Source organism: Paraburkholderia sp. GAS32, assembly GCF_050434225.1.
Classification (GTDB): domain Bacteria; phylum Pseudomonadota; class Gammaproteobacteria; order Burkholderiales; family Burkholderiaceae; genus Paraburkholderia; species Paraburkholderia madseniana.
The window spans coordinates 1-56,899 of record NZ_JBNPVS010000028.1 but is presented as its reverse complement, the minus strand read 5'-3'; the positions used below and the strand labels follow the sequence as shown (position 1 = coordinate 56,899).

Genomic DNA, 56,899 nt, shown 5'->3' with positions numbered 1-56,899 from the left:
TTGCGAGCAAGGTGTGCAAGAAAGCTTTGAGGGGAAAAAGGTCCTGGTCTACGGCTTCCGTTAGTCGAGTCCCGGATGGACCACGCTCGCTAAGGCGATGGTGGTGGTGCCGCCGGCACCAATCCGTACCTTGACATGACATCGATAAGCTTTGAGCGGTCGGGCGGCCCGCCGGCGCTTACGATTGCCCCGACATCACGAAAATACTGGGCACCTATGTCGGGCGTAAGAACGATCAGCGCGCGGGCCGTGTCATTGTGCGGGTTGCTAAAGTGATGAACCGACCCGCGCGGAGTAAACATCCATTCTCCCGGTACCAGGTCTCGGACAACCCCGTCGACCGAGTACCGAAGCATGCCCTCCAGCACGTAGACGCACTCTTCGTTACGCGTGTGGCTATGTGGCGGTGGGACTTGTGAACCAGGCCCCACCGTCATTTCGAAAACACCCATCCCGCCCGTGGCAGTTCCATCGACCAGGTACTGAATGCTCAATTGACCAATGTTGATTGGTTCGATTGGAGCCGCGCCGTTCAGTGTCATTTTCGAACTCCTTTGGATTAAGGATACTCGTCAGTCCACCAGCGTTGCAGGTAAGGGGCGTGCCGCTTGCGGCGCGTCCGCCGACCAAAAGGAACGCGGTTCATCCAGGATTATGCGCCTCTCAACTGTCCGGCAGTCTCAGGGGGACGGTTCCACGCCAATTCGGCGCAGGCAGGGTGGTGGCGCTGGATGCGGGCTTTGCGTTCCTGACCGCACGCGATTCAGGTCAGTTATTTCGCCGCACGATAAAACGGCTCGATCTTACAGCGGAGACCGTGACCGTCGTGTGTGATCCGCTTTCGCGTACGGCATTGTCGAATTTTCTGCACGAAGCCGGGGTGGAGGCAGCGGCAAGGTGTTAACCGAGGGTTTCACAGGACGAAACTTTCGCTCGCATCCGCCGATAACTCGAACAGGAACCACCTGGATGGCCGCCGGACAGTCCACCGGCGCCACCAGGCGCGCCCATACACATGTCACTTCGCACGGCAGCCCTGCGCGATTTCCATTCGTTTGCACGAGGACTCAGGATGCACAAGCTCAGTTTTACGCAGAAGCTGTGGCTGCCGCTGATCATCAGCCTCATCGCGTTGCTCGCCGTCTCGGTATCGGCGGCGTGGCAGTCGCGCGAGACGCGCATCGAGGAACGTAAGCACGACCTCACGAACATCGCGCACGTCGGGCTCGGCATCGTGACGGAGTATGCGGCGCTGGCGCAAAGCGGCGCGCTGCCGGAGGCGGACGCCCGCAAGCAGGCACTCGAACGCCTGCGCGGCGTCCGCTACGGCGAAGACGGCTACTTCCTCGTGATCAACTCGAAGCCGCAGATGGTGATGCATCCGATCAAGCCGGCACTCGAAGGCAAGGATCTCGCGGGCAGCGCGGATGCCGATGGCCGCCACCATTACATGACGTTCGCGTCGGCTGCACAGGCGCCGGACGGCGGCTTTGTCGACTACGTGTTCCCGCATCCGGGCGCGGCGTCGGCGCAAGCGTTCGGCAAGATCGGCTACGTGGTGCGCTATGCGCCGTGGGACTGGATCATCGCGACCGGCGCCTATGTCGACGACATCGACGCTGCGTTCATGGCGTCGCTGTGGCTGATCGGCGCGATCTTCCTGGCGGTGTCGGCGGTGCTCGTGACGCTCGTCGCGGTGACGAATCGCAGCATCGCGCGCACGGTCGGCGGCGATCCGGCCTACGCGGCGAACGTGGCGGACGCAATCGCTTCGGGTGACCTGACGGTGGCGATTCGCACGCGCGACGGCGACACGTCGAGCCTGCTGCACGTGATGCAGCGAATGCGCGACGCGCTGACGGGCACCATCTGCCAGATCAAGCATGCATCCGACAACGTCGCGTGCGGTGCGAACGAGATCGCGAACGGCAATGCGGACCTGTCGGCGCGCACCGAGAGCCAGGCGGCCTCGTTGCAGGAAACGGCGTCGAGCATGGAGCAGATGACGGCGATGGTCCGCCAGACTGCGGACAACGCGCGCACCGCCAGCGAACTTGCGGCCGGCGCCGCGAAAATCGCGAACCGCGGCGGCGACATGATCACGCAGGCTGTCGCGGCGATGAAGGGCATTTCGAGCGAATCGGGCCGCATGGTCGAGATCATCGCAACGATCGAAGGTATCGCGTTCCAGACCAACATCCTCGCGCTGAATGCGGCGGTCGAGGCGGCACGCGCGGGTGAACAGGGCCGCGGCTTCGCAGTCGTTGCGAGCGAGGTGCGCAGCCTCGCGCAGCGTAGCGCGACCGCGGCGAAGGAAATCCGCGAGCTGATCAGTCATGCGGTGGGCAGCGTCGGCAGTGGTGCAACGCTGGTCGAAAACACCGGCTCGACGATCGACGAAGCGCGCGACGCGATCATGCGTGTGACCGGCGTCGTGCAGGAGATCGCGGCGGCCGCGGCGGAACAGAGCGCCGGCATCGACCAGGTGAATCTCGCGGTCACGCAGATGGACAGCATGACGCAGCAGAACGCGGCGCTCGTCGAGCAGGCGGCGGCCGCGGCGCAGTCGCTGAAGGAGCAGGCGATGAGCCTGCAACGCGCGGCCGCGGCCTTCCAGGTGGGCGACGCCGACGCTAGCGGCGGCACATCGTTCGCGCCGGCTTCGACGTCGCGCCGCGTGGCGTTCGCGTAAGGACGGTGGTCGTGAGCTCGCGGCGAGCTTCGTGAGGCGGACCGCAGCCTACGCGAACGCAGGCATCAAACTACCTCGTCAGTAATGCGAACGTGAGCATCGGTAATGTGGAACCCATGCTTCTCGATGTCGTCCAGACACTCTCCCGAGTCAACGCCCGGGGTCGGTTTGTCCCGGCTTAGTTCCACTGATTTGGGACGCGCGGGCACGCCATATTGACGGGCCTCTAACAATGCCGGACTCTGTTGAGTTCGCAATACGCTATCACGGTCTGCTCTTCGCAGCCGTGGGATTTTCCGGACACTGCGCCTGGCGACGGTATAGACTCGGACCTATGCAAGTTGGTTGATCTACCGCGTGGCGTTGGACCACCACGTGAGGTGCACATAGCAGGTGACCGGTGTGCCATTTGCGTTGCGACGCAACAAGGCACCTGTTTGCGGCCGGATGCGCCCAGCACTGACGGAGGCATTCAAATGTGTGATGTCGGTGGTGATGCGCAGCACGAACCCCAAGTATCGCGCCGGGATTTCCTGAAGACTGGCGCACTCGCGGCGCTCCTCCCGTGGAGCGTGGGTGCCGCCATCGCGGCCGAGCCGCCAGCACCCGGCGCATCGCCACCACCCAACTCGATCGCGCCTGCGGACGCGTTGAAGCGAATCATGGATGGCAACGCGCGCTACGCCGCCAACACGCCGAACGAGCGCGACTTTTCATCAGGTCGCGCCGCCCGTGTGCAGGGGCAGTATCCGATCGCCACGATCCTGAGCTGCGCCGATTCGCGCGTGGCGCCGGAGTTCGCGTTCGATCAGGGGCCGGGCGATCTCTTCGTTTTACGCGTCGCGGGCAACATCGTAAACCCGGATCTGCTTGCATCGCTCGAATACGGCGCCCAGTTCCTGGGGGTGCCGCTCATCATGGTGCTAGGCCATACCGGATGCGGCGCAGTCGACGCCGCAATCAAAGTGCTGAAGGCCAAGGCGGTCCTTCCGGGTCATTTGCCGGGACTCATCGCCGCGATCAAGCCGGCCGTCATCGCCGCCGAGAAGATGCAGACCGGCAACTTGCTGGACAACGCGGCCGCCGAGAACGTGCGACGGCAAATGGCTCGACTGAAGAGCTCACCGCCGATCGTCCAAAAACTTTACGAGAGCAAGAAGATCGACATTGTTGGCGGCATGTATGACCTCGCCACCGGCAAGATTGCACTCGTCTAAACGAGTGGGTTTGCCCGTGCACGGGTGCCAGCAGCCGTACGGCGGTTTTGTTTTGTTTAAGTAAAAATCTGCTTCTGGGCTATGTATACGCTGAAGATAGCCGTCCGCAGTTGGCCGAGGCCGATGCCCCCGTATGAAACGCTCGGAGGAAAAATCCATGACCAACCCGACCTATCACGCGTCCGACTTTCGACGGCAGCGCAGCGTCGGCATTGCCGGCATCGCAGTCGCGTCGCTGTTTGCCTCGGGGCTCTGGCTCGGCATCGATCTTTTGATGTCGCCCCTGCCGGGCATGGACAGCCTCGGTGCGCGGATGCTTCTGACGCTCAAATGCTGCTGTGCTGCCGTGCTGTTCTGCCTGGTGACGGGCGTCGAAGCCGTAGCGCACGAACGATTGACCTCGCCCGCATTCGATCCGCTGGCGGGCTTCGAGACACGCAGGTTGCGCATCAATCAACGATACCTGCAGAACACGGTGGAGCAGATCATCGTGTTTGCGGCATCGCTGTTCGGCTTGGCCGCCTACTGTCCCGACGGCTCGTCCATGCGCGCGGTCGTGGCGACGACCGTGGTCTGGATCGTCGCGCGGGCCGCGTTCTGGCTCGGCTACCATCGCAGCGCCGCGATGCGCGGACTCGGGGCGCCGGGCATGGCGATCAGCATGATCGTGCTGCTGTATGTAACGAGCCGGTTTGGGAGCGAGATCGCGGGGACGGTGGGCGCCATTACGCCGCTCGTTGCATTTTTCGCGATTGAGGCGGCCTTGTTTTGGGGGACGCGTCCGGTGAAAGCGGGTTGATTCAAAGGAGTCGGTCGAGCCGGCCATTTGATTCGCCGAGCCGATGGCACTCTGTTCCTGTCGCGATGCGATCTACGTAGTTTGTTTCGATGCGGATGCTGTAGGTGTTTTGAACGCATCGGGATATTCGTGACGAAACCAATCCTTCACTTGATCGTGATTAAGCGCAAAGAATTCACGCGATCGAGGGATAAGGACAAAGCCGAAAGCCAGCAAACAGGTGGCGAGACCGAAGCATGTATAGACCTTGCTTACCGCCCAATGCGTGAGCGCCGCACCTGCGATCATCGGCCCAAGAATGCCGGCGATCTGTGTGGTCATCATGCTGGCAGCGAGAATGCGCACGCGGAAATTCTGCGGGATAGCCAATGACCGATGAGTCGCGCCAACGAGCCCCATCGATGCGTTGGCGAAACCCACACAGGTAAGCGCAAGTACTAGCAAGACTGGTGAATGGGCCCAGCCCGAAGCGGCAAGTGCCAGCCCTTCGCACATAGCGGCACCCACTCGGACATTGAATCGGCCGAACCGGCTTACCAGTGCGTCAGAACCACGAAAGCTGCCGAGTAGCAAACCTATGGATAAGGCCGCTTCGCAACCACCCAGCCAGAGACCCGACAGCCCGAGTGATTGGACTTTAAGCGGGATCAGCATGCCGACTGCCGGCCCCTGGAATATCCATACGAGGAAGTTGACAAGTGTCCAGCCGCGCTCCAACGGGACGATCCATTTAGCGTGCAGTCCAGCACGCAGGTCTTCCCACCAACGGGCTAAACCGCGATGGTGGTCGCTATGCTCAGACTGGGATGGAAGCTGCGAAGTCACGTAGGCAGCGACGCCAAGCAGAATACCGTTCATCCAGAATGTTGCAGCGATACCGCCCAAGGCGAGTGTTGCTCCAGCCAGTGCCGGTCCCAAGGCACGACCAGCCGCTTGCGTCGACTTACGAAGACGAAGCGCCGCGGCCAAACGATTCGCCGGAACAAGTTCAGCCGAAATGGTGGAGCTGGCCGGATCGATGAAAGCTTTCGCTATTACGGTGGCCACGCCTATGCAGACGATGAGCATAAGTCGGTAGTCGGACAGCGAGGCGAGCGTAGCGAGGGTAAAGGCAACGACCATCAAAGCGCAGACACCCCATACAATCTGCGGTCTCTTGGCGTATCGGTCCCCAAGCGGCGAAAGCAGCGGCATTGCAAAAATCGTGGTGATGGCAATGCTTACGCTGTAGATCGCAAGGTCATGTGCACCGCCCCGATGAACGATCCACCAAGGGAGCGTGATATAGCCAACCATGTCTGCCAGGATCGTCAGAAGATCGCTGAGAAGCAGACTGGCAAGAGCGGGGGCGATTGCGTCTATACGAGATTTGATTCGCCGAAACACCGCTTTCTCCCCTGTTGAGTTCGATGATGCTACCTCAACATTTTCCACGTTGTTTAGATCAACGTTTCCAGACGTTGGTGTTTCACTAGTGGGACGATGAATGTTTCCGTTGTGATAGTGAGGAGCGACAGCAAACGACCATGTCCCGGTTGTGGACCGCTGCTTTCCGGGCCCGACGGCGAGGGATCAGGTACGCGACAGCCTCCCTGCTCCGGCGGTCTTTCAGCCGTCGGTCGAGACCGTAACAGACTCCCAGTCACGGATCTCATTTCCCAACGCGGACAACTTGTCCCTCACGAGCCCGAGTGCATCGCTACCGAGCAAAAGATGCGCGGGAGGGCGGTCCGCTGCGATTGCGGCGAGCATCGCGCGTGCCGCCTTTTGGGGATCTCCCAATTGCTTGCCGTTCTTCTCCTCACGCGCTTTGCGGATGGGCTCGAAGATAGCGTCGTAGTCCGCAATCGAACGGGGCGTTCGCGTCATCGAGCGACCCGCCCAGTCGGTGCGGAACGAGCCTGGCGCGACGGCTGTTACAGCGATGCCGAAAGGCTTGACCTCTTTGCCAAGCGCCTCAGAGATACCCTCCAGCGCGAATTTGCTTCCGCAGTAGTAGGTGATTCCGGGCATGGTGATATGGCCGCCCATCGACGTGATATTCAGAATGTGGCCACGCCTGCGCTTACGCATGAAGGGCAGGACGGCTTTCATCATGGCAACAGCGCCAAACACATTCACATCGAACTGTCTGCGCATCTCGGACAAAGGCGATTCTTCCATGATGCCTTCGTGCCCGTAGCCGGCATTGTTGACCAGAACGTCCACGGGTCCGACGCTCGCTTCAATTTCCGCCACGATGCCCTCGATGGCATCGAAGTCAGTCACGTCAAGTACACGTCCAAAAGCAGCGTTCGCGGACAGAGACTCGAAATCACGCTTTGCCTGCGCACTTCTCACAGTCCCGACGACTTTATGTCCCGCCGCTAACGCCTCTCCTGCGAGCGCACGGCCGAAGCCGCTGCTGACGCCAGTGATGAGCAGAATTTTGCTGAATGCCACTGAAGCTTCTCCCGAATGGTGTCTGGAGAATGCATACTAGTCTGAACGAATGGGCTAGCTAAGCCATATTCCGCTATTTTTCTTGCCTAAAGCTATGAGTACGAAGCGGGCCTCCACTCACAATCCGGATCTTTCCTCGGGAACCCAGAAACGCGTGATTGCGTTGCTCCGCGCGTTGGCGCCCGAGGAGGGCTACAACCTCACGGCGCTGCCGAGCGTCCGCATCTTGCGTTCAAACCGGCCCCTGTCACGCACGCCGGTTCTTTACGACCCCGGCATCGTGATCGTTTGTCAGGGCCGCAAGCGAGGTTATTTCGGCGACCAGCTCTATCTGTACGACGAGCATCACTACCTGGTCGTGTCCATGCCTGTTCCGTTCAGCATGGAAACCGAGGCAACCCAGGAGCGCCCGCTGCTCGCGCTGTACCTTCACCTCGATTTCACATTGGCCGCTGAACTGGCCGTACAGATCGATCGTGAAGGCGCCAAGGAACACGTGCAGGCGCCTCAAAGCATGATGTCGACGCCGATGGATGACGCGATGCAAGCGTCCGTGTTGCGCTTCCTTGAGGCGATGCATCGGCCACTCGAAGCCGCTGTATTAGGCCCGGGCCTGCTGCGCGAACTTTATTTCCGTGTGCTCACCGGACAGCAAGGAAGCTCGATGCGCGAGGCTTTGGCGATGAGAGGGCAGTTCGGCCGGATAGGCAGATCGCTACGCCTCATCCATGCCGGCTACGCGCAGTCGCTGGACGTGATGCAGTTGGCAGAGGAAGCGGGAATGAGCGTTCCGAGCTTCCACAGCCACTTCAAGGCAATTACTCACGTTTCGCCGATGCAGTACGTGAAGTCAACGCGTTTGCATCAGGCTCGCCTGTTGATGGTCCGCGAGGATTTGACTGCGGAGGCCGCGAGCCACGCCGTCGGTTACACGAGCGCGTCCCAGTTCAGCAGAGAGTTCAAACGGCTTTTTGGCTTGACGCCAGCGGCGGAGACGAAGCGTATGCGCGAGAGCTTCGCCATTCCGGCAGCGTTCGGCGATGCGACGTACGTTTCGTCACACTGAGTTTGGCACGCTTCGTTTTCATAGTCCGATCGCCGCTGCGGCCTCCACTACCGGTGTTGGCCGCTCTCGGCTCCAGGAACGCTCGATAGAGCTGGGACTTGCGCCGTCTGCGCAAGTGACATTTCTCAGGGGATCAGACTCGCAACGTCGTCCCACGCGAAGACGATGTTTTGCGATCGCCAGACCGGTCCCGGATCGATGTACTCGCCTGCTGGCCGGCCATTTAGCGCCTCGTAAAAGGCGATTGCGGGTTCGTTTCCCTTGACGACGCTTAAAGCGGCTCCTTGATAGTGCATTTCTCTCAAATGAATCGCGAGTTGTGTAAGCAACTCGCGGCCGATGCCGCGGCGCTTGAAGTCGGGATCGACATAAAGGAATTTGATCTCGCCGCGGCCGTCAAATATCGATTCTGAAGGCTCCCCAGCGGCTCCGATTCCAACGGTTCTACTGTCAATCTCAGCAATGAGCACGACCTGGCTGCTGTCATTCGAAGACAGTTTTTCCTTCCACTGCTCGCCACGATATTGCTCGTTGAGGATGGCATATGCTTCCGCTGGCGCAAGATCCTTGTAGGTGTGCCTCCAGACCTTCACGTGAAAATCGGCGATCATTTGAGCATCGTCGATATTTGCGGACCTGATGGATATTCCAGTCATTTAAGGCTCTTTCGGATGCAGAATTGCGCCGGTGGGCGCGGGTGCGAGTAAGAGATTGTCAGCGATCTGAGCGGCGATGTCGAACGACCGGTTGTGGCCGCACCCGGTCCGACGCAAACGTAAGGGGTCGCCGCGCGCAGTATCTATGCGAGTGGCACAAGGCGACCCGATGCAGTCGTTGGCTATTCCGTTGGTTGATGGCTCCTATCTGATCCAAAGCAGCCTTTGATTAACTGGAGAAAATATTGCTGTCGACGAGCCACCACCGTGGACACGTTCGCATGGCAATTACGCAGTCATCACGATGAGACCCTCTTCTCGCAAATCCTTTCCGAGAGACTTGTTGTTCCCCTTATGGATCAAATTCAGCCCTCACGGTGAAGTGAACCCCTGATGCTGGACCGGAAGACGGCAGCAAAGTGATACGCTTGTTGGCCCTTCAAGGGAAAAGATAATAGAAACGTCCAGTTTCCGGTTCCGAACCGCTCGCATTTCGAGGCGACACATACCTACATCGTGCGCCACGGCGACCAACCGAGCTACCGCGAAATCGTCGCCACGGCTTCGACTTCGGCAAGTACTCCGGGAAGGAACAGCGCGCTGACTCCGAGTAGCGTGCTAGCGGGCGGGCGTTCCATATTGACGTAGCGTCCCCGGACTGATCGGATTGTCGGCAGCATCGATTGATCGTAGTCGACCACATAGATGGTTAGACGCACCACATGCTCAAACGTCGCGCCGGCTTCGTGCAAAACGGTCTGTAGATTCTTGAACGCCTCGTTGAGTTGAGTCTCGAGATCACTGCCGATAACCCCTTCAGCTCCGTATGCCACTTGCCCGGAAATGAACAGCAGGTTATCGCCGGAAACAAGCATGGCCTGCGAGGTCTGGGGAATCGATTGTCCAGCCGGGTTAATGGCTCGCATCATGGGCTCGTCTGTATGAGGCTCAAAGGTCGAGCGTTGTTGCATTCATGAGTAATACGTTATAGCCGACTCCATTCGCGGAGCAGGAAGACTTAGCCTCGTTCGTCCTGACCACCCTTCTGCTCCGCTCACTCTCCACGCTACGCTGGATTCTCAATCCCCGGGGAACCAGGAAATGCTTCAACCTGCGTAAAGAACGCGAGCCAATCCTCCAGATGGTACGTGCGCGCAACCCGTCCGTCGCGAAGCTCGTGAAATTCGTGCAACGCAATGTTGAACCTGGCCTGTTTGCCCTCCACACCAAAAAGCGGGCCCACATGGACGCCACTCATTCGCGCGCGCACACCTACGCGATCGCCATCGACCAGCACGTCGTCGACGATGACCTCGAGGGAGTCGAATGCGTTTGACAGCATCGCGAACACCGGACCGACTCCATCGGGTCCAGGGGTCTGCGTCGGCGCGAGTGGAAGATCCTGCCAGTCTTCGGTCACTACTGCCCTGAGCGCGTCGACATCCTGTTTTTCAAAGGCAGCGTAAAACTGCTGCATTAACTGCGAAACGTTACTGGAAGCCATGTTGTTCACCATGCCGCCGGAGCGGATTCACGAAAAAATTGACCGGTAGGACCATCGTCGGGAAGCAGCGCCGCATGTATCACCGCAGTTGCCCCCTCCTCGACAGACAACGGTGCATCCGGGCCGCCTTGCGCGGTTCGCACATGACCCGGTGAGGCCGCATTGACCAGAATGCGTTCGCTGTGCAATGCATCCGCGAGTTTCACCGTGAGCATGTTCAGCGCCGCACGAGAGATGCTGTAACCCGGTGCCCCCGGGTAATGCAGGCTCAACGAGCCCATATCGCTGGAGACGTTAACGATACGGCCGCGGCCGTTTCGATCGATCAGCGGCAGCAACGCTGTCGTGATTCGCCACGTACCGATTACGTTGGTCCTGAATGCAATCTCCGCAGCCACCAGGTCCGGCGCAAGCACATCGTTCGCGAAATCGAAGTGCGCTCCGGCGTTATTCACAAGCACATCGATCGTTCCGAAGCTGTCCTTCAGCCAGCGGGCGAACTGGGCAACCGACTCTTCGTCAATAATTTCAACGGGGTATCCAGATACGCTTGCCCCATCTTTCGAAAGAGCTCGCGCAACCTGCTCGGCTTCATCCGCGCGACGCCCGGTAATCACCACGGTAAAACCGCGTGCAACGAATTCACGCGCCAGGGCGTCTCCTATGCCGCGTGTACCGCCCGTGACTACCGCAACCTTTGCCCTTACACCATTGCCTGCTATTTCATTCGACATCTTTAACTTACCCTCATATATGTTTATCGGATGCTCAACGATCCCGCGCCTTCGACTCCCGGCTGCAGCAGATCCTCGACACCTAACCGACGGAAGTAGTCCCGCTGCAGTTCGGCGGTAACGTCATTGATGCGGCCGACATTTCGACCTTGCGGGTCGATATCGACTCGCCTCGGGCGCGTACCCGGAGTCATCGCGACGATGTCGCGAACAGCTTCGGCCACCTCTTCGACATCGTGACGCCGGTCCGGCAGATTTGTTCTGTCGAGACGTTCGGCCAGTTCTCCCGCAAGACCAGCAAGACGGTCGTACTGCGACACCACTTCCGCGTCGACCGGGCTCACCGCATTCTTGAAATGGTTAGTCCCGGAGGTGTAGGCACCGGGCTGGACGATGACGGTCTCGATACCGTACCGCGCCACCTCCAGCCCCATGACTTCCGCGAGCACATCGCCGGCAGCCTTGGAGGCCGCATAAGGGCCAGTGAACGGATCAGGAAGCCGGTTGATGCCGCTGCCGATATAAATCAGCAGGCCACGTCCGGCGCGACGCATCACGGGCAATGCCGCGCGGTTCACCCGCACCCAGCTGATCGCGTTGAGATCGATAATTTCCGCGATCTGCTCGGGTCGAAATGCTTCCGTCAATCCATGCATCATCATTGCGGCGTTATTCATCACCACGTCAATACGCCCTTCCCGCGCGAGAATCAGATCAACAGCGGCGCGCGCGCTCGCCTCGCTCCGAACATCGAGTTCAACCGGCCGCAACGCGATCTTTTGCTTGTCGGCAACGGCACGCAATTCCGCAACCCGTTCTTTTGAATGCCCGCCAAGGTCGCGCATCGACGCGTAGACGATGTGCCCAGCCCGTGCAAGCTCGAGAGCGATGACCTTGCCGAAGCCGGAGCCGGCGCCCGTAATCAGGATGGTCTGTTGACTCATGCGACGACGCCTCCGTTGACACGGATCGTCTGTCCGTTGATCCACGCCGCAGCGGGCGTGCCAAGGAAAGCGATCACATTGGCGATGTCGTCGGGCTCGCCCAATCGACCGAGCGGCGTCATGTCGCGAAAACCCTGCGTCCGTTCCGGCGTGTTCGCTCCGTGGAGCAGTTCGGTATCGGTCGGTCCGGGTGCCACTGCATTGACGCGAATTCCGCGCGCACCCAGTTCCTTCGACAGACTGCGCGTGAGTGCCTCTACCGCAGCCTTGCTCGCGCAATACGGACCGTATCCCGGCGGCGACATGCCGATCACGCTCGTAGAAAGATTGACGATGGCACCACCGTCGACAAGCCGGGTCGCGGCGAGGCGGCAGCCGTTGAGCGTGCCCCGCACGTTGATCGCAAACAACCGGTCGAACCATTCATCGTCGACCTCCGCGATACGCTTTGCAGACATGAGGCCGGCGTTGTTCACGAGCAATGCAACGGGGCCTGCCTTCGCCTCTGCCTCGTCAAACAGCCGGGCAAAGTCATCCGCCTTGCTGATATCGGCCCGGACGGTATGTGCGATGCCGCCGGCCACGGTGATGGAGGCGACAACGTTGTCTGCCTCCTCCTTATTCGAAACATAGTTGACGATCACAGTGAAGCCGCTTTCGGCCAATCGGCGCGCAATCGCTGCACCGATACCACGCGACGCCCCAGTGACGATCGCGACGTTAGATGGAACAGACATCGGCAAACTCTCCTTCGATGCTTTGACTATCCCGCGTGAGCCGCAGTGGCCACGCGTCAATGGGAATACCAACTACTCAAGAAGACTGAGCGATCAGCTTCGAATTGATTATGGGAGCGCATAGCCATATATCCAACAAATGATGTTTATTTGATATCATTCGTCGCATGGATATTGAAGGTTTCGACCTGAACCTGCTGGTCGCTTTCGACGCGTTGATGGCCGAGCGGCATGTCACTCGTGCGGCAGCACGTATAGGGATCAGCCAGCCGGCTATGAGCGCGGCCCTCGCCCGATTGCGAAGCGCAACCGGGGATCAGCTATTTGTGCGCAGCTCGCATGGGCTTGCTCCCACGCCGCGAGCGAGCGATCTGGCGCTTCCGCTTAGACAGGCGCTGGAAACTGTCCGTACCGCGCTTCAGTTGGAGCCGGCTTTCGATCAGGCGACCAGCAATCACGTGTTCACACTTGCGCTCGCGGATCACCCCGCTTACCTTCTTTTGCCCCAGCTCGCCGCCAGGCTGTCCGTCGACGCCCCGGGCATCGACTTGCGGGCACGCTCCTTCGTCGATCGACGGGACGCTATCGCACTTCTCGATAGCGGGGACGTCGACCTCGCTATCGGAGTAGCGCCAGGCAACGAGACGAGGATTCTTCACCACCCGCTGTTCGAGGAGCCGTTCGTCGGCATCGCACGGGCGGGATCGCCTGCTTCATCGTCGTTCGATACCGTCGATGATTTTGTCGCAGCCACTCACGTCCTTGTTTCTCCGGAGGCCGACGACAAAGGCGTCGTTGACATTGTCCTCGCGGAGATCGGTCGCGCCCGGCGCATCGGTGTTTCAGTTGCGCACCCGTACATCGCCCCGATCGTGGTCGCGGAAACCGGCTACATCGCGACAGTGATGTACGGAGTCGCAGCACATTGCAGCGTCTTGGAACGCCTCAGCATCCATCGGTTACCAATTCAGGTTGCCCCCGTGACCTTTCATCTTCTCTGGAATCGGCGGACAGATGCTCACCCGGCTCATCGGTGGCTGCGCAGCCTATTGATCGAACTGGCGAAGCCGATCCGCCAGACAGATGCCTGATAAATCCGCGGATATCTGATAAAAAATCGGACGAATGACCGGAACGTGTCGAAGTTCAGCCATATGTCGCAGTCGAACGAGCGTCGCTTTATGGCCGAACCCGGTACGACGCTCAATGGATAAGCGATGCGCCGGAGATTGCTGGCGTGCGGCTCAGCTCGACCCTGAGCGGACCTCTGAGATCGCTGTAAGCGGCCGTTCGATACGCTATCGTGCTGCGGCCTTATACTCCATCGGTCACGTAACCTGACCGCCCATATGAGCCCTGCATCACCCGACGACCTGCAAGCAGACTTTATGAAGCAGTTGCGATCTCGTTATGAGCAAAAATGCCCAAGCCCATTGCTATCGCCGCGTGACTTGGAACGCTGGACCGAGATTGCCGGCTCGACGAGGCGCGAGGCGTACGACGTGATGGCTCGACATTTGGCTGTCGGGTTTCATGAGGGCCGACTTCCCTTCTGGTTTTGTGACGCAGTCGCGATCGCTGTTATCGGTTTCGTGTACGACGACTTTACTACGCTGGGAGAAGACTCTTGGCCCGTGCTGTTTAACCAGGTATATCTAGCATTCGACGCGGGCGAAGTTGGTCCCCCCGGGGTAGATCCGATCGCTGTCCACACCCGCCCCATGATTGCGAAAATTGTTGATGATTTGGCCGGCAACGCCGGATGACCGCTTGTGGCCGACCAGCGACTGCGGCCATTGACACCGTTGAGTGTCGCGCGACAAGCGGGCGTTCAGGGCGTTTTCGTTTCCACGCGCTGCTTAACCGCGGCATTCATCGCCTGAAAGTTCCGCTGAGTTTCTTCGATCACTTCTTTCGTCAACCGCCCAACGAGCAATCCCGAAAAAGACTCCGTTTGCTCAAGATGGGTGCCGCCGGTTACTGCCGTGAGGTGAATGCAATGTGTGCCGTCGAAGACGCCCCGAATCCATACACTGCCACGCCAGCAAAGGTCTTGTTCCGGACGAACGACCAGAACAGTCGGCTTGAACACCATCGAATCCGGTCCAATGCCTAGCACAATGCGGATTGTCTCTCCCTCCCTGAAGTCGCTGTCAACACGAGTAATGAAGGGATTCCAATCGGGATACGCTGTGCTGTTAGATACGACGTTCCAGACATCGGCAGGCGGCCGATCGATGAGAATGTCAGCATGCACGCTGCTATCTTCGCATTGACACCGTTGAGTGTCGCGCGACAAGCGGGCGTTCAGGGCGTTTTCGTTTCCACGCGCTGCTTAACCGCGGCATTCATCGCCTGAAAGTTCCGCTGAGTTTCTTCGATCACTTCTTTCGTCAACCGCCCAACGAGCAATCCCGAAAAAGACTCCGTTTGCTCAAGATGGGTGCCGCCGGTTACTGCCGTGAGGTGAATGCAATGTGTGCCGTCGAAGACGCCCCGAATCCATACACTGCCACGCCAGCAAAGGTCTTGTTCCGGACGAACGACCAGAACAGTCGGCTTGAACACCATCGAATCCGGTCCAATGCCTAGCACAATGCGGATTGTCTCTCCCTCCCTGAAGTCGCTGTCAACACGAGTAATGAAGGGATTCCAATCGGGATACGCTGTGCTGTTAGATACGACGTTCCAGACATCGGCAGGCGGCCGATCGATGAGAATGTCAGCATGCACGCTGCTATCTTCGCGCAGGACAAAAAGGGTTCCAATCACGCCGACAACAATGACAGCGATGCCTTTCAGCAGCAATCCCCGCAAGCCCATATTCGCCCCGTAATCGGTTGCAATTGTACTGCTGCAGTTTTGAACTGCACAGATTGTTGACGCCCATTAGCGGGGCGGTGTCAAGTGTCTGAACCTGGCCGACCTCTGCCTCACGCGATCCGCATGTACAGCACGAGCCCGGCGGTCGGCACCGCGCGACCCCAAAAGCGGACAGTCTGGCGAGACCCGCTACAAACTTTTCAGAAGATTGTCGATTTTCGATCATCAGCTTCGTCGTCAGGTTATTCACACCCAAAGGATCTCCCATGAAATACCTCGGCTTGGCCTACTTCACCCCCGATAAATTCGCCGCGATGGCGCCAGACGACGTCAAGAAACTGGTGAGCCAATGCCCCGCATTGGACGACAAGATGCGGGCTACCGACAAGGTACTGATTTCCGCATCGCTTGGCGATCTGGACAACTGGAGGACGCTCCGCCCGCGCAGTGGCAAGACGCACGTCACCGATGGGCCCTATACCGAGTCGAAGGAAGTCGTGGGCGGCCTGTTCATCATCGAGGCGGATACCCATGACGAGGCGTTGCGCATCGCCTCCATGCACCCGGCGGCCACGCTGGGCGAAGAAGGTGGATGGGTCGTCGAGCTTATCCCCGTGGATTTCTACTGGTCCCGATGAGGGCTTGGACGCGTGTCTCAAATATGCGTTGGGGCTCTGTTCTCCTCAAACACCTTCACGGCTTGGTGAGTCATCGCGACGATGCTACTTCTGGGCCGAGCGGCGACGCCTGTGATCGACCCTCTCCGGCCGTTGGAGCTAGCGCGACGTGAACGGCGGCTTCCGAGGTCCAGCGGTCATTCGTGCACGCGTGCTGCCAGTGAAGTCATCGGCCATTTCGGTCCTTCGCGTCACGTCGAAAGCTGACGCTTCCAATGCCCGCTTTCGAGCATGAGTTTATCGCCTGCCGAGTCGCAAAACTATACGGCGAGGGTATTCGATGCGGCAGCCCCCTGACCGGGGCCCCAGCCGAAAATCGATAACTAGCTAGCGCGCGGTGGCAAGGCAAGGCGCGTAGAACAGGCGACCGCGTGCCACTTCCCGCAACGTCCACGACAGCACGATGCTCCAGAGTCCGCACAGCAGGATTGCGAACAGCACGGCGGCCACGGCGAACGCCTCGAACCCTGTCACCCGATACAGGCTCAGCGTCGCCGCGGTGTAGACACCGAGCGGGAACGTGAAGCCCCACCAGCCGAGGTTGAACGGCAAGCCTTCGCGGCGGTAGCGCAATGTGAAGAGGAGCGCGACCGCAAACCACCACACGCCCGCGCCCCACAGGATCAGCGAGCCGATCAGGCCGAAGTCGCGTGCCATGGCGGCAACGTTCGCGAGTGTAGTGCCGGCAAATGCGCTGGGCGCAGCCTGGCCCAGCGTAAGCAGTCCCAACGCGGCAGTGCCGATCGGGCCGAGAGTTAGCCAGCTGGATGGGCCCAGATCACGATGCGGTAGCTTGTGAATGACCAGCCGGAGGAAGACGACGGTCAGCACCGAGAAGGCGAGCGGCACCGAAATCGCCCACAGAAGATAGCCTGCGCCGACGACGAGCTGCGCGGTTCGTTCGACCAGGTGCGGGGCAAGCGCCGCGGCACTTGACGCCGCCACTTCGGGCGCCACAATCGGCAGCAGCAGCACGGCTGTAACGCGTTCGAAGGCATGGCTTTGCTCGGTGAACATCAGGTACGGCACTCCCACCGCGACAACGACTGCCAGCAGTGCGTCACAGCACCACAACGCATACGCGAGCGAGTAGGCACTTGCGCCGAAATGCGGTCCTGCGAACAGCACGATGCCGTTGATGATCGGCGCGAGACCCATTGGCAAGGTGCCCAGGAACATCGATTGAAGCGGGTGATGCAGCAGGGGTTTGATCGTTTCTGGATAGAAGATCCAGCGCGCAGCGAACATCGCCGTGAACACCGCATAGAGCACGATGTCCACGCACCACAACGAAACGGCGAGTGCATGCTGGCCCGGAAAGCTCAGGGGCAACGCGGCGAGCACGAGCGACACGATGCCGTTACCCATTGTCATCGCGAACCAGTTCGGCGTGAACTGGCGAATCTTGTCGGAGAAGTGTTGCAAGGACGTGGCCTCGTGTGCACCAATCTGGCTGGACATGGTCATCTCCACAGCGAAACGGAATGAACTGATTGTGCGGATTTGCTACCCATATTGAAAATACATCATTACTATGGAATCAATGCCTATTTGATATACAGAAGACGATGAACTTCACCCATCTCGCGGCGTTTTTTTCTGTTGCGGAGACCGGCAGCGTCACCGCCGCGTCGGAGCGACTTCACGTTAGCCAGCCGGCGCTTACGCGCGAGATCCGCGAACTGGAGGAACGAGTCGGCGTGCCGTTGTTCGACCGGCTCCCGCGCGGCATGCAGCCCACTGAGGCAGGCCGTCTGCTTGCCGAATACGCCGCGCAGATTTTCTCGCTGGCGGACGCAGCCGAAACCGCGATCGGCGAGTTCGCGGGTTTGACGCGCGGGCACCTTGGGCTCGCCTCAAGCCGCACGATTGGCGTTTATCTGCTGCCTCCCGTTCTGGACGAGTTCCGGCGGTTATATCCAGGCATCACGGTCGACCTCGCGGTGTCGAACACCGAACATGTCGAGGAGACGGTGCTGGCGCATGAACGGCAGCTTGGGCTGATCGAAGGACCATACGACGCATCGGCGTTCGATGCGGCCGTCATTGGTCGTGACGAACTGATTGCGGTCGCCGGCGCCAGCCACCCGCTGACGCGCAAGCGCCGCGTCAGCGCAGCGGAGGTCGGCAATGCCGAACTCGTGATGCGCGAACCCGGGTCCGGCACACGCATGGTGATCGAGGACGCGTATGCCCGGCACGGCTATGAGCTGTCGCCGAAGCTGTCGGTGGGCAGCGCGGAGGCGATCAAACGGATGCTGCGCCTTGGCAATGCGGTCGCTTGGGTGTCGCGCCAAACGGTCGCCGACGAACTCGCCACAGGCGTGCTAGTGCAGTTGCGGGTGCACGACCTGAAGATCGAGCGGGATCTGAACATGATCTGGCGTAAGGCGCGTGCGTTGAGCCCGAGCGCGCGCGCCTTTCGCACGCTCGCCGATCAGATGTTCGAACACATGATCGTCTAGCGGACGAGGGGGCGTCATCGTGGCGTCTCGCGTCGTCGTAACGGTCAATTGGCGCCCGTCGGCATGCTGCTAGCCGGATTGCGCCGCGGCCGCTTCCAGCGAACCGGGCGCCGATCCCGTTGACGTACGGGCGCGCACTCTGCGGGTAAGTCCAGCGTAGGTAAAGCTGGCTGCGAGCAAACCGAATCCTAGGCATCTGACGGGAAAACAGTCGAGCAACCAGCCGGCAATGAGGAACGACCACGAAGCTGCCGTCCACAACCAGGCTCGATAGCGGCGCGTTCGCCGCGCCGCGAGCAGGCTGATGCACACGGCGAGCGTCGAGGACAGCGCTGCAAGCGACGCCCAGATCGGATGAATGTTCGTTGCGACGAACCAGCTTGCGTTAACGAGGCCAGCGTAGGCGGTCCAGCAAAGCGCGCATTTCGGTGCGAAGATCTGCAAGCCGACGGCGGCGAGTCGTGCGGCTGTCCCGATACCAGGCCGCATGCGGATTGGCGGCATGCAAGCGTCGAGTCCTTGGGCAGGAACACACTCGCAGCCGCGCGTTCCCAGGTCCGATGCTTGTACGTCAGCTGGCCTGGTTGTCGACACCGGAGGGGCCCGCTTCATTCTTCTTCCCATTGATAACGCCAAGATAGTGAGCAAGCTGGTCGACCTGATCGAGAGGAATCGGTGCGCCGAAGCCGTTGCGCATCTTCATGATCTCGGTCTTCCACTCGGGAGTGGTCAGCGGTGGCTGGCGCAGCACCATTCCGGTCGAATGACACATCACGCAGTTGGCGTTCGCGATCTCTGCGCCTTCGCCGGGTGGAAAGAGTGTGTTGCCTGCCGGCAAAGAAACGTCGAGCGGGGCGAAATGCACCGGAGGCACGAGGGCGGCCTGCCGCTGCGCCTGTCCGGCGATCGATTCAGGCAGGTAGTGACTGCCGGTCAGCGCGGCAATGGCACCGACGGCGACAGGGGCGGCCCAGACCGCCGCGATACGAAGCAGCTTCAAGTTCATGGTTTTCGCCTCGTGTCAGACTACGTTGATATCGACGGATTCAATGACGTTGCGCATGAAGCCCGCGCCGTTCCAGTTCGGTCTATCCGGCTGCGCCTGTCCGGTCGAGTCGATCGCGCGGACCATCAGTGTGCGGCTGCCCGTTTGCGGGAAACTGACCGTCGTCTGCCACTGCCGAAAACTGTAGCGGCCGTAATCGCGGCCCATCGCGGTGTCGGTCCAGTTGCGGCCGCCATCGGACGAAAACTGCACCTTGGCGAGCGCGTTGAGACCGCCGAACGCAATGCCGCGTACGAGCATTGGCTGACCGCGTTGTACCGTGCCCGCAGAGCGCAGATTGGTGAAGAACGACCGGGGCAGCATTGTATTGATGGGCACCTGCTTGAAGTCCTTGTCGCCGGGATGCACGTTGGCAAAATGGTTATCGGGGACGAGGTAGGCCTTGGCAGTCCAGAAGTTGTCGTCGGGCTTGTCCAGCACCTCGATGTCGTGCAGCATCTTGACCCAATACGTTGCATACCAGCCGGGCACGACAAGCCGCAACGGATAGCCGTTGAGCAGCGGCAGCGGCTCTCCGTTCATCGCATAGGCGACCATCACTTCGCCGTCGAGCGCGTGGTCGATCGCGAGCGACTTCATGAATTTCGGCGTCTGCGGAATCACGCCGGTATCGAGGCCGTTCAAGCGCACCTGCACTGCGTTTGCGCCGACACCGGCATGCGTCAGCAAATCCTTCAGCCGCACGCCCGTCCACCGAGCGTTGCCCATCGCGCCGTTCGCCCATTGACCGCCTGGCACGCGGGGACTAAAAAAGCCGCGGGAATTCCCCGAGCATTGATTGACTGCGGCAATTTCGAAGCGCGGGAATTTTTTCACAAGATCGTTCAGCGTCAGGCTGACGGTCCCGTTCACGTGACCCCGGATGTCCAGCCTGAACGCGGCCGGATCCACGGACGTTGGAATGTTCGCAAGGTGCCACCGCACATAGAAGCGGTCGTTTGGCGTAAAGACTCCCTGGTCGAACACCTCGAACGGCGTTTCGATTAACGGCGGCCGCGTTCTTTGCAGTATGACGTTGGACTTCTGCGGAAACGCGGACGTAAGCGGGCGTGCACCATTTTCGAAGGGCAGCATGATGTTATTGCCTGGTGCTGCCCTCCCCGTTATGGGATTCGTCAATGCCGCGAGCCCCAGCGCACCGAGGCCACCGAGCAGCCTGCGGCGCTGCTGGAAGATGTCGCGTTCATCGTTCTTCATGGTCATCCTTCTGTCAGGTGTTGAACATCGGCGCAGGTGGCCGCTGCAGATCCGGATCCTGTGTGCTGCGGTGATGTGCGGTGTCCGTGTCGAACGTGTCAGCAGTAGCGCCGTCCCGGTTAATTGCGCCGGCAGCGAGGCGGGACGAATTGAGCGTCACCGAAAGTGAGCTCGCGATCATCAACGCGGCTGCCATTGCTGGCGACACGACTCCGGATAACGCGAGCGGCACGGCAAGCAAGTTGTAGATGGCTGCGGCAATGAGGTTCTGGCGCATCACGCGCGCCGTGCGCCGTGCGATCGCCAGCGCGGCATTGAGCTGCTCGATGCCGCCCTCGACCAGTACGATCGATGCGGCGGCCACCGACGACGCCGTCGCGTTGGCGACGGCGATGCCGAGATCGGCCGCCGCGAGCGCGGGCGCGTCGTTGAGACCGTCACCGATGAACGCGACCTTCGTTCCCGCTGCCTGCGCAGCGACGATGCGACGGGCCTTCTCTTCCGGCGACTGGCCCGCGTACACGGCGCCGGAGTCAATGCCGACAGCCTCGGCGACGCACAAGCCGACGGCCGGCTCGTCGCCGGTCAGCATTGCGAGCGCCGCGCCAGTCGTCCGCAACGTGGCCAGCGCGCGGCGTGCACCGGCACGCGGCGCGTCCGCGAAATGCAGCGTGCCGCGCCACCGCCCATCGCGCGCGACATGTACCGTCGTATGCGTGGCTGCCGTGTCCGGAACCGGTACGCCGAGCCCGGCGAGAAAGGACGCACTGCCGGCGAGAATGCGAGAGCCGTCCGCGCCGATCCATTCCACCCCCGCCCCGGGCGTTGCGCGGGACGTTCCCGTCGCGCCATCGACGGTTGCACGGCATGACGGCGGTACCAATGATTCGATAGCCTTTGCGAGCGGATGCTCGCTGCCGCGCTCGGCGATCGCCGCGTCGACGAACAGGTCGACGGTGCTCACGCTGTCGGCACATTGCGACTGGACGAGCCGGGGCGAGCCTTCGGTCAGTGTTCCGGTCTTGTCGAAGCAGAAGAGGTCGATGCGGCCGGCCTTCTCGATCGCCTCGACATCCCGGAACAGCACGCCCGCGCGCGCCGCTCGCCCCGCCCCAGCGGTAAGCGCGAGCGGAACGGCCATACCGAGCGCACAGGGGCAGGTAATGACGAGCACCGCCACGGCGCGTTCGAGCGCGGCGGCGATGGCAATACCCTCGGCTGCGTTCCACAGCAAGGCGAGCGTCGCGACCCCGCAGATGGCTGGCACGAGGTAGCGGGTGAACCGTTCGGCGAGTGCCTGGGTCGCCGTCTTGCGCGCGAGCATCTGCCGCACGCTATGCGCGATCAGATCCACGCGACGCTTGCCCCAGGCGCGCTCGACCAGCACCACCAGTTCGCCATCTCCATTGAGCGCACCAGCTTCCACCACGTCGCCGGGTTCGACCGTGATGAACGCCGTTTCGCCGGTCAGCAGCGAGCGATCCAGCGACGACACGCCTTGCGTGATGACGCCGTCGAGCGGAACGCGCTCGCCAGGGCACACCCGAACCGCGCTGCCGCGTTCCACCCGCTTGGCAAGGACTTGCGTTTCGGCGCCGGACGCATCGATCACGTGCGCGGTTTCAGGCGGTAATTCGAGCAGGCTGCGTACGGCGTCGGCCGATTGGCTTCGCACGGTCGTTTCGAGCAGCCTGCCGGCCAACAGGAAGACCACGATCATTGCGGCGGAATCGAAATAGACGGTCGACTCGCCCCGTATCAACTGCCATACCGAAAGCAGGCAGGACCCGCCGGCCCCGGTCGCGACGAGGACGTCCATGCCCGGCGCTCGAGCGCGCAGCGTGCGCCACGCCGCGCGGAAAAACGGCAGCGCACCGTAGCCGATCACCGGCATGGCGGCGAGCCCTGCAAACAACGCCAGCCCAAATCGTGCGGCCGGCGAAAGACTGCCCTCGGGCGCAACGTACAGCGCCCATTGCGCCGGCATTACCCACATCGAAAAGAACACGGCAACCACGAGCCGGGCCATCAGGTCATGGCGGATTTTCGCGAAATGCGCGCGCCGGTCGTGCCCCGCGCCTTCGGGGATGCACGCGTATCCGAGTTTGGCCGTGCGCTGCAGCAGGCGCTCAAGCGACGTCGCGAGCGGATCCCATTGCAGCGAGGCGGACTCAGCCGCGAAACTGACGCTCGCGGCGAGCACGCCGGGCTGGCGCCGCAGCATGGTTTCCAATGCGTTCGCGCAACTGGTGCACCACATGCCGCGCACATCCAGCAGCGCACTATCTGGAAGGTTGGATTGCATTTTACGTTTCGTCCGGCTCTACGGCTGCTTCGAGAGTTCGTCGCCGCCTGCCCACGGCGTCGTCCGAGTGCCCAGAGCGGTTCGCTCGCCCTTCACAAGGTCGGCTGTCAGTGCAGCCGACTTGTTGCCGAAGCTCGCGCGAACGTGCGTGGCCACCGCCGCGATTTCCGCGTCGGAAAGGGTCGTGCCAAAGGCGGGCATCGTGCCGTTGAAGGTTGCGCCGGCAACGTCGATCTTGCCGTTGATGCCCAGTAGCAGGATGCGCGAGACGGTCTTCGCGTCGCCGTTCACCCATGCAGAGCCGGCCAGTGGTGGAAACACGCCAGGCAGGCCGGCGCCGTTTGCCTGATGGCAGGACGCACAGCGGCTCGCGAAAATCTGCGCGCCGTCGGCCGCGGCGGGTGCTGCGGCGCTCGTCACGGCGTCGCGGCTGGTGTCTTTGGCGCTGGCGGGCGCGAGGTCCGGATTGAGCAGGAAATAGCTGACGCCCCAGACTGCTAGCGATGCGCCGACGAGCCCGAGAAGCCAGGGCACCGGATTCGCCTGTTCGATGGGTTCCGCATACTCCCGTGTCTGGATCGTGTCGTGCTGCGTGTCGTGTTTCATTTCGTCACTCCGGATTCAGTGGCGGGAACGGGATACGTATGATTGAGTGCAGTCAGGTAAGCGACGAGATCGAGCGCCTCCTGCGTGGCGACGACCTGGCCGCCGGCTGGCGTGAATTGCGGCGGCAGCGTCACGACCTTGTCGTTCGGTCCAGGATGCGCGACCACCTTGAAGAGGAACGGGTACGACGGCATCACGCTTCCAGGCGTCACACTGCGTGGCTGGTACAGGTGAGCGAGATGCCAGTCGACGCTAGGCTGCCGTGCGCCGATGTTGAACAGATCCGGGCCGGTGCGCGACACGCCCAGCAGGTGCGGGTAGTCGTACGCATAGTCGGCCGATACCGACGGGCGACCCCAGCCGCGCAATGCGTCCGGACCCAGGGTCGCCGCCCGCGGCTGCTGCGAGTGGCAATACACGCAACCCATGTTGACGTATGTGGCGCGGCCGCGCAGTTGTGCGATGGTGTACGGCTTTAGCTGTTCGGGCGGCGATTCGTCCTGCAACTCGCGATACGGCAATGCGACCAGCACGAGCGTGGCGATCGCCAGCATGATCAGCGCGCCGATGACGATGGTGAGAACCCGGTTCATGGTCAGACTCCTGTGGACGGCGCGCCGCCGATAAGCGCCTGGCCGGAGCGGATCGTCCCACGGTCGAGTAGCATCGCGAAGAAGTGCCATGCGAATACGAGGTGCCCGGCGGTCATCAGCACGCCACCGAACGTTCTGGCTCTCAGGTAAGGCGCGAGCACGTTGACGGAATCCATGAAGGGCCGCGTGGCATCAAGCATTGCGATGCCCTGCAGAACACCGCCGATGCTCAAAAACACGAAGTAGATCGCGAAGCCGATCACAGCCAGCCAGAAATGGAGGGAAATCAACTTCGGATAGGGCCACTCCCGCTCCAGTACGCGTGGCATCACGAAATAGATCGAACCGAACATGATCATCGAGTAAAAGCCGTACAGGCCGAGGTGCGCATGCGCGACCTTGTACTGTGTGAAGTGCACGAGGCGATTGAAGAACGGCACGGCTTCGAGCGAGCCTTGCAGCGAAACGAGTGTGTACAGCGCGGCGCCCAGTACGACGAAGCGCAGCGTGGGCGAATATCGCAGCGTCGCGAAGCGCCCGACCACCGTCATGTGCTGATTGACGCCGACCGCGAGGACGGGGATCAGCATCATCACGCTTTGCACGACCGAAACGCTTTGCAGCCACGCTGGCACGGGGCCGCCGAGCAGATGGTGAATGCCGGCCTGGCTATAGAACATCGCCAGCGCCCAGAAGCCGACCAGCGAGAGGTTGTACGAGTAGATAGGACGGCCGAGCACCTTCGCGATGAAGTAATAGGCCGAAGCAAGACCGAACGGCGTAAGCCACAAGCCAAGCACGTTGTGTGCGAACCACCAGTTGACGATCGCCTGCTCCACGCCGAAATGCACGTACGGCACTTTCGCGACGACATACAGGATCGGAAACCAGAGCAGGGCCGCAGCGATGTACCAGACCGAAACGTACAGGTGGTCCACATTGCGGCGGGATAGCGTCAAAAATAGCGGCACGGCTGACAGTGCGCCGCCTAGCGCCAGAAGAATGCCGATCTGCCACGGAATCTCGAGCCACTGCAGGCCGTCCGTCCAGCCCGCGAGTATCGCCACGACACCGGCCGCGACGCCGGCATTCCATAGACCGGCACCCGCGACGGCGTAGTGCTCGCCGACGAGACGGGTCTTCAGCAGCCGCGGCAGCATCCATAACGAGATGCCCAGTCCTGCCATCGATGCCCAGCCATAGATCACCATATTCAAGTGCGCGGTTCTGATGCGGCCGAACGTCAGCCAGGCCGATTGGACCAGAAAATCCGGCGACGTCAGCTTTTGCGAGGCGACCAGGCCGGCGAGCGAGCCGAGCACCAGCCACAGGATCGACGACGCGAGAAACGCGAACGCGGCGGTGCGGCTCGACCTGTCCTGCGCTTCGCGGGCCAGCAAATCAGGCCGCGTGTGCACGGCTCGTTGCGCGTCGCCGTGCGGCGTCGAAGCGTTGCCATTGCTTTCGGCCCTCTGCAGCGCGCTGCGTTGCGTCGACGAAATCGCGGGTTCTTCGACCGTGCCAAGTTCACCGGTTTCGAATATCACTTGTGCCGCCTCGGGGCCGGCCCGCATCAAACCCCGTGTCTGTGCCCATATGAACATGAAGAGCCCGAGCACGGAAATGAGAAACGACAGCGCGAGCAACGCGCCGAGTGTGAGCGTCATGGCTGTAAAGCCCCCATTTGTTCGAAGGAAATCGGTGGTGACATCGGTCACGCTTGTGCGACTCTGGGGAATCCCCGTGACTTATTTCGTCCACCACAATCGCCGTATGCAGACGGTTGTCGACCCCGGCACGTCGGCTGAAAAGCAGTATGGGACTCGCGCTCACATATGTAATATGCATTTTTGCGATGCGATTCATGCTTTATTGATATGCATCCGCGCCGCGGCGGCGCGTGTTCCGCTGGGCATGTCCCATGCACCCGTGGACCTGTCAAGTCGCGTTACCTGCCAAACAACCAGCAGACGTCACTGTGATGTTTTTTCGAAAACGCATCGGCGCTGGCGTTGCATGACTGCGATGGGTGCGGATGCAGGTATTGACAGAACAGCGCGGCATATCCGTTTGGTATCCGAAGCAACATCTTCACGCTCGGAAGCAGACCTTCGCAAGGCGAGGCGGGGGGCCGACGCGAACGGCCGTTATGGCCGACGACTTTCTGGATCGAGTCTGTACCCGAATGTCCGGTACCTGGGCGTAACCGACGCTCAAATGTCCGCGCGAAAGCGCGGCCCAAGGGCCGTAGATGGCCGGGCACTGCCTCATGCGAATCGCATAACCGCTTTGGGCTTGGACGGCGGTGGTCGGCAGCACGCGACCCAATGCCGTCCTTCGGGCGAGCGACATCTCAACGACCACCCCCCTTTGCGGACATCCGGCGCTCGGAGGACAATGCCCTTGCGAATCTCTTCCGAGGCTGCGCAACATGGCTAAATTTAAGCCTGATGGATGGCATACCGTCACGCCCCGAATCGTCGTACGGGATCCGGAAAACCTGATCACATTCATCAAAATGGTGTTTCAGGCACAGGGCGAATTCCGTCGCGGGCTGCCTGCCGAAATCATGATCGGCGATTCCGTCGTGATGGTTAGCGGCGGAGACGGCCTTCGCGATCCGATGCCGGCATTTCTGTATGTCTACGTTGAGGACGCCGATTCGACCTTCCAGCGAGCGATTGCGGCGAATGCGATCTCGCTGGAAGTTCCGACCGACATGCCATACGGCGACAGGCGAGCAATGGTAAGAGATCCGTGGGGAAACACATGGCAAATTGCCACACATCACCGCGACCTCTCGGCTGCCGAGATCCGGTCAAGGTTGGCCAAGGGCGGATAGGCCGATATTTGGAGAGCGGGCCAGGTGAAGAGAAATAAAGCGAAATGGGCGGATGCTGCGCGACTGACCCGCTGTAATATCAAACGGGCTTATCGCTGCAGTGGCTGGTATAGAAACTGATGCCATTGCCATCGGGATCATGCATCGAGAAATAGTGGTGGCCGTATAGCTCGCCATCCGCGATAGCTGACGGTGAATATCCTTTACCGATCAGGCCGACCCTGTAGGATTCCAGATCAGCTTTTGTACGCCCCGCGATCATCAGGTCTATTTTTTCGCTGCTGAAATCAGGCCTCTGGCCATTCTGACTGTTCAGCAAAGCGCCAGCTTGATCATCGCCCTTTTGGAACAGCAGCAAATGCGTGCCACCACGCATTTCAACGACCGCCATTCCGGGAAAGGTGCCGAATGCGCGCAGACCTAAACCGATATAAAAGCGATAGCTCGCCTCGACATCTTGCACTTTCATAACAAAGTGACCAAGGGTCACGACAGGCAACAGATCTTCCTTTTCATGTTCGTTCATAACGTACCCCCAAGGAGTTAGCTGAGAAACAATCTTGCGCCGCGAGCATCGCTGCGCTAATCTGACTGGCCAGTCGAAAATATTATCCGACTGGCCAGTCAGAAAAGCAAGGGGTTGTTGTGACGCGAAAAAAGGAAATCGACAAAGACAGGGTTTTAGATGCTGCCGAGGCCGTAATCCTCGAATCTGGCGGCCGAAATTTCACGCTCGATGCCGTCGCCGAGCGCGCGGGAATCAGCAAGGGCGGTCTCGTCTATAGCTTTGCAACTAAGGATGCATTGATACACGCGGCGCTAGAACGAGAAGTAGCCCGCTTTCAGGAGGCAGTGCGTCGGCGACTGGGCAGTGGACCGGCTGGGCCGGTCGAATTGGTCCTCGCGTATATCGAGGAAGCACTGGACGAGGACGACGCCACAACCCAAAAGGCGGCTTTTCTCGTAACCGCCTTGGTGCACGCCCCTGACATGCTGGAGCCGGTGCGACGCCATTACCGCGCTCTGCTCGATCCGCTTCGATCGGAATATGGCGAGCTTGCTGAAGTCCGTCACGCACTGCTGGCTGTTGAAGGTATTTTTCTGCTCCGAGGACTCGGGTTCGTAGAGGTTTCCCCCGACGAGCAAAAATCCGTCCTGCTCCACGCGCGCAATATCGTCCTTGCGGCGTTAGGTAGACCAGCATAGCGCCCGCTCCGAGAATCAGCGGGTCAACAATGAGCGCGGCGATCGCCCAATTCCGGCGGCCAGCTCTGATAGGACGGGACCGTTGGTGACTAAGGACAGATCCTTCGTCGTAGGGATATGCGTCACCTGATTTTCAACTCGCTTGTTATGCCCGTACATGCAAGCCGATCGCTATCGTCTTTGATTGTCTGGCGTACTTTCGGCATTGCTATTTTTTATCCCTGACCTAGCCGCCGTGCCCCCCACCATCGTGGTCGGGCAAGCGGGCTATGTCCTTGACATCGAAGCGAAGCGCACTCGGGAAGCCCGGCAGTGACATGCAGTGAAACCTTTGAGAATCGACGGCATGCGAACGATGCCACGGATGCCGACGCATCGGTTGCATCAATCCCCCGAGAGTTGTGCCTAATCCTGCAAACGGACACACAGGCGAATCTATCTGGGGCTACCATGGGAGGACTAGTACACGGTTTCGTTGCCCACCATGAGACTCCATGCCTTCAAGGAAATTTCCCAGCTGGTCGCCCGTCATGCAAAAGACGAAGGTGCCAACGCCACGGCTGTCGATAGCCTATTAATAGGGCGGCATACTTCCCGTTCGGCGTTGGTCCATTGTGCGCAATCCCCGACGTTCGCGATGGTGATACAGGGCAGAATGAGCATCGAACTCGGTGGACAGGTCCAACATTACGGTGTCGGCGACTACCTGTTTGTGTCGTTCGATGTTCCCGTGGCATTTCGGGTTATAGAGGCTAGCGCAGAACAGCCGTGTCTTGGACTAGGTATGGCGATTTCTCCGGAGCGTCTACACGAAGTGCTCGCGCGGGTGGACTTGCCGCCCCCCCCCACGGCAACCGAAGGTGCATGCAGTGTCATTGTCGCCCGTGCGAGCCTCGACTTGCTGGATGCGACGCTTCGCCTGTTACGCCTGCTGAATGCTCCTGGCGACATCGGGCCGATGGCACCCCTTATCGAGCAGGAGATCATTTACCGGCTTTTATCCGGGCCGCATGGCGGACGCCTGCTGCAACTGGCCGTAGCTGACAGTCCAGCCAACGGGATAGCCAAGGCGATCGCCTGGCTGCGCAAGCACTACGAGCAACCGCTGCGGATCACGGACCTTGCCGACCATGTCGGGATGAGCGAGTCCTCATTGCATCATCATTTCAAGGCAATCACCCGCCTTACGCCCATGCAGTACCAAAAGCAACTCCGACTTTACGAGGCACGTCGGCTAATACAGATCGAGCGTAGGAACATCGGCAGCGCCGGCTATGCGGTGGGCTATCAAAGCCGCTCGCAGTTCAGTCGCGAATACAGTCGGCTATACGGGGTATCGCCACAGCAGCACATGAATGGCAGCACTCATGCATGAACGGAGGTAGCTCTCACCGATCCCAACATGTCCGCGGGAGCTCCTTCAGGTTCGAGAACGGTCCTCCCAACAAGCTCGAGCCTTTTGCCGATCGCACAGATGCAGCGGGTTGAAGATCTTCCTACACGTCGTGATGGTGAGGCATGCGAACGAGGTCGATAGCCTCTCTCAATGTCGTAGCGCTTACATCATTTTTCTTCGTCACGATGCGGGGCAGCGCAAAGTAAGTGCGACGCACCGGATCACAATACTCTTCATGAGCCTGCTCACTTAGCCAGTCGAGCCGTTCGCTGTCCGCATTACTGGCATGCGCCTCAAATAGGTGCCTGCGAAGGAGTCCAATCTCGCTGGCCGCTTGCCGAAGGGTATCAGCCGCCTCACCCGTCATGGCTTCCGCCAGCTTTCTTAGCTGTTCAAGGTCGACAGGCATATCAGGCTAATTTCTACGCTTTCTGGCCAGGAGGCAAAACCGTTGTGTTTCGCATGAAAACGCCGCTCCGGTTCATCGTCATCCCGTTTCCGTCATGACCGCCCTTCGCAGACTGTCTTCGTGTCGGATGAAGCCATCCTCATCGGACAGTTCGTCGTGCGTTACGCCATCCTGACCGGCGCCCGCAAGGACGGCGGGTTGGTCCAGAAGGCGCCGCGCAGGCGATCGCTGCCAGGCTGTGCCGGCGGTTTGGCGGCGGTGACGCCGATGCTGCCGCGCGGCGAAATTTCGCGGCCGCTCGAGTTGAGACGCCTGATTATTTCGGCAAGCGTGCCATCCGCCTGCCACTCGTCAAAGCGGCGCCTGCATGTAGGCGGCGACGGGTAGCGGCCCGGCAGCCTGGACCAGCGTTCGCCGGTCGAGAGCACCCATAGCACCGCATTGAGAACTGCACGCGCTTCCGCGCGCGGCCGGCCGCGCCGCTCGCTCCGCGCGGGCTTCGCACAGAACAACGCTTCGACCAACTCCCACTCGTTGTCTCCTAAATCGTCTGCCAGCATCATATTTCACCTCAACAAAGCTAACTCCGGTGTGCCGACTCGCAGCGCGCCCTTCTCGTCCACAGTGCTTCGAGTTGCCTTGACGATAGTCCAGCGCGACCTCGAACACCCTCTTCGATCAAGCCCAGATACCCACTACGGCCTAACCATGCCGTGAGAAGACGATGCCACGGATGGCGACGCATCGGTTACATCAATCCGCCGAGAGCTGTGCCTGATCCTGCGAACGATGCACGAGCGGATCTATCCGCAATTGCCTTGAAATGATGATGCAATGAGGACTTACTCATCCCGACATCCGTTGATTTTTCTTTTGCAGGATCAGGTACAACTCTCGCACGATTGCGGTACCCGATACGCGGGCACCGTGCCATCTTTCGTAAACGGTTGCTTCGCACAAAACCGTTGAATGTGCGATCGTCGGCGACGAGGCTCGGTGGAAGAGAGCAAGCCACCAGATAGAGGCCGAACGACGACAGTCGCCAGAGCGACTCCGACCGGTATACGCATTGACCGCCGTTTCGGCTGACGGGTTTGGCGTCGACGTCGCCGCACTTAAAATGCGTGTATCGATCGAGATAGACCTGAAGGTGGCGTTCCTTTCCACAGTCCTGGTACGGCACGCATGTCAAGCGTTCGACGAAGCCGGCGAACTGCGAGATGGCCGTAGAGTAGCGGCGCTAGAACATCTTACGATGCAACTTGTCGCGGATTCGCAGTGCGACGCTGTCTCGGGCTGAGGCCCCACGGCGATGTCCAGATCGTGGCTTTCTTGCTCCAGCCTACCAGAGAGCCATGCTGGAGCCTGCCGAGCTGTCCGGCAGTTTCTGCGGCCAGCCGCCGGCCAGCGCCTGATAGAGCGCGACCGCGGCCGTGGCGCTGCGCGTGCGGCTATCGGCCGCGGCATCCTGGGCGGAGAGCATTTGGCGTTCGGTGTCGAGAGTTTCGAACAGGCCTATGATCCCGGCCTGGTAGCGCACGCGGGCCAGCCGCGCCGCCTCCGCGCTGTCGCGCGCGGCGCGCTCGAGCTGCGCGTCCTCGCTGCGAGTGCGCGCGTCACGGATCAGCGCGTTCTCCGTGTCCTCCAGCGCGAGCAGCACGGTCTGCTGGTACTGCGCGAGCAGGCCGGCCGCATCGGCGCGGCTCGCGGCAATGCGAGCGCGTACGCGGCCGATGTCGAGAAAGGACCAGTCGATACCGAGGAAGGCCGAATTCATGCCGGTACCGCTGTGAAACAGCGCGCTGGGGGCGAACGCCTGCGTGCCGATCAGCCCGCTTAAGGAAAACTTCGGGAACAGGTCGGCCGTGGCAACGCCGACCCGCGCGGTCGCCGAATGCAATCGTTCTTCCGCCGCGGCGATGTCGGGACGGCGACGGATCAGGTCAGCCGGCGTGCCGGGATCGATGTCCGCGGGCAGGGCCGGCAGCGGCTTGGGCGCATCGAGTTCGGCGATCAGCGCCTCGGGCGGGCGGCCGGTCAGCACGGCGAGGCGATGCTCGGCCACCGCCACCTGTGCCTCGAGCGCGGGCGCGCGAGAGGAGGTGGTCTCGAACTGGGATCGCGCGAGCGCAAGCTCGTAGTCGGTGTCGCTGCCGGCGTTGTATCGTGCTTCGACGAGGTTCAATGTTTCGCGCTGGTTGTTGGCGTTCTCGCGCGCCACGCGCAAGCGCTCCTGCAGGCCGCGCAGTTGCACGTAGGTGCTCGCGGTCTCGCCGGCGATCGACACCTGCAAGGCGGCGAGATCGGCGCGGCTGGCCGCGGTGTCAGCGCGCGCCGACTCCACTTCGCGACGCACGCGGCCCCACAGATCGAGTTCCCAGCTCGCGTTGGCCTCGAGGTCGTAGCTGCGGAACGAGCGCGGCGTGCCGGGCACGACCTGCGTCACGCTCAGCGTCTGATGGCCCCCATTCGCACTGGCAGTGATGGTCGGCACGTAGTCGAACTTGGCCTCACGCAACAGCGCGCTGGCGCGATCATAGTTCGCCAGCGCACTGCGCAGATCGTTGTTCGCGGCCAGCGCCTGTTCAACGAGTTGGGTCAACTGCGGATCGCCGAACGCCTGCCAGAACTGTATGTCGGTGGGGCGCGGCGCGGCGATGCCGGCAACGCTCGATGCGGGCGTAGCCTCCTGGCGCGCGTACTGCGCGGGCACAGGCAGGTCGGACCGGTGGTAATCGGGGCCGACCGCGCAACCGGCCAGGGTCAGGCTGGTTGCGATCAGCAGGGACTGAGTTGAACTGCACATGGCGATTGCTTCTCCAGGGAATTCGTTTATCGGCCTACCACCACCTGATGCGCCTGCACCAACGACCCGAGCGTTGGCGCAGGCGAGGGCGGCTGACGACCGTTGTCGTCGATACCGTAGGCGAGCGCGGCCCCGGCACCGATCAGCACCTTGCCGGGCTTCAATCGTGCGCCATGCTGCCCTTGCCATGCTGGACCAGCTTGCGTCCGGACAGCTTGCGCAGACCGACGTAGAACACCGGCGTGAGGAAGAGACCGAACAGGGTCACACCGATCATCCCGGCGAACACGGTGATGCCGGTGGCCGAGCGAACCTCGGCGCCAGCGCCGTGAGAGAGCACCAGCGGAACGGTGCCAGCGATGAATGCCACCGAGGTCATCACGATCGGACGTAGACGCAATCGGCATGCTTCGAGCGCGGCCTCCACGATGCCCTTACCCTGGAATTCCAGCTCGCGCGCGAATTCCACGATCAGGATCGCGTTCTTGCACGCCAGGCCCATCAGCACTACCAGTCCGACCTGCACAAAGGTGTTGTTGTCGCCGCCGAACAACTTGACACCAGTCAGCGCCGAAAGCATGCACATCGGCACAATCAGGATTACCGCAAGCGGCAGCACCCAACTCTCGTATAGCGCGGCGAGTACGAGGAAAGCCAGCAGGATCGCGACCGGAAACACGAGCAACGAGGCCTTGCCCTGGGTGGCTTCCTGGAAACTCAGGTCGGTCCATTCGAAGCTCATGCCGTTCGGTAGCACCTTTTCGGCAATCTCGGTGATCTTGTCCATCGCCTGTGCGGATGAGAGCAGAGCCGGGTTAGCCTCGCCGACGAAATCAGCGGCCGGATGGCCGTTGTAACGGATCACCGGATCGGGTCCGTAGCTCTGCTTGATGTTCACCATCGAGCCGATCGGCACCATCTCGCGCTGAGCATTGCGTGTTTTCAGGTTGCCAATGTCTTCGACCTTTTTACGGTAGTCGCCCTCAGCCTGCGCATACACACGCCAGGTGCGGCCAAACAGATTGAAATCGTTGACATAGCTGGAACCGAGATAGACCTGCAAGGTCTCGAACAGGTCGCTTAGCGCCACGCCTTGTGTCTTGGCCTTGAGGCGGTCCACATTCACGTCGAGCTGCGGCACGTTGGACTGGTAGCCCGAAAACGGGAAGCCCATACCCGGCTGCTTCATGAGTGCGCCTTGCAGCGCGCCCACGCCTTGTTGCAACTCGCCGTAACCTCTTCCAGCACGATCTTCGACGAACAGCGAATAGCCGGCGCCGTTGCCGAGCCCGAGGATCGGCGGCGGCATCATGACAAACGCCATGCCTTCCTTGATCGTGCCGAGCTTGGCCTGGATCGCATCGGCGATCTGCTTGGCGCTGACGTGACGCTCGTCGAACTTCTTCAGAATCACGAACGCTATGGCGTAGTTGGGCGTGTTGGTGAACTGGGTTGGGTTGAGGCCAGCGAACGAAACCGTGTGGTCAACGCCTTCTGTCTCCAGGGCCATTTTGTCCATTCGCTTCACGACCGCGTCGGAGCGGCTGATCGAAGCGCCATCCGGCAGTTTCACGCCAGCGATCAGGTAGAGCTTGTCCTGGGTCGGGATAAAGCCGCGCGGTACGTTGTTGAACATAAGGCCCGTGCCCACGAGTAGCACCGCGTAGACCGCGAACGCCGCGCCACGGCGCTTGAGGATGCGCGATACCGAACCCTGGTACTTGTCCGAACTCACCTTGAAGAAGCGGTTGAACGGGCCAAACACCCAGCCGAACGCGCGCTCAATTCCGCGAGAAACCGCGTCCTTGGGCGAGTCGTGCGCGTGTAGGAGCTTGGCCGCAAGCGCTGGCGACAAGGTCAACGAGTTAATCGCCGAGATCACTGTCGAGATCGCGATGGTCACCGCGAACTGCTTGTAGAAGGTACCAGTGACGCCGGTCAGGAAGGCCATCGGCACGAACACCGCGCAAAGCACCAGCGCAATGGCCACGATTGGTCCGGAAACCTCCCTCATAGCTTGATGCGCCGCTTCCAGCGGCGTGCGCCCTTCCTCGATATTTCGTTCGACGTTCTCGACCACGACGATCGCGTCGTCGACGACGATGCCGATCGCCAGCACGAGGCCAAACAAGGTCAGTGTGTTGATCGAGAAACCGAGCACATACAGCACAGCGAAAGTGCCGACTACCGACACCGGCACCGCGATCAGCGGAATGATCGAGGCGCGCCAGGTCTGGAGGAACAGAATTACCACCAGCACGACTAATAGAATCGCCTCGCCCAGCGTGTGCGCCACGGCTTTGATCGAATCGCGCACGAAAATCGTGCTGTCGTAGTACGAATGGTAGGTCATGCCGGGCGGGAACTGCTTGGACAAGTCGTCCATCTTCGCGATCACAGCATCGCGTACGGTCAACATGTTGGCTCCCGGCGCCTGAAACACGCCGATGGCCGTGGTATACCTGCCATCAACCGCGCCACGCAGGGTGTAGTCGCTAGAGCCAAGTTCGATGCGCGCTACGTCGGCGAGGCGCACGACCTCGCCGTTGGCGCCTGTCTTAAGCACAACGTTGCCGAACTCCTCGGGCGATTGCAAACGGCCCCGCGCATTGATGGCGATCATAAAATCACTACCGCCTTTAATGGGTTCAGCGCCAAGCTGGCCAGCCGACACCTGGATGTTCTGATCCTGCATCGCGCGGACCACGTCGCCCGCGGTCAGACCGCGGGATGCGACCTTGCTCGGATCGATCCAAACGCGCATCGCGTAGTCCCCGCCGCCGAACATTCGTATCTGGCCGACGCCGGGCAGGCGTGCGAGTTCGTCCTTGATCTTGATGTTGGCGTAGTTGCGCAGGTAGAGCGCATCGTAGCGGCCGTCCGGAGAGTACGGCGTGACCATGACGGCGAAGGTCGGCGACTGCTTCTGCGTGGTCACGCCGAGCGCGACCACTTCCGAAGGAAGACGCGACAGCGCCTGGGCCACGCGGTTCTGGACGTCGACCTGGGCCTGGCTGGGATCCGTGCCTGGCTCAAACGTGACCGTCATCTGCAAAACACCGTCTGAACCGGCCACCGATTTCATGTACATCATGTGGTCGGCGCCGTTGATCTGCTCCTCTAGCGGCACCGAAACAGTTTCGGCGATCACCTTGGGATTGGCGCCGGGATAGGTTGCAGTCACAACCACGGTCGGCGGCACTACCTCGGGGTACTCGCTGATCGGCAGCAGTGGGATCGCGATCAAGCCGCCGACGAAGATTACGATCGATAGCACCGCCGCGAAGATTGGGCGGTCGATAAAGAATTTGGAGATATTCATGTCGCGCTTTCCTTACTTCGCCGCGATCGAAGCTGGAGCTGCTGCCGACGCGCCCATAACCACCGTACTGGCGTTCACTGGTGCGCCCGGAAAGAAAATCCTCTGCAGGCCGGCGACAATGACCCTATCATCCGGCGCGAGCCCGGACTGCACGATACGTAGACCATCGGCGAACCCGCCAAGCGTGACGTCCTTGCGCAGGGCCTCGTGCTTCGGGCCCACCACATAGACATACTTACGGTCCTGGTCGGTCATGATCGCCTTGTCGTCGATCAGCATCGCCCTGAACTCGGCGCGGCCCTCGAGCTGCACACGCGCGTACAGACCCGGGGTCAACGCGCGGTCTGGATTCGGTACCACCGCGCGCAGATTGATCGTGCCGGTGGCAGAGTCGACCTGGTTGTTGACGAAGTTGACCGTACCGGAATACGGAAAGCCGACGTCGTTGGCGAGGCCGATGCGCACCGAATTAGCCGAGTCTGGCCGCTGGCCTTTGCGCGCGAGTGCCGCGTAGCGCAGGTAGGTCTGCTCGTCCGGTTGGAAGTACACATAGACCGGGTTCTGCGAGACGACGCTGGTCAGCACGCTCTGGTCAGCCTGGACCAGATTGCCAACGGTCAGCATGGCGCGACTGACGCGCCCGGCGATCGGCGAGCGCACCTCGGTGAAGCCGAGATTGAGCTTGGCCGTGGCCAGCGCCGCCTCCGCCGCTCGCACGTCAGCGTCACCCTGGGCCAGACCGGCCTGGCGCGTGTCGACTTCCTCACGCGAAATTGCGTTGGCCGCGACCAGCGTCCGTGCGCGCTGCTCCTGCGCGCGCGCCAGTTGAGCCGCCGCGTGCGCGTGTTGTAGCTGCGCCTCCGCGCTGTCGTAGGCGGCCTTGTACGGGCGTGGATCGATCACGAACAGCAGATCGCCGGACTTGATCTCGTCGCCTTCCTTGAACGCGATACGGTCGATGTAGCCGCTAACCCGCGCGCGCACTTCGACCGCGTCGATGGCGGCGATGCGGCCGTTGAATTCGTCCCACTGGCGCACGGGCTTGACCGCGACCTGAGCCGCGCTGACCTCGGCCGGGGGCGGTGCCACCACCTGCGCACTGCCCTTGCTGCACGCCGAGAGAACGGCGGCCAACGCCGCGGCGGCAAACAAAGAAAATCCCGCGCGCAACAGCGCGCAATAACGCTCGGAGTAAGGCACAAGCAGCCCCTTTACTTGAAAACGGAGACTTGAAAACGGCGACAGATCAACGCGCTTTAGCCCATCAGGTGGACCGCTCTTTACACGACGCATGGCCGAACTCAAATCAAAATGAGAATTAGAAAATTAGCTACTCGCAATTTCCAACAACTCATCGGCGTGAAGCTTTGCCCAATCCCGGAGCATCAACGGCTCGCGACCTAGAATTATTTTTGTATCGTCTGCCACGCTTCCGATGTAGGCCATTCTTCCGTGCTCGACCTCGCGGAACAATTCGATTCCTCCCTTTGCATATGCTGATTCGAACGTTGAACCCGCTGGTAGCGCCATTTCCTTCAGAAAAAGTTCGTGATCACGAACCTCCGCTGTGAACTTATAGCCAGTAGCCGCGGTTAGTGTTTCGGCCACTTGCTGTGGATCCTGCACATCTGCAGAAAACCAATAGTCCTTTCCATGGTGTCTTTCCGGACCTTCCATGAGAATGACTGCTGCAGCTTCTGCAACATCTTCCAAGGCGGTAAACCCAATGGGCTTGGAAGTGTATACGCTGTACCGACCACCTTCGACCCGCCACCCCGCTAGCAAATTCTGCATAAACATATTGGGATGCAAATTCGTCCAAGCAACGCCGCTGACGCGAAGATAGGCTTCGATCATCTGATGCCAGGCAAAAACCGTCGCGTAGGTGTCGTGCTCCCGTGTAAATGCGCCCAGATGCACAATATGTCTCACTCCGTTCCGACGGGCTGCATCAATCAGTGTTTTGCTCTGCACGAGCATGTCAACCGTATATCCATTCACAAGAAAAATCCCGGTGACATCTTTCAATGCCTCATCGAAAGTTCGTGGATCATCGAGATCGATATAGCGCGATGCTCCAAATTGGTCTGCGAGTGCGTCCAGATGCGCTTTTCTTCGCGTCCCCGCCGAAAATTGCGCACCGCTACTTCTTAAATTCTTAGCGACGAGCGCTCCTACTTGCCCCGTCGCGCCCAATACAAGCAGATTGTTTGAATTACTCATTTGAATCTCTCTCCTACTGTTTTTTGCTCGGCGAGTGATGAGCCATTTCAGCGAACGTGGGGTACGTACGCTCGTCATGCATCAAACGTACTGTCCCCGTCGCTCAAAAGTAATGGGCGACAGCGACCTAATAGCGGTCAGCGGTGGGTGCCCGGCTGACGGTTCGGGCGAAGCTGGCGAAGTGAAAGTTCGCTTCATTAGCTATTCGTGTGAGCAGTGGTGTGGAAAATGAAACTGACGCGCTCGGAAAACGCGGCAGCGGGATGCAGCGAAACCTGTGCAAAGTGCATGAGAACGATGCCACGATTGCCGACACATCGGTTACATCGATTCCCCGAGAGTTGTGCCTAATCCTGCATACGCAGGCACAGAGTCAGCGAGCCACGCATCGGGACGACGCATCGTCGCGATGACGTTCTAGGCGTCGCTTGCAGACCGGTCAGTTATCGCCCCAGATAACAGATCCGTAATCCGCTCGACGCTCGCCGGTCAGAATCATCCCGGCAGAATCGTCCCATCGCGTCGTTCACCGGGCGCTTGTTCAAAGGATATCGGGAAGGTCACGATGATCGGTTCACGTTCTGTCAACATGTTGCGCGCCGGCTTGCGTCCGCTTTCGGTTGCGGCGCTCGTCGGTCTCGCAAGTACCTGTCATGCGCAATCCGCAGTCGCAGTGAATGCGCAGGACACCGCCGGGGGGACGAAGGCTCCGTCCATCGCAACCTGTGTCGCGTGCCACGGCGCATTGGGCGCCGGCACCGTAACCGGCGGGCCGCGGCTTGCTGGCAAAGATCCGGATTATCTCGCGCACGCATTGTCAATGTTCAAGGCGGGTACACGCGCAAGCGCTGTCATGCAGACGGTCGCACACAATCTTTCCGATAGCGAAATACGCGAGCTCGCAACCTTTTTCTCGAAGCAGAACCCGCCGCTTGCCGAAGGTGCGCCGCCGCAACAAAGCCTGGTGCTGGCTGGAAAGCAGCTCGCCGAGATGGGTGCAGGATCCGGCGTTCCCGCCTGTTTCACTTGCCACGCGGCCGGCGGCAAAGGCAATGGCGCGCGCTTCCCTGGCATTGCAGGCGAACCGGCGGCGTTTGTCGTTGCCCGGCTACACGAATTTCAGGCGCGCGCGAAGGAGAAAACGCCAGCGCCGGGAACGATGACGGCCGTCGCGGCCACGCTGAACGACGCACAGATCGAAGCGGCTGCGGCTTACCTTTCGGTCACCAGACCTTGACGACCGACAACGCGTGATCTGCGCGTCAACATTGCGTCGATTGGCGTTGCAACTCAACACCTGACAGCGTTTGCGACGGGTTTCCCCGTACCGCAACCCATTCCCTTTGTGTCGAGTACAAATGCAATTTACTGTGTGGAGTAACGTCGCCGTGATATCGGGTCTGGTAGTGATGCTCGCCGGCTGCACCGTGAGTAGCGACGGCTCAAGTTTGAGTGCAGCGCAAAACCCGCAGCTACCTGAATCCTATCCTTGCCAAAGCTTGCACGTTAAGCCGATGACCTGCCCACCCGGATAGGAAGGCACCGACCGCGTTCGCGACCTCGTCGACGGTGACGCGTGCGGTTTCATCAAAGTTCGCCGCAACCTGGATGACCAGGGTGACCCGCTCAGAGTGACGCACGTTGGTGGATGGGATTAGGGCGTCCAGCGATAAACAGTGATGCTGGAACCCTTGACGTTGTTTTTCGTGACCACGTACTCGCCCGTCGATCGAAGGTATGCCCTGATGCCGTACATCGAATCGATGGCGCTGCTGGCGTCGACGGTACCGGTGCTGGTGTTGACCAGCGTGGTGTCGAGGTTGCCTGTAGCGAGATTGAAGGCGTCGATGTTCGGCAAAGCTTGCCCGGTGCCGAACCAGTAGCCGACGAAGAGATGGCTGCCGGCCGCGTCAATCGACTTGGCGCCGACATGGGGGAGGTTGATCACCGGATTGGGTGCTGTGGTGTTGCCCGCGCTCCAGCCGTGATACACCTCGATCCGCGTGCCTATCGACGTCCAGTCCGTACTCCCGACAACGCCCTGTCCGAGAATCATGGTGTCGCTGTCCGCGAGGTAGACGATGCGCGTCAACGGCTTGATGCTGTTGGGAATGCGGATGGGGATACCGGGTCCCCATGTTGGTTTGCCGCTGGCGTCGAAGCCGGTCAGCGGGTAGTGGTAGATGTAACCGGTCTTGTCGAGACCGGCCCACACGCCCCCCTTGCTGTCGATGCAGAATCCGTCCCTGACCGATGCGGTCGTCTTGAACGCCGGACCGGGAAGCGTGGCGTCCGGTATTGCGATGTAGCCATTCGCAGCATTGAAGTGGAAGAAGTAGTAGATATCGGGATTCTGGCCGGATGCCACGAGGATCCGGTTGGCGCCGACGGTGGCAAGTTGACCGAAGTGCTCATCCCGTGAGCGATCGTTGAGGTTGATGCGTGGATCGGATGGATAGCCGATCGGATCGACCGTGTTCGCTACGAAGGTTCCCCCAGCGGTGCCGGTGTAGATGTTCGTGCCGCCATAGAAGTAGACGCCGTCGGTACCCGGGTCCGGAGCGGCGATCCCCTCGAAGTTGAGAGACTGAAGCTTCCATTGCAGGCGACCAGAACTGTTGTAGGAGTGAATGTCGGTGCCGCCGTCGCGGCCGAGGTCCCAGCTTCCGCCCCAAGGGTTGTTGAGCACATAGAGGTTGCCTCCGGTGTCCTTGCCGATGCCGGCGACGCGGGTAAAACGCTTGTCGCCAACCTGGCCTTTGATTCCCGTCGTGGTGTCGAGATAACCACCCTGAATGCCGAATGTCCCGGCCAGCGCCGGTGTGCCCGAGAGCTTGTAGCGCTTGATGTTCATGTCGGGACCTTCGTCCCCGACCATAAGCTGCCCCGACGACGCATCGAAATTGAGCGCCGATGGCTGCGAGCCGCTGGGCATGCGGATGGTGTTCAACAGGGCGCCGGTTGGACTGAATCCGACGATCGAGCCCTCACTCTTCTGCGCGACCCAAACGTTGCCTGCGCCATCCAGTGCGAGAGCGCCCGGGCCCGTGATGTTGATGTCCCGCTGCCAGACACCGCCGGTAGTGAAGATCCGGACGCGATTGCCGTAGAAGTCGCTCGCGTAGAGGAGCGAGCCCGCCGTGGCAAGTCCGGTGACAACGTCGACCCGAGGCTGGTTGTTCAACGCGCTGATCTGAATCAATAGATCGCGAGCCCTGGTGGTGCGGTTGTATCGTCCCACCGCACCGCTTCCGTACGTTCCGCCGGACTGCAGTGCCACGAAGATCGACGTCGCGTTGCCCGTGATCGCACTGCCCTGAAACTCGCCATGCGCGCCCATCGAGCCGAGGCTCTTGCCAGCCTGGTAGATAGCAACGCCACCTTCGTACTCGTCCCACATGGAGGCCGTATAGATGACGCCTTCGGGCGCGACCCACATGGAACGCGCAGTGTTGCCCACGTGGGCGGCGAGGGTGCCATAGGTGTTCGCCAGCCAGTCGGTCGTGTTTCCTGCCTGACACGCCGGCGCAATCGTGGCTATCGCTGCGGCGAGGAGCGCAGCACGAATTCGTTTTTTCTCGACCATGACTGATGCTCTCCAGAATGTAGTGATCATTCACGTGAATGATCGGCCAGCCAGATTTCAAATTCGTGATCGGTGACTCACGTATGACCATATGCAACGCATTGCGCCTTTACAAGCCGCACGGCGACTTTGTATGCGGGCGTGAATCGCGGTCTCCCCTCGCCTTCGCGCGCAACAGGTAATATTTCGCGTTGTCCTGGCGTATCGCTATGCATAGCGAATGAATCCGGGTGTTTTGACCGTTACCAAAAAAACATAGGGGTGGACTCAATGAATCGAAAAGAAATCAAAGCCCAGGTCGTGCAGCTTCTGTCGGATGGCGTTGCGAAATCCGAAGTGTTCACCAGGTTGGCGGGACAAGGCGTCAAGGATCGTCTGCTTGCATATCTCATCGCAGCGCACGCAGATCCTGAGCGGTGCCGTGCAAACCGCGGCCATCTGATTGCCGTTCGGGTCATCGCCTGGCTCCAGGTGCTTGTTGGTTTGTTGGCAGGATATGCCGTCGGCAGCGAGATATCTGCGGTGGCGGGGTTGATCGTCGCGGGGGTGGCTGTGGCGATTTCCCTGTTGTTCGTCTGGGGTTTTACGAAGAACAATGTCGGCGCCTACAACGCCTATCTGATTTTGGCGATTACGCAATTGCCAAGGCAGTTCACGGACTTTGCGGAACATCCAGTGTCAACGTTGATTGGTTGTCTGATCGGTGTGGGGTTGTTCGCCTATATCTGGTACGTCAGAACCCGGATCTTCCCTGATTTCAATTTCATTGCACCTAAAAAAATGAATGGGAAGTACGTCTTCTCGGAGTAACCCATCGGGCAGTGACAGCAGCCGCGAAATGCCGTCTTTTTGGACGGCGAAATTTCTACCGATATGTGACGTGGTTCATTCGTCTCCGAACGGTTGATTTTGCGAACGGTCGAATTCGATTCGCGCCTGTTCAACCCGAATCCGTCAACACGATGCGAGAGACGACGGCGAAGCTCACGGCGATCGCGCCCGTCTGAACGTGGCCATCGTCTGCCGACGATACGTCGACGAAGCGAGGGCGACGAGACACTGGCGCTGGCGTTACCCCCACGCCTTGAGCACGTGCGTCTTCCCTCCGATTTTGCCAAGCTGAATGAAATGGGTTTCCTGGCCCTGCGGCGTGCGCGTGGGGCCGGCCTCGCTGCTCAAGTCGAAAGCTGGTGCCGCGAACAAGGCTTTTACCAAACGTAACGCATCAGGCTGGGTGCTCCATCGCCCTTCTTGAAACTTGCAACGAATACAGCGCTGTGGGAAAAACAGGAAGACGATATGGACATCAATTGCGGCGGCGTAGTTGATGGAAGCGTTTCGATTGCGCAGCTCGGAGACGCGATCTTCAAGCGCATGCTCGAATGTGCGTCCGGCGTCCCGTCGAAAAGTGAAGTGAACGGTTACGGACAAAACGAATTCGTGCCGTGGCAATTGGGCGTCATCACCTGAAAACTCGCTCCGCTCTATGGCGAAGGGTGAATTTGACAGACGAGGTTCGCGTTTGCGCGTGGACCTGGTCCCATGCAGTCGCAGAGATCGGCAGCACCGGCGGATTCCCGCAGCGGGGACAACTGGAAGGATCTTTCGCAATCCGCCGGACATCGGCCATGCGTGCAAACCGTCCGTATCAAGCGTTGTGGTCGAACCCGGTCAGACGGGGAACGCGCCCGCCATTCTTCAAGCTCATCTCGAGTTCTCGTCGAGAGCAGCGAAGATCGACTACTGAGAGCGCGCGGCGCGTCGACCGACTTGATTAGGGAGCGTAGTAGTTCAATTCATCGATCCGAGCACGGATCGAGTCCACATTGAGTGCCTCGATATCGGCGCTCGTCATCGATCCCCGATCGGCTCGCCATGGGCCGTTATCGGCTTGACGTTGCGCATCGCGATAGGCCAGCCACTGACGCTGGGCATTGCGGATCAGCATGCGCGATTGCGGATCGGCGTTGCGCATGATCCGTTGATACACGTCGTTCATGCGTTTGTCGTACGCAAGGTAAGCCTGGTGCGAACAGTCGGTCATGCCCGCCGTAGTCTGCCCCGCCGGTGTACCGAGACATGCTTCGGCCTGAGCCTCGATCGGGTCGACCTTCTTTTGCGCCGACGCTATGGGCAAAGCAAGAGCCATCAGGATCAGAAAACTAACCGTTCGTGTCATCATCCGCCCTCGTCCGTTGACAGCTGCAAATGTGCAATTCGCATTTTGCCTGTGGTCAAGCAAAAGGTGTCCGTCGAATTTCGTAGGATCTTCCTTATGGTGGGCTCCTCAATATGCACATCCAGCGATATGCCTGCTTAGGTGCGAGCGGCCTGAAAGCCACCTCAATAGGCATTGATGCGTGGAGGTGTATGGAGGCGACGTTCCTAGAATGTACGAAACAACTCGTCTTTCGGATACGCTAGTGCCGGTTCCGACATTTGGCGCATTCCGAAATGTTACCTGCCGGATGGTCGCTTCTTGCGGGCTTTCTCCTATTTCATTTCCGCCAGCGGGCAGGCTCCAAGTCTCACCAGACGACTTTTCCTGCAGCAGCGGTTTGCCTTCGTGATTATGAATCAAGGCTGCAACGGTGGCTTTCGACGAAACAAATGCATCAAGATGAAGTCTGGAATAAATTTGACGCCTCTATGATTGTGGCTTCAATCGAAAAGGAGATTCGTCATGGGAGAAAACCATCGTAGGACACTGATCAAGTCGACCGCCGTGCTTGGTCTGGCCCACCTTTGTGGCCTTGGAAGCCTGAGCGCTTTGGCAGCAGCGGCTGCGTCAGGCAAACACATCAAGCCCGGCAGCAAATCCGCATTGATCGTCGTGGACGTGCAAAATTGTTTCATCGATGGCGGAACGTTGCCGGTGAAAGGCGGCGCCGAGGTCGTGCCACTCATCAACGAGTTGGCTAGCAAGTTCGAGAACATTGTCATTACGCAGGACTGGCACACACCGGGACACGCGTCGTTCGCCAGTTCCCATCCCGGTAAGAAGCCGTTCGAGACGGCGCAGTTGTCGTACGGCACACAGGTCTTGTGGCCGGACCATTGCGTGCAAGGCACCGACGACGCCGCGCTCGACAAGGACCTTAAGCTGCCGACTGCACAAGTAATCATACGCAAGGGTTTTCACAAGGACATGGATAGCTATTCCGCATTTGAGGAAGCCGACCACAAGACAGAAACCGGCCTCTCGGGATACCTGAAGCAGCGACGTATCGACACCGTGTTTGTGACCGGACTGGCGACTGACTTCTGCGTTGCATGGACAGCAATGGACGCTCGCAAGGCGGGGTTCAAAGCTTACGTCATCGAAGACGCAACGCGTCCGATTGACCTCAACGGCTCACTTGCGATTGCGCGTAAAAACATGGATCGCGTGGGTGTAAAGCGGATTCAGTCAAAGGATATCTTGTCGACGTGAGCGAACGGCTCAGATTACTGCCCCGGATATCGCACAACCTTGCAGGCTAAGGTTGCGCCTTGGATGCCCAACGCGCCCAAGAATGGTTCAATATTTGGATGACAGGCTGTCAGCGGACAGTATGAGACATTCAACGGCCACGACCGGATTGGCAACAATCGTTGGCATATGGGTGCGGCCGAACGTTAGCTCAAGCCATCGGCCACTATTGCTGCGTGAGCATCAGGTTCAGATTCTGAACCGCAGCGCCGGATGCGCCCTTGCCAAGATTGTCGAAAACCGCGGACAGCAGGACGTGACCGTGTTCCATGTTAGGAAATACGCTTAAGCGCATGTCGTTCGTACCGTTCAGCACTTGCGGATCCAGGTGCTTTAAGACGCACGATTCGTGCAACGGCGAGACACGTATGTGGGCCGCCTCGGCATAGTGACGTGAGAGACACGCGTGTAACGTGGCGCCATCCACGCCGGGCGCCAGCAGCCGCAACTCCAGGGGCACCGTCAGCACGATGCCCTGGCGGAACGCGCCATACGCAGGGACGAAGATCGGACGCTGCACGAGCCCGGAGTGCTGCTGGATCTCCGGGGTGTGCTTGTGCGCGAGTTCCAGACCATATACCTGGTATGAAGGCGCGTTGACGGCACCCTGCCCCTCATGTTCCTCCACACCGGCACGCCCACGTCCGGAGTAGCCGGACACGGCATGAATGCTGATAGGGTAGTTGCCTGGTATGAGCCCAGCCTGCAACAGGGGACGCAGCAAGCCAATTGCACCGGTCGGATAGCAACCGGGATTGGTGACACGACGTCCGCTCGCAATCCGCTCAGCCTGTCCCAGCGTCATTTCCGGAAAGCCGTATGTCCAGTCCGGCCGTGTGCGGTGGGCGGAACTTGCGTCGATTACTCTGACGGCAGGATTAACAATGGCCTCCACTGCCTCGCGCGCGGCGGCATCAGGCAAACAGAGAATGGCGATGTCGCAGGCGTTAATGGCTTCTGCGCGACGCCGTGGATCTTTGCGCTCCCCAGCGGCAAGCGTGAACAATCTAAGGTCGGTCCGGTTGCGCAGCCGTTCGTGGATTTGCAACCCGGTGGTGCCTTGGTCGCCGTCGATGAAAACAACGGGAGAGCTCATACGTAGAATACTCCGGTAACTGTGGGTTGTAACAAATAGAACGAGCCCCTATGTTCCATGGACCGCTAGAATAGAGAAAGTTGAATTTCATAACGTGAATATTCAGTTTTTCTGAATCTGGACGTCGACATGCGAGAGATCAGCCTGGACCGCTTGCGCACTCTGGTCGCCATTACCGACCGTGGCTCATTTGCCGATGCGGCGCGTGCATTGCACCTGGCGCCGCCAACGGTCAGCCTCCACATCGCTGAACTCGAAGACCGCATTGGGGCTCCACTCCTGTCACGGAAACGCGGACATGTAAGGCCGTCGGCGATAGGAGAGGTGCTGGTGGAGCGCGCGCGCCGACTGCTGGCCGATGCGGAGCAGGCGTTAGACGATATTCAACGCCAGGTGCAGGGGCTCGAAGGGCGCGCTCGGCTCGGTGCGTCGACTGGCGCGATCGCGCACCTGTTGCCGCAAGCGCTTGAGGTGCTGCGCCAGCACCATCCCGCTATCGACATTCAGGTGGCAGTACTCACTTCGCATGAAACGCTGTCCCGACTGGCGGATGGAACGCTGGATGTTGGGCTCGTCGCACTGCCTCAGCCCCCGGTGGCTGGACTCGTGATAAAGCCCTGGCGCCGCGACCCCGTGATGGCCTTTGTGCCGGCGCATTGGTGGTGTCCGGCCCGCGTCACGCCTGAATGGCTCGCCGCCCAACCGCTCATTCTCAATGACGCAACCACGCGTCTCTCGCGTCTGACTGCGGAGTGGTTCGCGACCGGGGGGCACCACCCCGCGCCGCGCATTCAGCTCAACTACAACGACGCGATCAAGAGTCTGGTAGCGGCAGGTTACGGCGCAGCGCTGTTGCCCCATGAGGCCACTACGCCATTACCCGACAGGCGCATTGTCATGCGTCCACTGCGCCCGGCGTTGTGGCGTCGGCTCGGCATTGCACATCGTGCCGGGTACGTTGAGCGTTCCACGCAATACGTACTTGATGTGTTGTGGGATCTGCGAGTAGCGTAGGCGTTGCCATTTGCCGCTTCGGTTCATTCTCGCGGGAACAGTAGCCTTTTTGCACGCCACGACGAACGAATGGCCAGGTTGTAGAAATTTGATTGACCGGATTGGGTCCCAATTCAACCACTTGTCTTGCTCAATAGCCGTCATTCGTTGAGGCAGGCACGTCGCTCACTCGATACGCTCGACAAATTGCGTGCGATCAAATGGAGCCGTGTATGGATCTGGCCAGAATTCGACCATGCGGGTGATTTTGCCGTCTTCGACCGTAAAGAACGAGATTGCTCGTGCATGCAGGACGCCATCGGTGACGAACACATCAGACACAGCCTCTTTTTCACTCCCGACGATGCGATTAATCGTGAAAACCCACGGGCCTTGCGCCGGGTATTCTGTGTTGAGTAGAGCAAAATTGGCAGCACCCCGGATCCGCTCTTTCGATTGAGGCCACTCAAGGACAAAGTCCTCCGCCAAAACCGCCGCGACGGCGTGAAAATTGTTTGTGGCCATGAGTCGCCAAAACTCTTGAACCACATGAGACGCGATCTCGGGAGAGGTAGTCATGATGTTGGACGCAAAAGGAAATTACCTTCGGAAATCTGTCTACGACAGATTGTCGGCGATTCACCGACTGTTGTCGAACGACTCACACTGGCGGCACCCGGTCCGACGCAAACGTCAGAGGATCGCCGCGCGCAGTATCTATGCGAGTGGCACAAGGCGCCCCTGACCGGCTACGCTGCAGCCACGCTGTAGACAAAGATCGCGTTATTGATCGCGTGCAACAGGATTGGCATCGACAGCCCCTTCGTCTTCCTGGTCAGCCAACCGGCAATCAGGCCCATGACGAACAGGTAGATAAAATGGCGCGCGTCTTCGTGCATGCCGGCGAATATCGCAGCCTGCAGCACGTTGGCCCAGCCGAAGCTGATATGGCGCGACAATCCTCCTAACAGGCAACCGCGGAACACCAGTTCTTCGATTACTGGCACGAACGCCGATAACACCAGCAGCGCGAGCGGAATGCCGCCGAGCGCGATTGCACCGTGCGCCAGGTTCACCGCCCACGAGTTCGGAGCAACGCCGTGCGGAACGTTGTGCCGAGCCAGCAAGTGGGGGATCTGATAGATGCCGTACGCGGCGACAGGTACCAACATCCACGTCCATTTCCATCGTCCACTGCCGAGCCATTCGCGCCATCCGATCAGCCGACCGACTGCCGCTAGCCCGAGCGCGCTGAAAAACAGCGTCCACAAATGTGAAATCGCAATGCGATTCGAGGCATCGATGCGCACTACGCCGCTGCCGGTCGGCGACAGCGCCGCCGTGCCCATGCGAAAGATCGAGACGAGATAGAGCGCCATGGAAAAGACGCCCAGCCCCCACCATGCGTGCCGCAAACCTATCCGCGCGAAGAGTGGTGTGGACGCTTTTCCGACGCGTTGCCGGACCGTACCACGGTAATGCACCGGGAAGAGCAACAGGCCTGGCGATGCAAGATAGAGCGCGAGCATACCGAACAGGCCGGCCGCGAGTGGGAGCAAATCGGCGCGGGCGGCGATAGCCGGATTGAGGTCAAGCAGATGCGCGTACGCATACGCGAACGGCGTGGCCTTACCGGTCTTCTGGTACTGGTCGCGGATAATATCCGCAGCTATCTTCGCGTCGCCCACATCGAATGCAACATCAAGGCGAAGCTGCTGGTTTTGCGGAGACTCGAATTTATGCGACGCGGCGTCAGCGGTCAGAGCCGCTTCCGCGGCTACCGAATCGCCGGCACGCTGTAGTACACGCGCCGTCGTATAAGCGTCGATCTTAAGTCCTGCGCGTTGGGCGCGATGAAACTCGTCGCTCGCTTCCGTGCCAGGCAGCACTTCGACAGCCGTATTGATGCGTATGGCTTCCTGCCATGGTGTCCTGGCGACGGGCGCCGCCGCCAGCAGCTTGCTGGCATCGCGTGCGCGACCCGTTCTCGCCAGGTACCGCATCGCGTCGATCAGGCGGTCATTGGCCGGATCGAGCTGCACCGCGAGAACCGCCTCCTGCCCGGCCCGGATGTCGTTTTTCGTGGTTGCGTAAGCGCGTGACAACGCGGCATGAAGACGCGCGCGCTGCGCCGCGCTCCAGCCAGTCGACTTGGCGACAAGCGGCTCGCCATATGCAACCGCTTCTGCGCCGAACCGATGTTCGAGCAGATAAAGTGCCGCTTCGGGATCGGTTGCAAACTCCTTGTTGAGCGCGGCGCGACAAGCTTCCAAGTCCTTCCCGGCGACGTCGCTCCAGCTCAGATCCTCCGACCACGCGAAGCGCTCGATGAATTTGCATTGCGCGAGAAGAAGCGACACATCGCCGGGGCTTTTGCTCTGAGCCTGACGATAAAGGTCAAGCACCCGCTGGTAGCTGCTCTTTTCCTGGTCCACGACGAATTCGGCGGCCTGCTCCGGCGCGCGGATTTTGTCGGGCGACAGGCGGCCCGCGTCGGCTGCAACGGCATGGCCCGTCAGTAGTGCGCTGCCTGCGATAAGGAGGCAAGATTTAAGGGTTCCAGCGAGCATGGAAGCAGATGGCAGACTGAGCCAATGAGATTGCGGACCTTTTGCGCAGCTGACGTACGCGCTTTGGGTTGCCGGAGCACGCCGACGGCGCATGTCCATACGCATGCTTACCTCTCTGGGACACAGTATTGTTGTTCGCGCCGCAACCAATGGCGCTTGTGGCGCAGACCGCGCCACAAGCGCCGAGTGCCCGGACAATGCCGCGCCGGTTACTTGGCGACAACGCCGGCCAGATGCCCAATCCCATCTGCCGTCTGCACACCCACGTTCCTCGCGACAACACCCAGGCCACCCACCACCGTGACGCCTGTGTCGGCCACCTCGAACTCGGTTCCGGCGACCGTGACCGTCCCCTTGATGTGGTCGCTGCCGGCGAGTGCGCCGAAGAGTATCCGAGCCGCAACGGGGCGTGTCTTGAATTCGCTTACGTGAAGTGCGACCGGAGCGCCCGACGCCGTAACCGGAATACCTATCTTCGTCATCTCGGCATGGAAGGCCCCGAGAAGGTCCGTTTTCGCTTCAGAAGAAATGTCGAACGATCCCGTATCGATCTGTAATTCGCTCACACCGCCTGTAAGTGCGACGCTGACATCGTGCCCCCGGTCGGCGGGTAGAGGAGTCATAGTTGGCGCTCCGGCACACGCGGCAAGGAGAAGGACGCAGATTGCTGAGAGCGAGATAAAACGCATTTTTGTGTTTCCGGATTTATTGTTAATAAGTTGATGACCGACAGTCCCCGGTCAGGGCCTCAGCCACGCAGAGCATTCGAATTTTCAGGCAACGCGTTTGCAGTGTTGCCATTGGACTGATGATTGAATATCGGCTGCGGGAGATGACTTCTTTAGCGTTCTCGTGTTACTCGGCATCAGTCTGCAATATCAAGGAGATGTGCTCCCCGTACGCAACGTCAATTGTCGACCCGTCATTATCAATACCAACCCTGCAACGATTTCCCTTCACTGTAGTTGGGCAATTTGGCGCGGATTGTCGCCAATCTAGTTGGTAACGTCGAGCGTCTGAAACTGGCCGCGCACCGTCTCACGCAAAGGGCATACGCAATGCGAACCTTGCAAAGCTGCAATCGGCAGAACGCGACCCTTCTCTGCCGCTCGACGCTCGGCCGTCTCAATGTCTCTTACCAAAGCTGAATCGCCAGTCGAATGACCACGCGCCGACGAGAGCGAACTGCTGCAATTGGCCGTCTATCGTCGCAGACTACCGTGCTCCGTTAAATACTGGCGCAGCGCGCAAAGCGGTCATATAAAGATCTGCTTCGAACGTCACGGCCTTTGACGATGTAGATCACAAACTCGGCCACGTTCGTCGATCTCGACTTCCATCCGACTAGCCAAGGTCTCGGCCGTGCCCCCCGCGCTCGCTGCCTGGCTACCGTGGTTGGGTCCAACAACCACCTCACTCGCAGCACTCGTGAGCTCTAGCCGCGCTGGTCAGTCAAGAGTCTTTCTCGACATAAGCGGAGGAATCTCCACCCAGGTGGGTGCCCGTTTCATTTAGTCCTCGCTGCTCTTTGACGACCCTCCGCTCCAAAACCACCCAGAAGCGAGCATCCCGGCCAGAACGACCAACGCCGCGTTCAGGACCTTCTGGATCGCATAGCCGAATCCAGCTCCCGGCCCACGCTACGAAACAGCGGACACACAAGTGCCGATGTGGCCCAGGCATCCGGCTCGCAAAGAGCTGAATTGCGGGTTGAGTCCTGTGTTTTTCGAAGCTTCGCTTCGCCGGGTAGCGGCCTAAGCTTTGGTTCAATGTTCTGCACTGAAACAACGAGAAAACAGCGATGTCCACACGACTTCACCGGGTGTCTTGCACGGTCGGCCTTGCCCTTGCCGCCGTGACATTGGTCATGTCTGGCACGGTGCTAGCCAGACATCCCACCCCGTTCACCTCGTTATCCGCCGACGATCAGATTTTCATCAAGTTGCATGACGCTGCACGCGACAACGATCCCGCGCGCGCAGCGCACCTGGCAAGCTTGATTCCGAATTATCCGGCGCCGGCTTATCTCAGCTATTTCCAGATCAAGCCGCGTCTGTTCAACGGCGCGGGGCATGCGAATCTCGACGCGCCAGACGCACCGGTGCTGTCATTTCTGCAACGCTACGACGGACAGGCGATTGCCGACCGTCTGCGCAACGACTACCTTCGCGTGCTCGGGGCGCGCCACGACTGGCACGATTTCGATTCGCAATATTCAAAGTTCGTCCTGGACGACGACACGCAAGTGAAGTGCTATGCGCTCGAGTCCCGTGCCACGCGAGGCGAAAATGTGGCCGACGCGGCGCGGGCGCTGCTCGTCGAGCCGAACTGGTACGGTGACGGCTGCGTCGATCTGATCACCGCGCTCGACCGTAACCAGCAGTTCACTCCGGACGATGGGTGGCAGCTGATTCGCCAGGCCTATGAACAGGGCGCGAGGACGACGGGCGGCAGACTGGTCGATGCGCTGGGCGCGGCGCCCCCGGCTCAGCTGCTCCTCGAGCAGGCGACGAACCAGCCACGCCTGTTGCTCGCGAAAGGCATCCAGCTGGACGCAGCGTCCCATCAACTCGCGCTGCTCGCCATCACACAGTTGGCGGTCGGCGATCCGGAGGCCGCCGAGGCCACCTTCACCGTAATCGCACCGTCGCTCACCCTGGCAGAACGGGCTATCGGTTGGGGCACGATCGCCTATCAGGCGGTGCTCAGGCAGCTACCGGGCGCGGTGAACTGGTACCGGCTGTCGGCGAACGCGCCCCTGTCGAGTCAGGCCTACGAGTGGCGCACGCGCAGCGCGCTGCTGGCGGGGGATTGGACAATGGTGCGCTGGTCGATCGAGCAGATGCCGGCCGCGCTGCGCGCACAGCCAGCATGGGTCTACTGGTACGCGCGCGCGTTGAAGCAGAGCAGCGAGGTGGCGGCAGCGGACCAGGAATTCCGAACGATCGCGGGTAACTACACCTTCTATGGCCAGTTGGCCTCCGAGGCGCTCGGCCGGCAGATCGTGATCCCGCCGCAGACCAAGGTGACCGACGAAGAAGTTGAGCGGGCTGGCCGGACACCAGGCTTCGAGCTGGCAGAACGCTTTTACGCGCTGCACCTGCGTACGGAAGGCAACCGTGAGTGGAACTGGCAGCTGCGCGGCATGACTGACCGACAGCTGCTCGCAGTCGCCGAGTACGCGCGTCGCATCGAGCTTTATGACCGGGCTGTGAGCACTGCCGACAGGACGCAGACGGAACATGATTTTTCGCTGCGCTACCTGGCGCCATTCCGCACGATTGTCGAGCGCGATACGCGGTCCGCCGGGTTCGACGTCGGATGGGCGTATGGCCTCATTCGCCAGGAGTCGCGCTTCATTATCAATGCGCGCTCGGAGGTTGGCGCGGGCGGCCTGATGCAGGTGATGCCGAACACCGCTGAAATGGTCGCGAGGAAGATCGGGCTCGGTACGATCTCGCGGGCCAGGATGAACGACATCGACACGAACATCCTGCTTGGCACATCCTATCTATCGATAATTTACAACCAGCTTGACCGTTCTGCCGTGCTCGCGACCGCCGGCTACAACGCCGGCCCTGGGCGCCCGCGTAAGTGGCAGGCCAACCTGCCGCGACCGGTGGAAGGCGCGATTTTCGCGGAGACAATTCCGTTTAACGAAACCCGCGACTACGTCAAGAATGTATTGTCGAACACGGTTTACTACGCGGCGCTGTTTGATGGCCACCCGCAATCGCTGACGGAGCGGCTTGGCCAAATCGAGCCCCGATGATATCGTCCGCAACGCTGATCCGCGGATCGCTCGGGTGCAGTAAGTGCGGCTGCATACGCGACACTGTATAACGATCCTTCTATCTCTGGATGACCTCTCAACACGGAACCATCTTCTGCGCCGTTTAGGTAGTCAGCCGGCGATCTGCGTTCAAATGACGGACTAAGCCCTAGGAGTCGCCATGTCTTTCGAGCAGTATTGCCAGATTGTGGAGGGCATCCGCGTACGACGAGTTCAGTCATCGAATCGGAGCCACGCCAACCAAAACTGACGAAGGATCCTTTGAAATCATGACCTGCATCCCGCCCTGAGCGGGCGGGGCTTCAATCACTGCGACACAGTGACGACGTACGTCGTGTCCACCATGAAACCAGTTCCCGGACCGCGTACAAAGCTACCACCAAATCTGATCGTGTGCTGGCCGGGCGACAGCGGTTTGAGCATCACCCAGTACCCATCGCTGATCGACATGCCGGGTCCAGCGCCCGATCCAAGGACGTTATCTGCAGGAACCGTGAAATTGAAGAACGGCGACAGCGCACGGAAACCCTGTGCACCGTTCAGTACGTCGTTGCCGTCAACCGTTACGTGCAGGCTGGTTGGGCTGATGCCGTCTGCAGTAGTCGCGCTGCATTTGCGGCATGATGCTGCGTCCGTGCAGTGAAGCGGCGGCAGGTCTTGGGTTGAACACTCAACGTTGATGAGCGGAAAAAGAATGGACGCTGTTGAGGGAATATGATTTGAGCACGTCAGGGTGACGGCTTTATTTGAAGCGCTGCCTGCAAGGAACCATACTGATCCCGCCTGATTGATACTGCAGTCAACCGCCCCTGTTGGTTGATTCTCCGGGTTGGTTGCGGACGGTATCGCAAGCAGCCATTGCCACCAAGTTGCAGACCATTCGCCATACGTTAATCCCAGGGCCGATGTGCCAGGTGGATAGACGGGGGAATTTGCACTCTGGGCGAAGGCAGAGGCCGAAAGACCGAGAAGGATGCTGGTTAATATTAACTGGCGGTACTTCTTCATCTTCATGATGGGTCTCACGACTGGGACCATCCCAGTCAGGTCTGTTTTAGGCGATGTGGCGATGCTGTCAAGGTAGGAACAATGCCCACAATGTGAAGGTAGGAGAATCCACCATATTTCATTGGGCTATTGACATTCTGTGAGGCACAGCATGCGGAATCGGTCCAGCAGCGGACGATGCCAGATAACGCGTGTCGCAGAAATCACGCTTTCCTAATTAATTACATACCAGTACCACCAAGAATCCGGAGAGATGGGTGTGTCCGCCTTCAGTCTGCGCTGTCCCGCCGATCCCCAGTCCATCGCGACATGCTCCAGAGCCTGTCACAAGCTCATCGTCCCAACCGCGTCCCGCGTCCGTCTATGACCGTTCTGCCGCGCTGAGCCGTCATCTGGATGGCGGGAGCAGCGCCCACGCGAATGTCGCTTTGTGGCCGAGCCTGTGTGGAAACTCAGTTTTGGCTCTGAGGGCGAGGTTGCCGGTCGGTCGATAAAGTTAGATGCGTCTCGCTTGCGCTAATCAAACATCCGCGGGCGCAAGAAGCCCCTTGGGGCTTCAGCTTGCAGTCATCCTCATCGCCTTCATCATCCCGGCAACCCCAAGTATATTCATGACGCGCTTCAGGTTGTAGGCCAATACCTGAAGACTCATTTCCGTGCTCACGCGTCCCAGCGTCCGGGTCAGGAAGTGGGTGGCCCCCATCCAATGCTTCAGCGTGCCGAAGACGTGTTCGACAGTGCTTCTTCGGATGGTCATTGCATCAGGCTTCCGGTCGAGTCGACGCTGCATAACTTCCAGTACATGTTCGTGCTCCCATCGTCGGATGCGGCGATAGTCGCTGGGCGAACATCGCTCCTTGAGATGGCAACGCGCGCATGCGCTGGGCCAGTACACGCGCAGATTCATGTCTTTCTCGACGGTCTTGAATCGAAGAATTGCGCGCTCACCGGCGGGACATCGATACTCATCGCTTCTTGCAACGTAGATGAAGTCGCGTTTGGTGAAGAGCCCTTTCTTCCTTGACGCTGAGGTGAGCGGTTTCGGGACATACGCCGTGATCCCTGCCAGTTCGCACGCGCGGATGTCCGGACCACTGAAGTAGCCCCGGTCAGCCAGCACCTTCAGCTTTGGCTTGCCCATCGCGTTCTTTGCCGACAGAGCCATCTTGCTGAGTTGACCATGATCGCCTCCGATATTCGTCACCTCGTGTTCGACAATAAGATGATGCTTCGTATCAACTGCTGTCTGGACGTTGTAGCCGACCGTTCCGGTTCTCTTGCCACCGCTGGTCATGGAGCGGGAATCCGGGTCAGTGAGCGATAGCTGTCCGTCCGGTTCATCCTTCAACTGCTGTTTGATCTGCTCGAGCTCACGCATCCGCTGGCGCAATATCGCGATCTTCTCGTATAGGCGCACGGTCTTCACGTCGAAACCCGTTGGGCTAGTACGGTCTGCAGTCTCAATCATGTCGAGATATCGCTGAACGCTTTCCTCAATCTGTTGCTGACGCTTGTCGATCTTGCCGGCCGTATAGTTTCTGTCGCGGCTGTTCACCGCTTTGAACTTGCTGCCGTCGATGGCCACCATGTCGCTGGATAACAGCTTCAGTCCGCGACATAGTTCGACGAAACGACGGCATACGTTGCGGATGGC

General features: G+C 60.2%; 53 protein-coding genes and 2 pseudogenes (1 of these 55 cut by a window edge). 19 read left to right on the top strand and 36 right to left on the bottom strand.

Annotated elements, in window-relative coordinates:
* Positions 1-64, top strand: partial view of a hypothetical protein gene (locus P3T25_RS29265; RefSeq protein WP_429360322.1) — the end only. The gene continues 536 nt to the left of window position 1, outside the view; 64 of the gene's 600 nt are visible here — the last part of the coding sequence; its start codon lies off the left edge, out of view; it ends in the stop codon at positions 62-64.
* Positions 65-89: 25 nt separating this feature from the next.
* Here the strand turns inward: P3T25_RS29265 and P3T25_RS29260 are convergent, their stop codons facing one another.
* The gene (locus tag P3T25_RS29260) at positions 90-542 is read right to left on the bottom strand and encodes a cupin domain-containing protein (RefSeq protein WP_429360320.1); all 453 of its coding nucleotides are present in this window, start codon (positions 540-542) and stop codon (positions 90-92) included.
* 530 nt (positions 543-1,072) lie between these two features.
* On the opposite strand from P3T25_RS29260, the gene P3T25_RS29255 reads away from it, so the two are divergent.
* The 3 genes from P3T25_RS29255 to P3T25_RS29245 all read left to right on the top strand — a co-directional run bounded on the left by P3T25_RS29255 (position 1,073) and on the right by P3T25_RS29245 (position 4,708).
* The gene (locus P3T25_RS29255) at positions 1,073-2,692 is read left to right on the top strand and encodes a methyl-accepting chemotaxis protein (protein WP_429360318.1); all 1,620 of its coding nucleotides are present in this window, start codon (positions 1,073-1,075) and stop codon (positions 2,690-2,692) included.
* Positions 2,693-3,354: 662 nt separating this feature from the next.
* Positions 3,355-3,909, top strand: coding sequence for a carbonic anhydrase (locus tag P3T25_RS29250; protein ID WP_429360316.1), 555 nt, complete (start codon positions 3,355-3,357; stop codon positions 3,907-3,909).
* Between the two features lie 157 nt (positions 3,910-4,066).
* On the top strand, positions 4,067-4,708 hold the full coding sequence (locus P3T25_RS29245) for an MAPEG family protein (protein WP_429360314.1): 642 nt from the start codon (positions 4,067-4,069) through the stop codon (positions 4,706-4,708).
* A 72-nt stretch (positions 4,709-4,780) separates the two neighbouring features.
* Here the strand turns inward: P3T25_RS29245 and P3T25_RS29240 are convergent, their stop codons facing one another.
* Together P3T25_RS29240 and P3T25_RS29235 are read right to left on the bottom strand one after the other, a co-directional pair.
* On the bottom strand, positions 4,781-6,094 hold the full coding sequence (locus P3T25_RS29240; RefSeq protein WP_429360312.1) for an MFS transporter: 1,314 nt from the start codon (positions 6,092-6,094) through the stop codon (positions 4,781-4,783).
* Between the two features lie 222 nt (positions 6,095-6,316).
* Positions 6,317-7,150, bottom strand: coding sequence for an oxidoreductase (locus P3T25_RS29235; protein WP_429360310.1), 834 nt, complete (start codon positions 7,148-7,150; stop codon positions 6,317-6,319).
* A 94-nt stretch (positions 7,151-7,244) separates the two neighbouring features.
* Here P3T25_RS29235 and P3T25_RS29230 point away from each other — a divergent pair, with 94 nt between their 5' ends.
* On the top strand, positions 7,245-8,216 hold the full coding sequence (locus P3T25_RS29230; protein ID WP_429360308.1) for an AraC family transcriptional regulator N-terminal domain-containing protein: 972 nt from the start codon (positions 7,245-7,247) through the stop codon (positions 8,214-8,216).
* Positions 8,217-8,341: 125 nt separating this feature from the next.
* On the opposite strand, the gene P3T25_RS29225 is transcribed toward P3T25_RS29230, so the two are convergent.
* The 6 genes from P3T25_RS29225 to P3T25_RS29200 form a co-directional block, all read right to left on the bottom strand.
* A complete protein-coding gene (locus P3T25_RS29225) occupies positions 8,342-8,827 on the bottom strand; it encodes an N-acetyltransferase family protein (protein ID WP_429360306.1) in 486 nt (161 codons plus the stop codon).
* Positions 8,828-9,411: 584 nt separating this feature from the next.
* Positions 9,412-9,843 (bottom strand): RidA family protein, encoded by a 432-nt coding sequence (locus P3T25_RS29220; protein ID WP_429360304.1) that lies wholly within the window; start codon positions 9,841-9,843, stop codon positions 9,412-9,414.
* A gap of 95 nt (positions 9,844-9,938) precedes the next feature.
* Positions 9,939-10,388: an ester cyclase gene (locus tag P3T25_RS29215; RefSeq protein ID WP_266259844.1), complete on the bottom strand. Its 450-nt coding sequence runs from the start codon at positions 10,386-10,388 to the stop codon at positions 9,939-9,941.
* Entirely contained in the window at positions 10,382-11,110 is a 729-nt protein-coding gene (locus tag P3T25_RS29210; RefSeq protein ID WP_429360301.1) for an SDR family NAD(P)-dependent oxidoreductase, read from the bottom strand. The genes P3T25_RS29215 and P3T25_RS29210 overlap by 7 nt, the downstream gene beginning before the upstream one ends.
* A gap of 23 nt (positions 11,111-11,133) precedes the next feature.
* The gene (locus P3T25_RS29205) at positions 11,134-12,054 is read right to left on the bottom strand and encodes an SDR family NAD(P)-dependent oxidoreductase (protein ID WP_429360299.1); all 921 of its coding nucleotides are present in this window, start codon (positions 12,052-12,054) and stop codon (positions 11,134-11,136) included.
* Positions 12,051-12,791 (bottom strand): glucose 1-dehydrogenase, encoded by a 741-nt coding sequence (locus tag P3T25_RS29200; protein WP_429360297.1) that lies wholly within the window; start codon positions 12,789-12,791, stop codon positions 12,051-12,053. Before P3T25_RS29200 ends, P3T25_RS29205 begins: the two co-directional genes overlap by 4 nt.
* A gap of 167 nt (positions 12,792-12,958) precedes the next feature.
* Here P3T25_RS29200 and P3T25_RS29195 point away from each other — a divergent pair, with 167 nt between their 5' ends.
* Both P3T25_RS29195 and P3T25_RS29190 read left to right on the top strand, forming a co-directional pair.
* Positions 12,959-13,882, top strand: coding sequence for a LysR family transcriptional regulator (locus P3T25_RS29195; RefSeq protein WP_429360295.1), 924 nt, complete (start codon positions 12,959-12,961; stop codon positions 13,880-13,882).
* 297 nt (positions 13,883-14,179) lie between these two features.
* Complete coding sequence (locus P3T25_RS29190; protein ID WP_429360293.1) at positions 14,180-14,557, top strand: hypothetical protein; 378 nt, start codon at positions 14,180-14,182, stop codon at positions 14,555-14,557.
* Between the two features lie 65 nt (positions 14,558-14,622).
* On the opposite strand, the gene P3T25_RS29185 is transcribed toward P3T25_RS29190, so the two are convergent.
* Complete coding sequence (locus P3T25_RS29185; RefSeq protein WP_429360291.1) at positions 14,623-15,048, bottom strand: SRPBCC family protein; 426 nt, start codon at positions 15,046-15,048, stop codon at positions 14,623-14,625.
* 50 nt (positions 15,049-15,098) lie between these two features.
* Positions 15,099-15,614 (bottom strand): SRPBCC family protein, encoded by a 516-nt coding sequence (locus P3T25_RS29180; RefSeq protein WP_429360289.1) that lies wholly within the window; start codon positions 15,612-15,614, stop codon positions 15,099-15,101.
* A gap of 266 nt (positions 15,615-15,880) precedes the next feature.
* Between P3T25_RS29180 and P3T25_RS29175 the strand changes: the two genes are divergently transcribed.
* Entirely contained in the window at positions 15,881-16,252 is a 372-nt protein-coding gene (locus P3T25_RS29175; protein WP_171929655.1) for a YciI family protein, read from the top strand.
* 366 nt (positions 16,253-16,618) lie between these two features.
* Here the strand turns inward: P3T25_RS29175 and P3T25_RS29170 are convergent, their stop codons facing one another.
* Positions 16,619-17,752 (bottom strand): TDT family transporter, encoded by a 1,134-nt coding sequence (locus P3T25_RS29170; protein WP_429360287.1) that lies wholly within the window; start codon positions 17,750-17,752, stop codon positions 16,619-16,621.
* A gap of 107 nt (positions 17,753-17,859) precedes the next feature.
* On the opposite strand from P3T25_RS29170, the gene P3T25_RS29165 reads away from it, so the two are divergent.
* Positions 17,860-18,756 carry a LysR family transcriptional regulator gene (locus P3T25_RS29165; protein ID WP_429360285.1) on the top strand — a complete coding sequence of 299 codons (897 nt, stop codon included), beginning with the start codon at positions 17,860-17,862 and terminating at the stop codon, positions 18,754-18,756.
* Positions 18,757-18,825: 69 nt separating this feature from the next.
* On the opposite strand, the gene P3T25_RS29160 is transcribed toward P3T25_RS29165, so the two are convergent.
* The 7 genes from P3T25_RS29160 to P3T25_RS29130 all read right to left on the bottom strand — a co-directional run bounded on the left by P3T25_RS29160 (position 18,826) and on the right by P3T25_RS29130 (position 26,190).
* On the bottom strand, positions 18,826-19,260 hold the full coding sequence (locus P3T25_RS29160; protein WP_429360283.1) for a hypothetical protein: 435 nt from the start codon (positions 19,258-19,260) through the stop codon (positions 18,826-18,828).
* 67 nt (positions 19,261-19,327) lie between these two features.
* Entirely contained in the window at positions 19,328-19,762 is a 435-nt protein-coding gene (locus tag P3T25_RS29155) for a c-type cytochrome (RefSeq protein WP_154561181.1), read from the bottom strand.
* Between the two features lie 15 nt (positions 19,763-19,777).
* On the bottom strand, positions 19,778-21,019 hold the full coding sequence (locus P3T25_RS29150) for a molybdopterin-dependent oxidoreductase (protein ID WP_429360281.1): 1,242 nt from the start codon (positions 21,017-21,019) through the stop codon (positions 19,778-19,780).
* A gap of 13 nt (positions 21,020-21,032) precedes the next feature.
* Positions 21,033-23,324: a heavy metal translocating P-type ATPase gene (locus P3T25_RS29145; protein WP_429360279.1), complete on the bottom strand. Its 2,292-nt coding sequence runs from the start codon at positions 23,322-23,324 to the stop codon at positions 21,033-21,035.
* An 18-nt stretch (positions 23,325-23,342) separates the two neighbouring features.
* On the bottom strand, positions 23,343-23,930 hold the full coding sequence (locus P3T25_RS29140) for a c-type cytochrome (RefSeq protein ID WP_095423608.1): 588 nt from the start codon (positions 23,928-23,930) through the stop codon (positions 23,343-23,345).
* Entirely contained in the window at positions 23,927-24,523 is a 597-nt protein-coding gene (locus P3T25_RS29135) for a cbb3-type cytochrome c oxidase subunit II (protein ID WP_266259857.1), read from the bottom strand. Before P3T25_RS29135 ends, P3T25_RS29140 begins: the two co-directional genes overlap by 4 nt.
* 2 nt (positions 24,524-24,525) lie before the next feature.
* The gene (locus P3T25_RS29130; protein WP_429360276.1) at positions 24,526-26,190 is read right to left on the bottom strand and encodes a cbb3-type cytochrome c oxidase subunit I; all 1,665 of its coding nucleotides are present in this window, start codon (positions 26,188-26,190) and stop codon (positions 24,526-24,528) included.
* Positions 26,191-26,954: 764 nt separating this feature from the next.
* On the opposite strand from P3T25_RS29130, the gene P3T25_RS29125 reads away from it, so the two are divergent.
* Positions 26,955-27,365, top strand: coding sequence for a VOC family protein (locus P3T25_RS29125; protein ID WP_429360274.1), 411 nt, complete (start codon positions 26,955-26,957; stop codon positions 27,363-27,365).
* A 79-nt stretch (positions 27,366-27,444) separates the two neighbouring features.
* On the opposite strand, the gene P3T25_RS29120 is transcribed toward P3T25_RS29125, so the two are convergent.
* Complete coding sequence (locus P3T25_RS29120) at positions 27,445-27,891, bottom strand: VOC family protein (RefSeq protein WP_429360272.1); 447 nt, start codon at positions 27,889-27,891, stop codon at positions 27,445-27,447.
* A 119-nt stretch (positions 27,892-28,010) separates the two neighbouring features.
* On the opposite strand from P3T25_RS29120, the gene P3T25_RS29115 reads away from it, so the two are divergent.
* Together P3T25_RS29115 and P3T25_RS29110 are read left to right on the top strand one after the other, a co-directional pair.
* Complete coding sequence (locus tag P3T25_RS29115; RefSeq protein WP_429360270.1) at positions 28,011-28,571, top strand: TetR/AcrR family transcriptional regulator; 561 nt, start codon at positions 28,011-28,013, stop codon at positions 28,569-28,571.
* 484 nt (positions 28,572-29,055) lie between these two features.
* On the top strand, positions 29,056-29,946 hold the full coding sequence (locus P3T25_RS29110) for an AraC family transcriptional regulator N-terminal domain-containing protein (RefSeq protein ID WP_429360268.1): 891 nt from the start codon (positions 29,056-29,058) through the stop codon (positions 29,944-29,946).
* A gap of 121 nt (positions 29,947-30,067) precedes the next feature.
* On the opposite strand, the gene P3T25_RS29105 is transcribed toward P3T25_RS29110, so the two are convergent.
* From P3T25_RS29105 to P3T25_RS29075, 7 genes are all read right to left on the bottom strand, one after another.
* Positions 30,068-30,376: a hypothetical protein gene (locus tag P3T25_RS29105; RefSeq protein ID WP_429360266.1), complete on the bottom strand. Its 309-nt coding sequence runs from the start codon at positions 30,374-30,376 to the stop codon at positions 30,068-30,070.
* Between the two features lie 161 nt (positions 30,377-30,537).
* Positions 30,538-30,939, bottom strand: a complete 402-nt coding sequence (locus tag P3T25_RS29100) for a transposase (RefSeq protein WP_429360264.1) — start codon at positions 30,937-30,939, stop codon at positions 30,538-30,540.
* A gap of 779 nt (positions 30,940-31,718) precedes the next feature.
* Positions 31,719-33,182, bottom strand: coding sequence for an efflux transporter outer membrane subunit (locus tag P3T25_RS29095; protein WP_429360262.1), 1,464 nt, complete (start codon positions 33,180-33,182; stop codon positions 31,719-31,721).
* 26 nt (positions 33,183-33,208) lie between these two features.
* Positions 33,209-33,346 carry a hypothetical protein gene (locus tag P3T25_RS29090; protein WP_429360260.1) on the bottom strand — a complete coding sequence of 46 codons (138 nt, stop codon included), beginning with the start codon at positions 33,344-33,346 and terminating at the stop codon, positions 33,209-33,211.
* Positions 33,343-36,504 carry an efflux RND transporter permease subunit gene (locus P3T25_RS29085; RefSeq protein WP_429360258.1) on the bottom strand — a complete coding sequence of 1,054 codons (3,162 nt, stop codon included), beginning with the start codon at positions 36,502-36,504 and terminating at the stop codon, positions 33,343-33,345. Before P3T25_RS29085 ends, P3T25_RS29090 begins: the two co-directional genes overlap by 4 nt.
* Positions 36,505-36,516: 12 nt before the next feature.
* Positions 36,517-37,677: an efflux RND transporter periplasmic adaptor subunit gene (locus tag P3T25_RS29080; RefSeq protein ID WP_429360416.1), complete on the bottom strand. Its 1,161-nt coding sequence runs from the start codon at positions 37,675-37,677 to the stop codon at positions 36,517-36,519.
* Positions 37,678-37,830: 153 nt separating this feature from the next.
* Positions 37,831-38,727, bottom strand: a complete 897-nt coding sequence (locus tag P3T25_RS29075; protein ID WP_429360256.1) for an NAD(P)H-binding protein — start codon at positions 38,725-38,727, stop codon at positions 37,831-37,833.
* Between the two features lie 565 nt (positions 38,728-39,292).
* Here P3T25_RS29075 and P3T25_RS29070 point away from each other — a divergent pair.
* Positions 39,293-39,964 (top strand): c-type cytochrome, encoded by a 672-nt coding sequence (locus P3T25_RS29070; RefSeq protein WP_429360254.1) that lies wholly within the window; start codon positions 39,293-39,295, stop codon positions 39,962-39,964.
* A 417-nt stretch (positions 39,965-40,381) separates the two neighbouring features.
* Here P3T25_RS29070 and P3T25_RS29065 read toward each other — a convergent pair whose 3' ends face one another.
* Positions 40,382-42,313: an SMP-30/gluconolactonase/LRE family protein gene (locus tag P3T25_RS29065; protein ID WP_429360252.1), complete on the bottom strand. Its 1,932-nt coding sequence runs from the start codon at positions 42,311-42,313 to the stop codon at positions 40,382-40,384.
* A gap of 270 nt (positions 42,314-42,583) precedes the next feature.
* Here P3T25_RS29065 and P3T25_RS29060 point away from each other — a divergent pair, with 270 nt between their 5' ends.
* The 3 genes and pseudogenes from P3T25_RS29060 to P3T25_RS29050 form a co-directional block, all read left to right on the top strand.
* The gene (locus P3T25_RS29060; RefSeq protein ID WP_429360250.1) at positions 42,584-43,123 is read left to right on the top strand and encodes a hypothetical protein; all 540 of its coding nucleotides are present in this window, start codon (positions 42,584-42,586) and stop codon (positions 43,121-43,123) included.
* A gap of 240 nt (positions 43,124-43,363) precedes the next feature.
* Positions 43,364-43,545: pseudogene (locus P3T25_RS29055) on the top strand (LysR family transcriptional regulator); the annotation flags it as partial.
* Positions 43,546-43,549: 4 nt separating this feature from the next.
* Positions 43,550-43,783, top strand: a pseudogene (locus tag P3T25_RS29050) (altronate dehydratase); the annotation flags it as partial.
* A gap of 304 nt (positions 43,784-44,087) precedes the next feature.
* On the opposite strand, the gene P3T25_RS29045 reads toward P3T25_RS29050, so the two are convergent.
* Positions 44,088-44,495: a lysozyme inhibitor LprI family protein gene (locus P3T25_RS29045; protein ID WP_429360248.1), complete on the bottom strand. Its 408-nt coding sequence runs from the start codon at positions 44,493-44,495 to the stop codon at positions 44,088-44,090.
* Positions 44,496-44,600: 105 nt separating this feature from the next.
* Positions 44,601-44,951, bottom strand: a complete 351-nt coding sequence (locus P3T25_RS29040) for an NUDIX domain-containing protein (protein WP_429360414.1) — start codon at positions 44,949-44,951, stop codon at positions 44,601-44,603.
* Between the two features lie 45 nt (positions 44,952-44,996).
* Here P3T25_RS29040 and P3T25_RS29035 point away from each other — a divergent pair, with 45 nt between their 5' ends.
* Positions 44,997-45,746, top strand: a complete 750-nt coding sequence (locus P3T25_RS29035) for a nicotinamidase (RefSeq protein ID WP_429360246.1) — start codon at positions 44,997-44,999, stop codon at positions 45,744-45,746.
* A gap of 205 nt (positions 45,747-45,951) precedes the next feature.
* Here P3T25_RS29035 and argC read toward each other — a convergent pair whose 3' ends face one another.
* The gene (gene argC / locus P3T25_RS29030) at positions 45,952-46,881 is read right to left on the bottom strand and encodes an N-acetyl-gamma-glutamyl-phosphate reductase (protein WP_429360244.1); all 930 of its coding nucleotides are present in this window, start codon (positions 46,879-46,881) and stop codon (positions 45,952-45,954) included.
* A gap of 129 nt (positions 46,882-47,010) precedes the next feature.
* Between argC and P3T25_RS29025 the strand changes: the two genes are divergently transcribed.
* A complete protein-coding gene (locus P3T25_RS29025) occupies positions 47,011-47,895 on the top strand; it encodes a LysR family transcriptional regulator (protein ID WP_429360242.1) in 885 nt (294 codons plus the stop codon).
* A 165-nt stretch (positions 47,896-48,060) separates the two neighbouring features.
* On the opposite strand, the gene P3T25_RS29020 is transcribed toward P3T25_RS29025, so the two are convergent.
* The 3 genes from P3T25_RS29020 to P3T25_RS29010 form a co-directional block, all read right to left on the bottom strand.
* Positions 48,061-48,453, bottom strand: a complete 393-nt coding sequence (locus tag P3T25_RS29020) for a nuclear transport factor 2 family protein (protein WP_429360240.1) — start codon at positions 48,451-48,453, stop codon at positions 48,061-48,063.
* Between the two features lie 170 nt (positions 48,454-48,623).
* The gene (locus tag P3T25_RS29015; RefSeq protein WP_429360238.1) at positions 48,624-50,444 is read right to left on the bottom strand and encodes a CPBP family glutamic-type intramembrane protease; all 1,821 of its coding nucleotides are present in this window, start codon (positions 50,442-50,444) and stop codon (positions 48,624-48,626) included.
* Between the two features lie 209 nt (positions 50,445-50,653).
* On the bottom strand, positions 50,654-51,067 hold the full coding sequence (locus P3T25_RS29010; protein ID WP_174825333.1) for a hypothetical protein: 414 nt from the start codon (positions 51,065-51,067) through the stop codon (positions 50,654-50,656).
* A 1,178-nt stretch (positions 51,068-52,245) separates the two neighbouring features.
* Here P3T25_RS29010 and P3T25_RS29005 point away from each other — a divergent pair.
* Positions 52,246-54,216 (top strand): transglycosylase SLT domain-containing protein, encoded by a 1,971-nt coding sequence (locus tag P3T25_RS29005; RefSeq protein ID WP_429360236.1) that lies wholly within the window; start codon positions 52,246-52,248, stop codon positions 54,214-54,216.
* 327 nt (positions 54,217-54,543) lie between these two features.
* On the opposite strand, the gene P3T25_RS29000 is transcribed toward P3T25_RS29005, so the two are convergent.
* Complete coding sequence (locus tag P3T25_RS29000; protein WP_429360234.1) at positions 54,544-55,251, bottom strand: hypothetical protein; 708 nt, start codon at positions 55,249-55,251, stop codon at positions 54,544-54,546.
* A 550-nt stretch (positions 55,252-55,801) separates the two neighbouring features.
* A partial coding sequence (locus tag P3T25_RS28995; RefSeq protein ID WP_429360232.1) for an IS1182 family transposase occupies positions 55,802-56,899 on the bottom strand: 1,098 nt, incomplete at its 5' end.

Excerpts from the sequence above, each read along its gene's own strand:
- P3T25_RS29060 (WP_429360250.1), top strand. The coding sequence starts at position 42,584 with ATGAATCGAAAAGAAATCAAAGCCCAGGTCGTGCAGCTTCTGTCGGAT.
- P3T25_RS29070 (WP_429360254.1), top strand. The coding sequence starts at position 39,293 with ATGATCGGTTCACGTTCTGTCAACATGTTGCGCGCCGGCTTGCGTCCG.
- P3T25_RS29255 (WP_429360318.1), top strand. The coding sequence starts at position 1,073 with ATGCACAAGCTCAGTTTTACGCAGAAGCTGTGGCTGCCGCTGATCATC.
- P3T25_RS29000 (WP_429360234.1), bottom strand. The coding sequence starts at position 55,251 with ATGAAGATGAAGAAGTACCGCCAGTTAATATTAACCAGCATCCTTCTC.
- P3T25_RS29190 (WP_429360293.1), top strand. The coding sequence starts at position 14,180 with ATGAAGCAGTTGCGATCTCGTTATGAGCAAAAATGCCCAAGCCCATTG.
- P3T25_RS29065 (WP_429360252.1), bottom strand. The coding sequence starts at position 42,313 with ATGGTCGAGAAAAAACGAATTCGTGCTGCGCTCCTCGCCGCAGCGATA.
- P3T25_RS29145 (WP_429360279.1), bottom strand. The coding sequence starts at position 23,324 with ATGCAATCCAACCTTCCAGATAGTGCGCTGCTGGATGTGCGCGGCATG.
- P3T25_RS29205 (WP_429360299.1), bottom strand. The coding sequence starts at position 12,054 with ATGAGTCAACAGACCATCCTGATTACGGGCGCCGGCTCCGGCTTCGGC.
- P3T25_RS29025 (WP_429360242.1), top strand. The coding sequence starts at position 47,011 with ATGCGAGAGATCAGCCTGGACCGCTTGCGCACTCTGGTCGCCATTACC.
- P3T25_RS29110 (WP_429360268.1), top strand. The coding sequence starts at position 29,056 with ATGAGACTCCATGCCTTCAAGGAAATTTCCCAGCTGGTCGCCCGTCAT.
- P3T25_RS29105 (WP_429360266.1), bottom strand. The coding sequence starts at position 30,376 with ATGCCTGTCGACCTTGAACAGCTAAGAAAGCTGGCGGAAGCCATGACG.
- P3T25_RS29125 (WP_429360274.1), top strand. The coding sequence starts at position 26,955 with ATGGCTAAATTTAAGCCTGATGGATGGCATACCGTCACGCCCCGAATC.
- P3T25_RS29200 (WP_429360297.1), bottom strand. The coding sequence starts at position 12,791 with ATGTCTGTTCCATCTAACGTCGCGATCGTCACTGGGGCGTCGCGTGGT.
- P3T25_RS29010 (WP_174825333.1), bottom strand. The coding sequence starts at position 51,067 with ATGACTCCTCTACCCGCCGACCGGGGGCACGATGTCAGCGTCGCACTT.
- P3T25_RS29035 (WP_429360246.1), top strand. The coding sequence starts at position 44,997 with ATGGGAGAAAACCATCGTAGGACACTGATCAAGTCGACCGCCGTGCTT.
- P3T25_RS29195 (WP_429360295.1), top strand. The coding sequence starts at position 12,959 with ATGGATATTGAAGGTTTCGACCTGAACCTGCTGGTCGCTTTCGACGCG.
- P3T25_RS29250 (WP_429360316.1), top strand. The coding sequence starts at position 3,355 with ATGGATGGCAACGCGCGCTACGCCGCCAACACGCCGAACGAGCGCGAC.
- P3T25_RS29075 (WP_429360256.1), bottom strand. The coding sequence starts at position 38,727 with ATGAGTAATTCAAACAATCTGCTTGTATTGGGCGCGACGGGGCAAGTA.
- P3T25_RS29230 (WP_429360308.1), top strand. The coding sequence starts at position 7,245 with ATGAGTACGAAGCGGGCCTCCACTCACAATCCGGATCTTTCCTCGGGA.
- P3T25_RS29170 (WP_429360287.1), bottom strand. The coding sequence starts at position 17,752 with ATGTCCAGCCAGATTGGTGCACACGAGGCCACGTCCTTGCAACACTTC.
- P3T25_RS29005 (WP_429360236.1), top strand. The coding sequence starts at position 52,246 with ATGTCCACACGACTTCACCGGGTGTCTTGCACGGTCGGCCTTGCCCTT.
- P3T25_RS29210 (WP_429360301.1), bottom strand. The coding sequence starts at position 11,110 with ATGTCGAATGAAATAGCAGGCAATGGTGTAAGGGCAAAGGTTGCGGTA.
- P3T25_RS29180 (WP_429360289.1), bottom strand. The coding sequence starts at position 15,614 with ATGGGCTTGCGGGGATTGCTGCTGAAAGGCATCGCTGTCATTGTTGTC.
- P3T25_RS29140 (WP_095423608.1), bottom strand. The coding sequence starts at position 23,930 with ATGAAACACGACACGCAGCACGACACGATCCAGACACGGGAGTATGCG.
- P3T25_RS29150 (WP_429360281.1), bottom strand. The coding sequence starts at position 21,019 with ATGAAGAACGATGAACGCGACATCTTCCAGCAGCGCCGCAGGCTGCTC.
- argC (WP_429360244.1), bottom strand. The coding sequence starts at position 46,881 with ATGAGCTCTCCCGTTGTTTTCATCGACGGCGACCAAGGCACCACCGGG.
- P3T25_RS29220 (WP_429360304.1), bottom strand. The coding sequence starts at position 9,843 with ATGCAACAACGCTCGACCTTTGAGCCTCATACAGACGAGCCCATGATG.
- P3T25_RS29085 (WP_429360258.1), bottom strand. The coding sequence starts at position 36,504 with ATGAATATCTCCAAATTCTTTATCGACCGCCCAATCTTCGCGGCGGTG.
- P3T25_RS29160 (WP_429360283.1), bottom strand. The coding sequence starts at position 19,260 with ATGCCGCCAATCCGCATGCGGCCTGGTATCGGGACAGCCGCACGACTC.
- P3T25_RS29155 (WP_154561181.1), bottom strand. The coding sequence starts at position 19,762 with ATGAACTTGAAGCTGCTTCGTATCGCGGCGGTCTGGGCCGCCCCTGTC.
- P3T25_RS29260 (WP_429360320.1), bottom strand. The coding sequence starts at position 542 with ATGACACTGAACGGCGCGGCTCCAATCGAACCAATCAACATTGGTCAA.
- P3T25_RS29165 (WP_429360285.1), top strand. The coding sequence starts at position 17,860 with ATGAACTTCACCCATCTCGCGGCGTTTTTTTCTGTTGCGGAGACCGGC.
- P3T25_RS29130 (WP_429360276.1), bottom strand. The coding sequence starts at position 26,190 with ATGACGCTCACACTCGGCGCGTTGCTCGCGCTGTCGTTTCTCATTTCC.
- P3T25_RS29015 (WP_429360238.1), bottom strand. The coding sequence starts at position 50,444 with ATGCTCGCTGGAACCCTTAAATCTTGCCTCCTTATCGCAGGCAGCGCA.
- P3T25_RS29175 (WP_171929655.1), top strand. The coding sequence starts at position 15,881 with ATGAAATACCTCGGCTTGGCCTACTTCACCCCCGATAAATTCGCCGCG.
- P3T25_RS29245 (WP_429360314.1), top strand. The coding sequence starts at position 4,067 with ATGACCAACCCGACCTATCACGCGTCCGACTTTCGACGGCAGCGCAGC.
- P3T25_RS29020 (WP_429360240.1), bottom strand. The coding sequence starts at position 48,453 with ATGACTACCTCTCCCGAGATCGCGTCTCATGTGGTTCAAGAGTTTTGG.
- P3T25_RS29095 (WP_429360262.1), bottom strand. The coding sequence starts at position 33,182 with ATGTGCAGTTCAACTCAGTCCCTGCTGATCGCAACCAGCCTGACCCTG.
- P3T25_RS29225 (WP_429360306.1), bottom strand. The coding sequence starts at position 8,827 with ATGATCGCCGATTTTCACGTGAAGGTCTGGAGGCACACCTACAAGGAT.
- P3T25_RS29135 (WP_266259857.1), bottom strand. The coding sequence starts at position 24,523 with ATGAACCGGGTTCTCACCATCGTCATCGGCGCGCTGATCATGCTGGCG.
- P3T25_RS29120 (WP_429360272.1), bottom strand. The coding sequence starts at position 27,891 with ATGAACGAACATGAAAAGGAAGATCTGTTGCCTGTCGTGACCCTTGGT.
- P3T25_RS29215 (WP_266259844.1), bottom strand. The coding sequence starts at position 10,388 with ATGGTGAACAACATGGCTTCCAGTAACGTTTCGCAGTTAATGCAGCAG.
- P3T25_RS29100 (WP_429360264.1), bottom strand. The coding sequence starts at position 30,939 with ATGATGCTGGCAGACGATTTAGGAGACAACGAGTGGGAGTTGGTCGAA.
- P3T25_RS29045 (WP_429360248.1), bottom strand. The coding sequence starts at position 44,495 with ATGATGACACGAACGGTTAGTTTTCTGATCCTGATGGCTCTTGCTTTG.